51 protein-coding genes, 4 pseudogenes and 1 CRISPR repeat array (1 of these 56 running past the window's edge) are annotated in these 57,671 nt (G+C 43.5%); of the genes and pseudogenes, 27 read left to right on the top strand and 28 right to left on the bottom strand.

Features of this window, described 5'->3' with window-relative positions; all coding sequences use genetic code 11:
- The 4 genes and pseudogenes from J7529_RS15920 to J7529_RS15910 form a co-directional block, all read left to right on the top strand.
- Positions 1 to 343, top strand: the 3' end of a protein-coding gene (locus J7529_RS15920) for a hypothetical protein (protein ID WP_318729820.1). Its footprint begins 659 nt before the window's first position; 343 of the gene's 1,002 nt are visible here — the last part of the coding sequence; the start codon falls outside the window, past its left edge; the stop codon is at positions 341 to 343.
- A gap of 43 nt (positions 344 to 386) precedes the next feature.
- On the top strand, positions 387 to 566 hold the full coding sequence (locus J7529_RS15915; RefSeq protein ID WP_271943583.1) for an addiction module protein: 180 nt from the start codon (positions 387 to 389) through the stop codon (positions 564 to 566).
- Positions 567 to 752: 186 nt separating this feature from the next.
- Positions 753 to 863: pseudogene (locus J7529_RS24770) on the top strand (HNH endonuclease); the annotation flags it as partial.
- Positions 864 to 914: 51 nt separating this feature from the next.
- On the top strand, positions 915 to 1,961 hold the full coding sequence (locus tag J7529_RS15910) for a hypothetical protein (RefSeq protein ID WP_318729819.1): 1,047 nt from the start codon (positions 915 to 917) through the stop codon (positions 1,959 to 1,961).
- Between the two features lie 67 nt (positions 1,962 to 2,028).
- Here the strand turns inward: J7529_RS15910 and J7529_RS15905 are convergent, their stop codons facing one another.
- On the bottom strand, positions 2,029 to 3,813 hold the full coding sequence (locus J7529_RS15905) for an ABC transporter ATP-binding protein (RefSeq protein WP_318729818.1): 1,785 nt from the start codon (positions 3,811 to 3,813) through the stop codon (positions 2,029 to 2,031).
- A gap of 146 nt (positions 3,814 to 3,959) precedes the next feature.
- On the opposite strand from J7529_RS15905, the gene J7529_RS15900 reads away from it, so the two are divergent.
- Together J7529_RS15900 and J7529_RS15895 are read left to right on the top strand one after the other, a co-directional pair.
- The gene (locus tag J7529_RS15900) at positions 3,960 to 4,271 is read left to right on the top strand and encodes a hypothetical protein (RefSeq protein ID WP_318729817.1); all 312 of its coding nucleotides are present in this window, start codon (positions 3,960 to 3,962) and stop codon (positions 4,269 to 4,271) included.
- Between the two features lie 28 nt (positions 4,272 to 4,299).
- A complete protein-coding gene (locus J7529_RS15895) occupies positions 4,300 to 7,191 on the top strand; it encodes a GUN4 domain-containing protein (protein ID WP_318729816.1) in 2,892 nt (963 codons plus the stop codon).
- 130 nt (positions 7,192 to 7,321) lie between these two features.
- On the opposite strand, the gene J7529_RS15890 is transcribed toward J7529_RS15895, so the two are convergent.
- The 5 genes and pseudogenes from J7529_RS15890 to J7529_RS15870 all read right to left on the bottom strand — a co-directional run bounded on the left by J7529_RS15890 (position 7,322) and on the right by J7529_RS15870 (position 10,927).
- Positions 7,322 to 7,540: a DUF4926 domain-containing protein gene (locus tag J7529_RS15890; RefSeq protein ID WP_271943569.1), complete on the bottom strand. Its 219-nt coding sequence runs from the start codon at positions 7,538 to 7,540 to the stop codon at positions 7,322 to 7,324.
- Between the two features lie 290 nt (positions 7,541 to 7,830).
- Positions 7,831 to 8,451, bottom strand: coding sequence for a hypothetical protein (locus tag J7529_RS15885; RefSeq protein ID WP_318729815.1), 621 nt, complete (start codon positions 8,449 to 8,451; stop codon positions 7,831 to 7,833).
- A 42-nt stretch (positions 8,452 to 8,493) separates the two neighbouring features.
- Positions 8,494 to 9,043 (bottom strand): annotated as a pseudogene (locus J7529_RS15880) (Uma2 family endonuclease).
- Positions 9,044 to 9,348: 305 nt separating this feature from the next.
- On the bottom strand, positions 9,349 to 10,329 hold the full coding sequence (locus J7529_RS15875) for an arsenic resistance protein (RefSeq protein WP_318729813.1): 981 nt from the start codon (positions 10,327 to 10,329) through the stop codon (positions 9,349 to 9,351).
- Between the two features lie 193 nt (positions 10,330 to 10,522).
- Positions 10,523 to 10,927 carry a DUF302 domain-containing protein gene (locus tag J7529_RS15870; RefSeq protein ID WP_318729812.1) on the bottom strand — a complete coding sequence of 135 codons (405 nt, stop codon included), beginning with the start codon at positions 10,925 to 10,927 and terminating at the stop codon, positions 10,523 to 10,525.
- A 317-nt stretch (positions 10,928 to 11,244) separates the two neighbouring features.
- On the opposite strand from J7529_RS15870, the gene J7529_RS15865 reads away from it, so the two are divergent.
- Together J7529_RS15865 and J7529_RS24765 are read left to right on the top strand one after the other, a co-directional pair.
- On the top strand, positions 11,245 to 12,540 hold the full coding sequence (locus tag J7529_RS15865; protein WP_318729811.1) for an NAD(P)/FAD-dependent oxidoreductase: 1,296 nt from the start codon (positions 11,245 to 11,247) through the stop codon (positions 12,538 to 12,540).
- A 484-nt stretch (positions 12,541 to 13,024) separates the two neighbouring features.
- A pseudogene (locus J7529_RS24765) lies at positions 13,025 to 13,144 on the top strand (transposase); the annotation flags it as partial.
- A 203-nt stretch (positions 13,145 to 13,347) separates the two neighbouring features.
- On the opposite strand, the gene J7529_RS15860 reads toward J7529_RS24765, so the two are convergent.
- Together J7529_RS15860 and J7529_RS24760 are read right to left on the bottom strand one after the other, a co-directional pair.
- Positions 13,348 to 15,687 carry an NACHT domain-containing protein gene (locus J7529_RS15860; protein WP_318729810.1) on the bottom strand — a complete coding sequence of 780 codons (2,340 nt, stop codon included), beginning with the start codon at positions 15,685 to 15,687 and terminating at the stop codon, positions 13,348 to 13,350.
- A gap of 128 nt (positions 15,688 to 15,815) precedes the next feature.
- A pseudogene (locus J7529_RS24760) lies at positions 15,816 to 15,944 on the bottom strand (RNA-guided endonuclease TnpB family protein); the annotation flags it as partial.
- A gap of 100 nt (positions 15,945 to 16,044) precedes the next feature.
- Between J7529_RS24760 and J7529_RS15855 the strand changes: the two are divergent.
- The 5 genes from J7529_RS15855 to J7529_RS24755 all read left to right on the top strand — a co-directional run bounded on the left by J7529_RS15855 (position 16,045) and on the right by J7529_RS24755 (position 20,229).
- Positions 16,045 to 16,242, top strand: a complete 198-nt coding sequence (locus tag J7529_RS15855; protein WP_271943546.1) for a DUF2862 domain-containing protein — start codon at positions 16,045 to 16,047, stop codon at positions 16,240 to 16,242.
- Positions 16,243 to 16,351: 109 nt separating this feature from the next.
- Positions 16,352 to 17,521 carry an ArsA family ATPase gene (locus J7529_RS15850; RefSeq protein WP_318729809.1) on the top strand — a complete coding sequence of 390 codons (1,170 nt, stop codon included), beginning with the start codon at positions 16,352 to 16,354 and terminating at the stop codon, positions 17,519 to 17,521.
- 38 nt (positions 17,522 to 17,559) lie between these two features.
- Positions 17,560 to 18,588 carry a chlorophyll synthase ChlG gene (gene chlG / locus J7529_RS15845; protein ID WP_318729808.1) on the top strand — a complete coding sequence of 343 codons (1,029 nt, stop codon included), beginning with the start codon at positions 17,560 to 17,562 and terminating at the stop codon, positions 18,586 to 18,588.
- 393 nt (positions 18,589 to 18,981) lie between these two features.
- Positions 18,982 to 19,938, top strand: a complete 957-nt coding sequence (locus J7529_RS15840; RefSeq protein ID WP_318729807.1) for a histidine kinase dimerization/phospho-acceptor domain-containing protein — start codon at positions 18,982 to 18,984, stop codon at positions 19,936 to 19,938.
- An 18-nt stretch (positions 19,939 to 19,956) separates the two neighbouring features.
- Complete coding sequence (locus J7529_RS24755; RefSeq protein ID WP_413038899.1) at positions 19,957 to 20,229, top strand: sensor histidine kinase; 273 nt, start codon at positions 19,957 to 19,959, stop codon at positions 20,227 to 20,229.
- Between the two features lie 69 nt (positions 20,230 to 20,298).
- Here J7529_RS24755 and J7529_RS15835 read toward each other — a convergent pair whose 3' ends face one another.
- The 3 genes from J7529_RS15835 to J7529_RS15825 form a co-directional block, all read right to left on the bottom strand.
- On the bottom strand, positions 20,299 to 21,960 hold the full coding sequence (locus tag J7529_RS15835) for a tetratricopeptide repeat protein (RefSeq protein WP_318729806.1): 1,662 nt from the start codon (positions 21,958 to 21,960) through the stop codon (positions 20,299 to 20,301).
- 81 nt (positions 21,961 to 22,041) lie between these two features.
- The gene (locus tag J7529_RS15830) at positions 22,042 to 23,091 is read right to left on the bottom strand and encodes a YheT family hydrolase (RefSeq protein ID WP_318729805.1); all 1,050 of its coding nucleotides are present in this window, start codon (positions 23,089 to 23,091) and stop codon (positions 22,042 to 22,044) included.
- A gap of 465 nt (positions 23,092 to 23,556) precedes the next feature.
- Entirely contained in the window at positions 23,557 to 24,363 is an 807-nt protein-coding gene (locus tag J7529_RS15825; RefSeq protein ID WP_318729804.1) for a DUF928 domain-containing protein, read from the bottom strand.
- Positions 24,364 to 24,672: 309 nt separating this feature from the next.
- On the opposite strand from J7529_RS15825, the gene panB reads away from it, so the two are divergent.
- Together panB and J7529_RS15815 are read left to right on the top strand one after the other, a co-directional pair.
- On the top strand, positions 24,673 to 25,446 hold the full coding sequence (gene panB / locus J7529_RS15820; protein ID WP_318729803.1) for a 3-methyl-2-oxobutanoate hydroxymethyltransferase: 774 nt from the start codon (positions 24,673 to 24,675) through the stop codon (positions 25,444 to 25,446).
- Between the two features lie 107 nt (positions 25,447 to 25,553).
- Positions 25,554 to 26,426 carry a glycosyltransferase family 2 protein gene (locus J7529_RS15815; protein ID WP_318729802.1) on the top strand — a complete coding sequence of 291 codons (873 nt, stop codon included), beginning with the start codon at positions 25,554 to 25,556 and terminating at the stop codon, positions 26,424 to 26,426.
- On the opposite strand, the gene J7529_RS15810 is transcribed toward J7529_RS15815, so the two are convergent.
- From J7529_RS15810 to J7529_RS15800, 3 genes are all read right to left on the bottom strand, one after another.
- Complete coding sequence (locus J7529_RS15810; RefSeq protein ID WP_318729801.1) at positions 26,414 to 26,863, bottom strand: hypothetical protein; 450 nt, start codon at positions 26,861 to 26,863, stop codon at positions 26,414 to 26,416. The two genes, J7529_RS15815 and J7529_RS15810, sit on opposite strands and share 13 nt — an antisense overlap.
- On the bottom strand, positions 26,863 to 27,837 hold the full coding sequence (locus J7529_RS15805; RefSeq protein WP_318729800.1) for an NAD(P)H-dependent oxidoreductase: 975 nt from the start codon (positions 27,835 to 27,837) through the stop codon (positions 26,863 to 26,865). Before J7529_RS15805 ends, J7529_RS15810 begins: the two co-directional genes overlap by 1 nt.
- Before the next feature lie 217 nt (positions 27,838 to 28,054).
- Entirely contained in the window at positions 28,055 to 28,642 is a 588-nt protein-coding gene (locus J7529_RS15800; protein ID WP_318729799.1) for a macro domain-containing protein, read from the bottom strand.
- A 69-nt stretch (positions 28,643 to 28,711) separates the two neighbouring features.
- Between J7529_RS15800 and J7529_RS15795 the strand changes: the two genes are divergently transcribed.
- Positions 28,712 to 29,785 (top strand): glycosyltransferase family 1 protein, encoded by a 1,074-nt coding sequence (locus tag J7529_RS15795; RefSeq protein ID WP_318729798.1) that lies wholly within the window; start codon positions 28,712 to 28,714, stop codon positions 29,783 to 29,785.
- Between the two features lie 464 nt (positions 29,786 to 30,249).
- A complete protein-coding gene (locus tag J7529_RS15790; RefSeq protein ID WP_318729797.1) occupies positions 30,250 to 32,832 on the top strand; it encodes a PEP/pyruvate-binding domain-containing protein in 2,583 nt (860 codons plus the stop codon).
- A gap of 113 nt (positions 32,833 to 32,945) precedes the next feature.
- Here the strand turns inward: J7529_RS15790 and J7529_RS15785 are convergent, their stop codons facing one another.
- The 3 genes from J7529_RS15785 to J7529_RS15775 all read right to left on the bottom strand — a co-directional run bounded on the left by J7529_RS15785 (position 32,946) and on the right by J7529_RS15775 (position 35,104).
- Positions 32,946 to 34,007: a Fe(3+) ABC transporter substrate-binding protein gene (locus J7529_RS15785; protein ID WP_271943589.1), complete on the bottom strand. Its 1,062-nt coding sequence runs from the start codon at positions 34,005 to 34,007 to the stop codon at positions 32,946 to 32,948.
- Between the two features lie 307 nt (positions 34,008 to 34,314).
- Positions 34,315 to 34,710, bottom strand: coding sequence for a DNA sulfur modification protein DndE (dndE, locus tag J7529_RS15780; RefSeq protein WP_271940343.1), 396 nt, complete (start codon positions 34,708 to 34,710; stop codon positions 34,315 to 34,317).
- A gap of 88 nt (positions 34,711 to 34,798) precedes the next feature.
- Complete coding sequence (locus tag J7529_RS15775; protein WP_318729796.1) at positions 34,799 to 35,104, bottom strand: DUF4926 domain-containing protein; 306 nt, start codon at positions 35,102 to 35,104, stop codon at positions 34,799 to 34,801.
- Positions 35,105 to 35,255: 151 nt separating this feature from the next.
- Here J7529_RS15775 and J7529_RS15770 point away from each other — a divergent pair, with 151 nt between their 5' ends.
- On the top strand, positions 35,256 to 35,516 hold the full coding sequence (locus J7529_RS15770) for a PEP-CTERM sorting domain-containing protein (RefSeq protein WP_318729795.1): 261 nt from the start codon (positions 35,256 to 35,258) through the stop codon (positions 35,514 to 35,516).
- 29 nt (positions 35,517 to 35,545) lie between these two features.
- On the opposite strand, the gene J7529_RS15765 is transcribed toward J7529_RS15770, so the two are convergent.
- The 4 genes from J7529_RS15765 to J7529_RS15750 form a co-directional block, all read right to left on the bottom strand.
- Positions 35,546 to 36,397 carry a DNA adenine methylase gene (locus tag J7529_RS15765; protein WP_318729794.1) on the bottom strand — a complete coding sequence of 284 codons (852 nt, stop codon included), beginning with the start codon at positions 36,395 to 36,397 and terminating at the stop codon, positions 35,546 to 35,548.
- Positions 36,398 to 36,452: 55 nt separating this feature from the next.
- On the bottom strand, positions 36,453 to 37,601 hold the full coding sequence (locus tag J7529_RS15760) for a hypothetical protein (RefSeq protein ID WP_318729793.1): 1,149 nt from the start codon (positions 37,599 to 37,601) through the stop codon (positions 36,453 to 36,455).
- 34 nt (positions 37,602 to 37,635) lie between these two features.
- The gene (gene rimM / locus J7529_RS15755; protein ID WP_318729792.1) at positions 37,636 to 38,253 is read right to left on the bottom strand and encodes a ribosome maturation factor RimM; all 618 of its coding nucleotides are present in this window, start codon (positions 38,251 to 38,253) and stop codon (positions 37,636 to 37,638) included.
- 93 nt (positions 38,254 to 38,346) lie between these two features.
- Complete coding sequence (locus J7529_RS15750; RefSeq protein ID WP_318729791.1) at positions 38,347 to 39,630, bottom strand: valine--pyruvate transaminase; 1,284 nt, start codon at positions 39,628 to 39,630, stop codon at positions 38,347 to 38,349.
- A 104-nt stretch (positions 39,631 to 39,734) separates the two neighbouring features.
- Here J7529_RS15750 and J7529_RS15745 point away from each other — a divergent pair, with 104 nt between their 5' ends.
- From J7529_RS15745 to J7529_RS15725, 5 genes are all read left to right on the top strand, one after another.
- Entirely contained in the window at positions 39,735 to 40,529 is a 795-nt protein-coding gene (locus J7529_RS15745; RefSeq protein WP_318729790.1) for a Tab2 family RNA-binding protein, read from the top strand.
- An 18-nt stretch (positions 40,530 to 40,547) separates the two neighbouring features.
- Positions 40,548 to 41,273, top strand: coding sequence for a Uma2 family endonuclease (locus J7529_RS15740; RefSeq protein WP_318729789.1), 726 nt, complete (start codon positions 40,548 to 40,550; stop codon positions 41,271 to 41,273).
- Positions 41,274 to 41,279: 6 nt separating this feature from the next.
- Positions 41,280 to 41,774, top strand: a complete 495-nt coding sequence (gene sixA / locus J7529_RS15735; RefSeq protein ID WP_318729788.1) for a phosphohistidine phosphatase SixA — start codon at positions 41,280 to 41,282, stop codon at positions 41,772 to 41,774.
- 84 nt (positions 41,775 to 41,858) lie between these two features.
- A complete protein-coding gene (locus J7529_RS15730; protein WP_318729787.1) occupies positions 41,859 to 42,776 on the top strand; it encodes a mechanosensitive ion channel family protein in 918 nt (305 codons plus the stop codon).
- A gap of 316 nt (positions 42,777 to 43,092) precedes the next feature.
- A complete protein-coding gene (locus J7529_RS15725; protein ID WP_318729786.1) occupies positions 43,093 to 44,568 on the top strand; it encodes a sensor histidine kinase in 1,476 nt (491 codons plus the stop codon).
- On the opposite strand, the gene J7529_RS15720 is transcribed toward J7529_RS15725, so the two are convergent.
- The gene (locus J7529_RS15720; RefSeq protein WP_318729785.1) at positions 44,565 to 45,302 is read right to left on the bottom strand and encodes a hypothetical protein; all 738 of its coding nucleotides are present in this window, start codon (positions 45,300 to 45,302) and stop codon (positions 44,565 to 44,567) included. The two genes, J7529_RS15725 and J7529_RS15720, sit on opposite strands and share 4 nt — an antisense overlap.
- A 178-nt stretch (positions 45,303 to 45,480) precedes the next feature.
- Here J7529_RS15720 and J7529_RS15715 point away from each other — a divergent pair, with 178 nt between their 5' ends.
- Positions 45,481 to 45,912, top strand: coding sequence for a hypothetical protein (locus tag J7529_RS15715; protein WP_318729784.1), 432 nt, complete (start codon positions 45,481 to 45,483; stop codon positions 45,910 to 45,912).
- 96 nt (positions 45,913 to 46,008) lie between these two features.
- On the opposite strand, the gene J7529_RS15710 is transcribed toward J7529_RS15715, so the two are convergent.
- Positions 46,009 to 47,553, bottom strand: coding sequence for an alkaline phosphatase D family protein (locus tag J7529_RS15710; protein WP_318729783.1), 1,545 nt, complete (start codon positions 47,551 to 47,553; stop codon positions 46,009 to 46,011).
- A complete protein-coding gene (gene rbsK, locus J7529_RS15705) occupies positions 47,553 to 48,473 on the bottom strand; it encodes a ribokinase (RefSeq protein WP_318729782.1) in 921 nt (306 codons plus the stop codon). Before rbsK ends, J7529_RS15710 begins: the two co-directional genes overlap by 1 nt.
- 195 nt (positions 48,474 to 48,668) lie before the next feature.
- Here rbsK and J7529_RS15700 point away from each other — a divergent pair, with 195 nt between their 5' ends.
- Complete coding sequence (locus J7529_RS15700) at positions 48,669 to 48,920, top strand: hypothetical protein (RefSeq protein WP_271940358.1); 252 nt, start codon at positions 48,669 to 48,671, stop codon at positions 48,918 to 48,920.
- On the opposite strand, the gene J7529_RS15695 is transcribed toward J7529_RS15700, so the two are convergent.
- Both J7529_RS15695 and aroC read right to left on the bottom strand, forming a co-directional pair.
- Positions 48,917 to 49,777, bottom strand: a complete 861-nt coding sequence (locus J7529_RS15695; protein ID WP_318729781.1) for an MBL fold metallo-hydrolase — start codon at positions 49,775 to 49,777, stop codon at positions 48,917 to 48,919. The two genes, J7529_RS15700 and J7529_RS15695, sit on opposite strands and share 4 nt — an antisense overlap.
- 275 nt (positions 49,778 to 50,052) lie before the next feature.
- A complete protein-coding gene (gene aroC / locus J7529_RS15690) occupies positions 50,053 to 51,174 on the bottom strand; it encodes a chorismate synthase (protein WP_271940360.1) in 1,122 nt (373 codons plus the stop codon).
- A gap of 156 nt (positions 51,175 to 51,330) precedes the next feature.
- On the opposite strand from aroC, the gene J7529_RS15685 reads away from it, so the two are divergent.
- Together J7529_RS15685 and J7529_RS15680 are read left to right on the top strand one after the other, a co-directional pair.
- Complete coding sequence (locus tag J7529_RS15685; RefSeq protein WP_318729780.1) at positions 51,331 to 52,242, top strand: phosphodiester glycosidase family protein; 912 nt, start codon at positions 51,331 to 51,333, stop codon at positions 52,240 to 52,242.
- Positions 52,243 to 52,363: 121 nt separating this feature from the next.
- Positions 52,364 to 53,620, top strand: a complete 1,257-nt coding sequence (locus J7529_RS15680) for a transposase (RefSeq protein WP_318729779.1) — start codon at positions 52,364 to 52,366, stop codon at positions 53,618 to 53,620.
- Between the two features lie 29 nt (positions 53,621 to 53,649).
- On the opposite strand, the gene ureG is transcribed toward J7529_RS15680, so the two are convergent.
- The gene (ureG, locus tag J7529_RS15675; protein WP_271940363.1) at positions 53,650 to 54,243 is read right to left on the bottom strand and encodes an urease accessory protein UreG; all 594 of its coding nucleotides are present in this window, start codon (positions 54,241 to 54,243) and stop codon (positions 53,650 to 53,652) included.
- Between the two features lie 87 nt (positions 54,244 to 54,330).
- Complete coding sequence (locus J7529_RS15670; protein ID WP_271940364.1) at positions 54,331 to 55,005, bottom strand: urease accessory protein UreF; 675 nt, start codon at positions 55,003 to 55,005, stop codon at positions 54,331 to 54,333.
- Positions 55,006 to 55,344: 339 nt separating this feature from the next.
- Positions 55,345 to 57,574: a CRISPR direct-repeat array (repeat unit 37 nt; unit sequence GTTGAAACCCATCTAAATCCCTATGAGGGATTGAAAC).
- Positions 57,575 to 57,671: the final 97 nt, after the last annotated feature.

Raw genomic sequence — 57,671 nt, 5'->3', positions numbered from 1 at the left:
TATCAATGGAGAAGTCATGTATGGGTATAGAAAAAAATCAAGTCGATTTTCTAACTTTAGTAACTCTTTTGAAAGTCGCTCTTTTCAGAAAGTCTATGATTCCGATGAAATAGGTGGAGAGGTCGATCTAGGTGATTTAAAACAGCAACATCAACAGTTAGCAAGTTTAGCTTATCATGCGATATCTTATGAAGTCATTGGTTTTGATATGATTTGGCATGAAGATCATCCTATCATCGTGGATGAAAATACTTTTCCTGGTCTATACCCAAACTTATTCAAACTAAGGAATCTTTCTCTAGTCAACTCAATGTATCAATTAATTGTACAAGCTTTAATTTAAATAGATTAAAATTGCAGTAGCGTACTTTTGGAGAGATAGAGTTATGCGGACTGTGGATGAAATTTTCAATGAAGCGATGAGCTTACCGAATTCTGACCGAGTGCTTTTAGTAGAGAAAAGGATTCAAGAACTTTGGATTGAAGAAGCACAAAAACACATTGATGAAATCAGAAGCGGTACAGTAAAACCGATTCCAGGAGAAGAAGTACTTGCTCAAGTCTGACAACTGTTATAATCATGAAATCAAAGCTCTAATAGAATATTCTCACTAGCAGGAGTTTTTGATAAATTGAGTCTTATCGCACAGAGCTATATGAGTCATCAAGGATCTAAGCGACAACCTATTCCTAAGTCGATTCGGTTTGAGATTTTCAAACGAGATAAATTTACTTGCTAGTACTGTGGAAAGAAAGCACCTGATGTTACCCTTCATGTAGATCACATTAATCCAGTCTCTCAAGGTGGAACTAACGACTTATTAAATCTTATTACATCCTGTGTAGACTGCAATTTAGGCAAAAGTGATCGAACTTTAGCAGATACCACCATCATCGACCGCCAGCGCACACAAATGGAAGAACTTCAAGAACGGCGTGAGCAAATTGAGATGATGATGGATTGGCAAAGGGGATTACTTGAACTGGATCACTATTTGATTGAGCAAGTTGCTGAGTTTTGGGCAGAGTTGGTTGAGCCATATAAACTTTCTGAGCAAGGACTAAAAAGTTTAAAGAAATTGTTGAGACAGCATAATGCTGATGAAATTATGGAAGCAATGCGTATTGCGACTACACAATACTTAGAATATGACAATGGCCAAGTGACTCAAAAGAGCATTAGTTATGCTTGGTCTAAAATTGGAGGAATTTGTAAAACAAAGAAATTAGAGAAGACTAAGCCTTACATCCAGAAACTATTTTATATACGAGGCATTCTGCGGAAAAGATTGAATTATCTCAATGAATGGCTGTGCCTTAAGCTCTTGGAGGAAGCATATCAGTGTGGTGCTAATCTTGATCAGTTACAAGACCATGCTTGTAAAGTCCGTACTTGGACAAAATGGCGACAAGAAATTGAATATTTTATTCAATGTTCAAGAGATACTCAATCTGATTGCTTTATAGAAATTAATGAAGATGAGTTATATGATTCAAAGCAACACAACCAAGAGAGTGAAGAGGAAGAAAATAGAGAAGAAATGAACCAATTAATTCAAATTTGTAATTCCTATGCTCAAACTCAGGATTACAAAAAGATTGCTGAGATGTGTAATAATTATCTAGATGTAAGTGTCCCTGAGATTCAAGAATATTTACTACAAAACTTTGAAGATTGGTTTGTTACTACACAAGGAAATCGCTTTATTGTCGATTTAGTTAGGTTGCAAACAATGTTCAATGATCAATACATCCATTGGTCAATAGATTATACAACAAGATGTATTTACACACTAGATAGTGGTGACGAATATTATATAGATTTTGAAACTCTCTCCTCAGATGAGAGAAAATTGTTGTGGATACAACAACTTAGCAGTAAGACTTGGAGTACTCCTGAAATGATTGCTGAGTTATCTGAAATTCTACAAGATTCCCCATACATATCATTAGACTCTTAATCCATTAATAACCATCGCTACCAGCTCCTAATAGACTATAAACGATCGCAGTCCAGGTTTGACCTAATTAGGATTGGGCTAAAATAGATTCTCCCATTTGAATGTGCCATAAACTAGCATAGACCCCATTGTGTTCTAATAATGCTTCATGACGACCGGATTCAATAACTTGACCGCGCTCCATGACGTAGATACAATGGGCGTTGCGGATGGTGGAAAGTCGGTGAGCGATCGCGATCGTCGTCCGATTTTGAGTTATTCTCTCTAACGATCGCTGAATGGCTGCTTCTGTCTCATTATCTACCGCAGATGTGGCCTCATCCAGAATCAGAATCGGAGGATTTTTAATAATGGCACGAGCGATCGCCAATCTTTGCCGCTGTCCTCCGGATAATTTCTGACCTCGCTCCCCAACTATGGTATCATATTTTTGCGGTAGTTCCATGATAAAGTCGTGGGCTTCTGCCAACGTTGCCGCCGCAATAATATCGGGTTCAGAGGCATCAAACGTCCCATAGGCAATATTTTCTGCCACCGTTCCATGGAATAAAAACACATCTTGACTGACCAACCCAATACAGCGCCGCAAATCTTCTAGCTGTAGTGTTTGCAACTCTAGACCATCTAAGGTAATTGAACCATTTTGAACTTCATAGAGCCGCAACAGGAGCTTAACTAAGGTACTTTTTCCCGAACCCGTTGAGCCAACAATAGCAATCGTTTTGCCCGCAGGAATGGTCAAAGAGACCTGGTTTAATATCGGCAGGCGATCGCGATAGGAAAAACTGACCTCTTTCAGCACCACTTCACCGCGCACCGTCTCCAAGGCAAGGGGAATATCTCCCGTATGAATGGCGATCGGCGTATCTAATAATGCCATTACCCGGCGAGTTGAAGCCATGGCACGCTGACATAAATCCAGGGTACTTCCGAGGCGAGTAAGGGGCCAAAGTAACCGTTGAGTCATAAACACTAGGGTGCTGTAGGTTCCCACGGCTAAATTCCCGTTCGTGACCTCCAAACCTCCATAGAGTAGGATACAGCTAAAACCAAGTAAAATTAACATCCGCACCAAGGGAATAAATGCCGCAGAATAGGCGATCGCCTCCTCATTCGAGCGTCGATAGGCAGTTGAATCTTGGCCGACCCGCTTGACTTCGTATTCTTCGGCGGTAAAACTTTTAATTGTGGTAATACCACTGAGATTATTCGCTAAACGATGGTTGAGAAACCCCGCATTTTGGCGCACTTTCGTATAGCGAGGAGCGAGAAATTTTTGATAGGCGATCGAACCCCAAATAATAAACGGCATGGGGACAAGGGTCATCCAAGCAACTTCCGGTGCTAGGATCAGAAACATCGAGCCAATAATTAAAACAGTCGTCGCCACTTGGATTACTTCATTGGCTCCCACATCTAAAAAGCGCTCCAATTGGTTAATATCATCATTGAGAATCGCCATTAACTCGCCCGTGCTGCGGTCTTCAAAATAGGCAATTTCCAGATTTTGTAAATGACTATAGGCATCTAAACGTAGATGATGTTGAATGGTTTGGGCTAAATTGCGCCACAAGCGTTCATAGGCATATTGAAACGCAGATTCCAATCCCCAAATCAGCGCAGACAGAAGGGTGAGGAGTAAGAGTTGGGTAAAAACGCTAGTAATTCCCAAAGCGGCGATCGCCGAATTTTCTTGTTTAACCACCACATCCACAGCGATCCCAATCAGGATGGGAGGGGCAAGATCGAAGATTTTGTTGAGGATCGAAGTGGCGATCGCCAACCGGACTTTATTCTGATAGGGGCCACTATACTGAATTAAACGCTGAAGAGGAGAAGAACTAGAATTCACAGAGTTGGGGGTAGGGTATATGAAATCGTACTTAATGAGTCTAGCAATAGAATTGAACTCTTCACTGGTGAATTCTTTAGGTTTCCTCTATAGCTTCTAAAATGGAGAGAAAATACTTAACTAGAGAGATGAGTTGAAGTTGACCCATGAAGATTGAAATTGTTGGTCAAGATGCAGAGGTAGCAACTGAGGAACTGCTCAGTATTGCTGGAATTGAGGGGAGTTATGAAACAGTAGATGAGCCTCAGAAAGCGGAGGTTTTAACCACGATCTCCACTATTGTGGGTATTGTGGGAGGTACAATGGCGATCGCCAAGCAACTCTACGAATGGTATCAGAAATCCCAGAAGAAAGACTCAGGACGCAAGCTGGAAAAAGTGATGATTGTCACCGATGACGGTCGCCGCTTGCTGCTCAAAGATGCTACAGTCGAGCAGATTAAAGAACTCTTGGAGTAAACTAAAAGTATGAATTGCTAATTCTCAAATGGCTCAAATTCTCCATATTGAATTGACTCCTGTGGGAGAAAATCAGGCTCGGTTTCGGTTCTTCTGGGATAACCCCAATGACGCACAGGAACGGATACGGCCTTTGGCTGAGATTGAAGAATTGCATCAGCAAGCAGAGGAAGAATATTACACCTCACTGCCCACTCCCTATCAGGAAATAGGGCAACGGCTGTTTAACTGGTTGGATGGGGGAGAGCGGTTTTTACAATCAGCTCTCGATAAACCGCCTCGGAACAGTCGCGGAAGGCAAATTGTTCTGGCCATTTCCACATCCGGGAGGTTAGCGAATTTGCCTTGGGAAGTTTTGCATAACGGGAAACGATTCTTGGTGGAATACCGACCTCCCATTGTCCCAGTGCGTTGGGTACAAGAACACGACCAACTCCGAGTCGAAGAAGACCCCAAACCCGGCTTTTTGAATCTGCTGTTTATGTCTTCGTCGCCACGGAATTTTCAGCCAGTGCTGGATTTTGAGGCAGAAGAGGGACAAATTTTAACGGCAACGAAAGGGATGGCTAAAGACCTGCGCTTGGTGGTGGAGGAAAGTGGTTGTCTCGACGAGTTGCAAGAGTTGATTGATGCCGAGAGCGACCCCTTTGATGTAGTTCATTTGACCGGTCATGCAACGATTACCGATGAAAGGCCTTATTTTCTCACGGAAGATGAGTATGGAGACCGTCGAGATTGTGATAGTCGGGATATTGCTGATATTTTGCCCTATAACCATTCTCCGTTGGTATTTTTGTCGGGTTGCCAAACCGGATATTCTAATGAGCAGACCGTATTTTCCATGGCTGAAGCGTTGGTTCAAGATGGAGTAATGGCGGTTTTGGGGTGGGGAAACCGGGTTAACGATGCGGACGCTTCAGCCGCAGCAGCGATTCTCTATGGGGAACTTTCAACAGGTCAAACATTAGTAGAGGCTTTGGGTCGAACCTATCAACTTCTCTTGAAACCGGGAAGTATTACCAAAGGAGAGACGAAATCAAGCAAAGTTTGCGGGAAGCAATGGCATTTATTGCGGTTGTATACCTCCACGCTTCCTGGTGCTTTGGTCACCAAGCGCAACAGCAAAGAGGGACGACGGGAACCTGCACCCCCCTCTTCTGTGCAGCCCAAATTTATTGATGAACAAACCCAAGAACTTCCCCTGATACCCCGCGAGGAGTTTGTAGGTCGTCGTCGTCAGTTGCAAAATTGCTTGCGGGTGCTTAAATCTCCAGATAATGGGAAAGTTGGGGTGATGCTCGCGGGTATGGGAGGATGGGGAAAAAGTGCGATCGCCGCTCGATTATGCGATCGTCTTTCATCATACTTCCCTCAAGCCATTATTTGGGGACGTAAGAGCCAACCCATTACCGAACCGAGGCTAGTTGATAAACTCTGCGACCAGTTGGAAAGTGCCGAAGAGCGTCAACAACTTCGAGAGGGAACTGAGGAGCTAAAATATCGCCTGCGAAATGTATTTCTGACCACCCGTCAAAAACCGTTTTTACTGGTACTAGATGACTTTGAGCGGAGTTTAGAGCTAAAAGGAGAACAGTATAGGCTACAACCGAGTGCTGCGAGAGTGTTGGAGGCCTTGATTTGGGCCATTGAGAGTGCCGGAACCGAACACCGAATTATCATCACCTGTCGCTATCAGTTTGATTGGCAGGGATTAGATAAGTTTTTTATTCAACCGTTGGATAGTTTCCATCATGCCGACCTTCAGAAGAAATTACGGCGTTTAGAACACTTTAGTTCGGGAGAACTCGACAAAGAATTGCTGCAACGCGCTCTCACCCTTTCGGCTGGCAATCCTCGCTTGTTGGAAATGTTAAACAAGGATGTATTGTCTCAAGCAAATGCCGAAGAGATATTAACAGAATGGGAAAATCATCCAGAGAAATGGAAATGGAGCATTATTTGGGAGGGGGATCTCTACCCACCCGTTGACAATGCCTTAGCCAAAATTATCAGCGCTTGTTCTATTTATGAAATTAACGTGCCGATGGCAGCGTTAACAGCAGTCTATAAAGGACAATTATCGAGTAGAGAGGACGAACAAAAACAGATTAAACGAGCGATTAATTTTGGATTAATTGAGGTGAGCCATCACTTGAAAGAAGGCAAGCGAGAGTATCGAGTTTCACAGAATTTATCCCAGATTTTTCCAGCAGTCCGGCTACCAGAAGATACAGACAAGCTTTATCGTCTATACCAAAAAGCTTGGGCTGCATTAACTGAGTTGTGGGCAAATATAGAAAATAAAAATCAAGGGCAATGGCAAGAGATATTTCGCTTAAAGTTTGCCGAGAAAGGTAATCCCGAACGATTTCGGGAAGGGTTCGAGAAAATGCGTCATTTTCTGTCAAACTGTGAAGCAGATAGCGGATTTCAGTGGGAACTGAGAAAGTCTAAAGATAAATGCTCTGAAGAGACATTTTGTGAGAGACTAGAAACCTTATTACAAGAAGAGAATTGGTATGAGGCAAATGAAGAAACAACATTTATTTTTTATCAAATTATGGTGTTAGAAAATAAAGATAGTGTCCGCGATCTCTACATAGACTTTCCTTCTAAAGACCTAGAGAAAATTGATCGATTATGGGTCAAGTATAGCGGTGAGCAGTTTGGTTTTAGCATTCAAAAAGAAATCTGGCTTAACAAAGGAGGTAAATTCGCAGGGTATGATCACGGGAATTTTCAAAAGTTGGCAGAGTATGTTGGTTGGCGCAAGCATGGCTCTTATTGCTCCTATCCCCATCAATTCACTTTTAATAAAAACTCACAACGAGGTCATCTGCCGCGATTATGGGGGGGGATAATGTTAGGTGGGGAAGGCGGCGAGTTGGGATACTCACTCCTTTTTTTATCTCTTTCTTAGATTTTAAAAAATATGGAACTCACAAGAAAATTAAAATTTATTATTAATCCATTTAGTCGAGTATTCCTAGGCTTTCAGTATTTTATTACCTGTTGCCTTGGTAGAAAATAAGTTGCTTCTTGTTGGTGATTCAAATAGCTATTTTTTCAGGATTTATCGGATGGTGATACAGTACCATGAGTTGATGTTTACTGAGGGTCTCGATAGCATAGGCTTTCCCGTCATTATCGCTAAATTCCACTTCAAACACTTGAGGTTCATATTGTTCGACAATGGTTCCAACTTGCCCTCGATAGAGTCCCAGTTCTGGTAAATTTTCGAGTAAGGCAACCACATCTAAAAGTTTCATCTCTATGCCCCGTTAAAGAATACAATATTTTAGTTCCTGTAGGGGCGGGTTCACCCATATTTACGCCACTCAAACATTAATATTGTAAACCCGCCCGATCGCTGGCTGGTTGGTGGGGTTAGGGCGGGTTTACAGAGGTTATGGGTTGGTATTGTAAATCGTTGGCGAACCCGCCTCTACAGGCGATCGCAATCTTTGAAGTCATACTTTTTTCACGATAATAATACTGTACGACAGTCATTCTTTATTGTAGCATCTCATCGATAAAGTTAGCACTACTCGGTTTGGCTTTACAATCCATAATTAATTGCCTCAACCAAGACTCTCAGTAGATGATTCAAGTCAGCAGGGACGCGGTAGAGATCGAGATCCTGAGTTACTGTCCGAGATTGGCGATTAAATTGACCAAATTGCCAGATATTACCCGTTGAAACAGCACCTTGTAAAATTGTTTGCTCGGATTCAAACCACTGTTCTAGGGCAATTAGTTCAATGGCTAATTGCAGAAAACCGCGCTCTAAATCTTCATTTTTCGCTTCAATGACTAACAAGGTTTGCTTATTCTGGAGCAGATAGTCTAAGGAGCCTTTCAATTGATTGTTCACGGCAACCGGATACTCCACATTGAGCGTGGCTTCCGTATAGTGCATCACGTCAGTTAAAACGGGAGCAATGAGAAACTCTCGTCTCGCCATTTCGCTCGTTAAACTCAGACGCGGGAGACTTTCTTCAATCCGATTTTTCAAGTCCTCCAGGCGATCCAATTCGCCCGTATATTCTGGAAGTTTTAGCGATTTTCGTTGTAGCGAAACATCAAAATATGCCAGAATATCTTGTGGGGCAAAGTTGAGCTTAAAGTAATCCGCAAATGTATAAGATTCGTCGGACTTAATAACTGGAGATTTAGGCATAGATTTGAATTCAAAATAAAGGGATATTTTGGTTACTGTCGCTTAAGTGAAAAAGGTATTGACGTTGCCAGAAAAACCAGGAAGCAAAGGAGAGGTTATCTCATCTTCCTCTAATAATGTCATCACTAATTCCAGCTTTGCTTGTTCCCGTCGATAAATCTCTACGGTCTTTAATTGCCAGTCTACAATCCAATATTCCCGCACGCCTTGATTAGAATATAATTTTAACTTGCTTTCCTTATCCCGACGAACATCAGTTTTACTTTCCGATAACACTTCAACCACTAACTCTGGAGCTGCAATAAAATGACCCGATTCATCAACAGAGTTATTTAACCTCTCATTCGCCATCCAAACTAGATCGGGGATTACATTATCGGTGTCAGTAAAGATTAGCCCTGGATTGAAGATTACTTCACCCAATCGAGTTTCGCTTGACCAGTTTCCTAAAATTCGGCAAATTTCACCAATGGTCTTCTGATGTTTCCAATGGGGGGCGTGAGTCATGTACAATGATAATTTCATAGCGGTTATTGTTATTGGGCAACAGTTCTAAATCGGCTGATGTCCAGGGAATTTGAACGTTTGTCATGGTCGTGAGGTGCTATCTTACTGAAGTTGATTCAACTATAACGTTTTCCTGCGGTCAATGTTATCCTAAACTCACGCTATTGCTGATTTTTACCCTAGTTCGTAAACTATAGTTACTCTAACCCTCGACCTTAGACCGAACGAAGTCCCCAGGGAGAACAGATTATTATCGCCCCAACCAGTGGAGAAATTGGTATCCTAGTTTTATTCCTTCAACATGGGTGTTATGGCATCAAAAATGCTGTTACCATCACCACGCTTGGCGCAGTAATGGTAAGTCCTAATCAAATGGTTGTTTGTAAGGGTCTAAACTGGTTCTGAGGTGGGGAGTTTACCAAAAATGCGGTCAGTAAACTTGACGTACCATGCACCTGCTTGTACTTGAATAATGTAAGCCATGGTAATGATCAGGGCAATTTCTGAGCCTTCTTGACCAAACACCGTCATGGCGATCGCCAGAGCAATGGACAGGTTACGCATCACTGTACCATAAACCAGGGCGATCGCATTGTCGCGATCGAATAAAGCTTTACCAATTAAGGTACTCAACAGAAAATTAAATCCATAAATTGTGACCAAAGGCGCTAACAAGGAGAGCAGCATTACGGGATTAGCTAAAATCGATTTAGCTTTGAGCGCCATAGCGACAAACACAATCCCTAATACTCCCAATGTGGAGAATACAGGAAATTTTTTCTTCAGGTTTTTCTGATATTTGTCCATTCCCACTTGCCGAATCAGCAGAAATTGAGTCACCTGGCCTAAAATCATCGGTAAAAAGACAATAATGATAATTTGTTTAAAAATACTAACCAGGGGAATCTCAATCACAGTTCCCATCAGGTATTTGGCATAAAAGGGAGTCGCAATAGAGCCAACGATTAAGCCAATCACTGTCATCTTAATCGCCGCGTTGATATTACCCTTAGCAAAACCGGTCCAGGAAATGGTCATACCACTGGTGGGTAATAGGGAGGTGAGCAGTAAGCCCAACAAGATTAGGGGTTGCTCATCAAAAAATAGTTTCCCCACGCCAAAAGCAAAAAAGGGAATGATCCCAAAGTTAATCAGTTGGGTAATAACTTGAACTTTATAGTCTCCCCCGGAGATCACTTTCTTCATTTGCAAGTTGATCATCATCGGATAGACCATTAAGAAGGTTAGGGGAATGATGAGCGATTTAAGCCCCGATGGATTAGCAACGATGCCAAAGACAACTCCTAAGAGCATAAAAATAGGAATTGACCAAGTTAAGTTTTTCTGTAAGAATGATAGTATTTTCCACATAATTGATTCAATTAAAATTAGGGCAGTGTATCAAGAATTCTCCCCAATTTCCATATCATTCCATTGGGGAGACGGTGACCTAAATTGGAGGAAAGATTTAATCTTCCAGAACTGGGTGGTTTTGACTGTGCAAGTTATAGCGCTTCATGTTAGTAATGGGTATTTTTTCCCTTAAAAGTGCCCATTTTCACTGCTATGCAGTTAACACTGGCGTTTTCAGAGAGCGAATAACGGCTTCCATTTTCTGACTGGCTTCTTCAGCCATAGCTTGGACATTAGGATGTTCAACTGCTTTGAGCATTCCCAAGGGGTTAACCGCAGAGACTTCAACCGCTCCTTCTCCCCTCTCTTGCACTACAACATTGCAAGGAAAGAGGGTTCCCGCTTTGTCATCGGCTTGCAGGGCACGATGGGCAAGTTGGGGATGACACGCACCGAGAATCCGATAGTCATGAAAATCTATACCATGTTTGGCGAAGGCGTTTTGGACATTGATTTCGGTTAAAATCCCAAATCCTTCTTGTTTTAGGGCATCGGTGACTTGGGCGATCGCCTCTTCCAGGGTTGTATTTAAAACAATACTAAAGTGGTAATTCATAATCCTCTGTCTTCTGTTTCAGTGGTCAGGGCGGTTGTCTCCGTTGTCCCTCCTTTCTTAAGTCTATAATATCGCTATTTAGTTGTCAAGCGTTTATGTCAGCTATATGTACTCATACGTGCAAAATACAATCTTTTTTTTAGGCTTTTTGGGTTAACCCTTCCACTCCTACAGACTGAAACTACAGGGTAATGATTAGGAAACCTTGCATTTTTCATAAGATCACCATATAGTTATATTAATATTAGATTTTTATTAACTCGCCTCTTGTTGGGGGGGCACAGTTCAGTAGATAGGCAAGCTTTGGAGAAAAAACGATGACAAACGTTGTAGTAATTGGGGCAGGTTTAGGTGGACTTCCAGCAGTACATGAATTACGCAGCTTACTGCCTAAGAGCGATCGCCTCATCCTCATTAGCGATCACTCCCATTTCACCTTTATCCCTGGATTAATTCGAGTCACCCTAGGTATGGCCTCGTTAGAATCGATTCAAATCGATCTCGAACCCCACCTCAAACGTTTGGGAATTGAATGGATTAACCACAAAGTCACCGCTCTCAACCCCCATACCCAAACCATTACCGTAGAAGGGGGAGAAACTGTCAACTATGACTATGTAGCGATCGCCACCGGAGCCTCCTTTGCCTTTGACGCAATCCCTGGACTCGGCCCCCATGGCGGTTATACCCAATCCGTTTGTACCCCAGATCACGCCATCCATGCGCGGGAAGCCTGGGTAAAATACCTGGAAAATCCTGGCCCCCTAGTCGTCGGAGCAGCCCCTGGAGCCGGTTGTTTTGGCCCTGCCTACGAATTTCTACTGATGGCAGATTCAGAATTACGCCGTCGAGGATTACGAGATCGAGTCACCCTCACCTACGTTACCCCAGAACCCTACATCGGCCACTTAGGCGTAAGTGATGTCAAAAATGCCAAAGAATACACCAGCGAACTCCTCAAAGAACGAGGGATAGAAACCTTTACCAATGCCGAAATTACAGCCATTACCCCAGACAAAATTACCCTCAAAACCGGTCAACAACTCCCCTTTAGCTACTCCATGATTTTACCGTCCTTCCGAGGAGCTAAATTCCTGCAACAACTGCCAGATGTTGCAAACGCCAAAGGCTTTATTCCCGTAAATCCCACTTATCGCCATCGGGATTTTCCCTCTATTTATGCCCTAGGAGTGGCAGTGGCTCTCGACCAACCCGATAAAACTCCCATTCCCATTGGTTTACCCAAAAGTGGAGCTATGACTGAAGCGATGGCCGTTGCTGTAGCTCACAATATCGCCGTAGCTAGTGGAGCGCTTTCTGCCTCCTTCCAGCGTCCGACCCTAGAATCGGTTTGTTTAGCGGAATATGGAGAGACCGGCATTGTCTATGTGGCGATTCCGGTACTGCCCGATCCCAGTTTAGAAGAGCCTCAAAATTCCTATGCTCTCAAAGGCCGTTGGGTGGTTTGGGGTAAGGAACTGCTGGAATACTACTTTATGGTGAAAATGAGATGGGGTTTAGGAATGCCCTGGTTTGAACGATTAGGACTGCGGATCTTATTCCAAGTGAACATCGCTAAACCCTATACTTATACTTCACTCACCACATCATGAGTAGACTTCTTGCAGAAGTTAGGGAATAGGGAATAGGTGTCAGCATAGAGGATTCTTGCATGACTATTCATTGTCTGCCCAATTATGCAGGAGGTCTAATCTTCTGGTTAGGAAAATACACCAACAATATCCCTCTGTCTGTCAAACGGGGAACACCGTATAGGGGATTCAGCGATCTCCGAAAATGACAGAAGAGGGATATAATCGTATTCCCCAGATGGAAATGATACAGCGCTTTGCGATGTTATGGAGTACAACAGCGAATCCCCAAAGCCATGTACCACAATCCTATTCCCTAGCACAAAGCGCTATAAGATTTTGCGCCAAATGGGTAATATCAAGTCCCATTAAACCCTTGTCATTGCGACCGCAGGGAAGCAATCGCCGAGATTTGGAGACAGACGAGACTGCTTCACTCCAGTGTGTTTCATTCACAATGACCTATTGTAATTAATTCCACGGACTTGATATAACTTGTACAATTATGTTCTCTTACCATATTACCGTTCGTTGCAATAATCAGGAGTTTCGGTTAACTCGCTTAGAATGCCGCCAGGTATTACTCTATATTCTTAAAAGAGCGATCTGTAAATATAAGTTTAAGTCTAAATGAGGGTTTTAGCCTGAATTAGGTAATATGGGATACTTTTTAATGGTTATTTTGGGCAAGAAAGAACTATTTTGATGGAACTTTCGTGCTGAATGAAGTATTTTTTTTACAACAGGTAATGAAATACTAAAAGCCTGAACATACCGTGTTTAATCCTTTAATAATAAATCTTTATTTTTCTGTGAATCCCTTATGTGCTAGAGTCTAGAGAAGAGAAAAGAGTACTTACAATCTATCTCATACAACTTCACCACCCAACTCCCCGGAAGGTGTCCTTGTAGTGCATTTTTATTAAAAGTGAATTCTCCTCGATAATCCACCCAACCTTTCTTATTTCTCCAACCGACGTAATCGCCGAGCTTTACAAACGTATCGTAATCATAATCGTCTAATTTTCCTCCCAAGTCAAGCCAAATTTGCTTTTGCACGCTAAAGCCAAAATGCCCATTGCTATGCTTCACCCATAGCTCATCTATCCTTTGTAACTCATCGCGAGGAAACTTGCGTAAATCATCTTCATTCAAATAGCCTTTATCTTCATCATCCCCTAACTGCAACATTAAACGGGTTGTTTCCTCATCTGCCTTTTGCCATTCTCCATTGCTCAGATAACGTTCCAAGTCTTGAAACAATAAATGATTAACACTAGTTTCTAGTTCTTGCAACTCTTTTTCTATTTCCAGATCGACTTTACGAGGGGTTTCTTGGATACAATCATAAGCCAAAGCCACAGCCTCTGATGTCCCTATATTAATTAACGCTTTCAAGAACTGATTGGGATTAACTTGTGCGGCATACAACAGTATTGTTTCTCGCCACCAAGACTCTTGCCAATTTTGGATTAACAACTCCTCTTGTTTCGTGCGAATGATTTCCTTAGCCGCTAGATAACCCTGAAAACTTAAATGAGCAAACTGGTAATCATCATCCCGTTTTACCAGTAATTCGCTCACTTCAACGACTTGTTTAATTAATGCCTTCACATGGACTGAATGATCAAAAGATTGCACTGCGTCTTTAATACAATCATATAATAACGGATAACTGATTTCCGGCTGATTTTCTCGCACCATATACAAAGCCAATCCCTGTAAAACCTGCTCTGCTTCATCAGCAGGCAATGGTAACTCAATATTTCTCGCCAAAGGGCGATCGACCAATTGTAAATCGACTACCTTTCGATATAAATTGCTCCGCTTTTTGGGCAATTCTTTGCCATGATAAGAGCGATGAACATTCACAATTAAATTTAACAAGAGCGGAATTTTGGCTAAGTCATCCAGTTCCGGACGTTGCACTAACTGCTGCAATAAATTATTGGCGTTTGCTATGGCTTCAGCTTTTACGTCTGGAGTTTCCCTTCCCCCGTTAGAATATCTCTCCTGACACCCATACCAATTCTGAATAAATCTCTCTTGTTGATGGCGATTAAACGGCTGAATAAACAACTCAGCGTTCAGTTTATATTCAGAGGAAAATGACTGATATCCGGATGGACGGGAGGTTAAAATAAAATAAGCGTGTGGATACTTATTCATTTCTTTTCCAATCCATTCACTGACCACAGTACGATGGTCTTCCTTGACTTCATCGAACCCATCAATCATGACTAACAGTTTACCGTTTCGCAGATGGTTTCTAGCCCAATTCGGGGGTAGCGTTAAATGGTCATAACCAGGAAGCTGAGGAATATGATGCTCTTCAATTAATTGAGGTAAATTTAAGCCACTTTCATTAATAATAATATTCTGCCATTGACGCAGTAATAATAGAACAGGCAATAGTTTAGGCGCTCTATACTTCTCTTCTTTCTTCTGAGTATAAATATACGTAATGTGCTTCAATAGGGTTGTTTTTCCATAGCCTCCCCAGGAAATAATCGCTAACCGGCGATAGGCTTCAAATTTATCAGCTTGCCTTAAAAGATCCCAAATCTGCAAACCTTTTTCTTCTAAGGATTTGAGTTTCTCTCTATTCCATCTCATTCCGGGTGCAAGGGGCAACGATTCTCCTGCTAAATTCTGAATAAAAGCATTGCTTAAACCCAAGGGGACAAAGACTTCATTTAATAATGGAGTAAAAACATTCAAACCCGTCTTAAACCCTTCCATCTTAAAGGCGCGGCAGGTATTTCCTTGCAACGTTAAGTATTTATCATCGACTCCTGCTAACTGCCATTGTATCGCCTCTTGAATATTTTTATTGAGCCGATCCATCCCTGCAATTAAATTTTTTGCATCTTCCTTGCCTCTTTCTTCATAGATCTCGGCTAGAGTTCTCAAAAAGCTCTTAGAATAAGCGGCCCAAATTCCTGTAACCGCATTTACCGGAAAGAGTAGCAACGCCATAAACCACTCTTGTTGCGAGAGAAAGGCAATGAATGCACCACTACTCCCCAGTAATGGCATCCATCGCACAAACGTCAACAATGACCCTCGAATCCATAGGCGAGCAGAGGAGTTATCGGGGGCTTCCTTCTCTTCCTTTTCCGACTGCTGTTCTTCTGAATTCGGGAGTTCTGACTGTTCCTTTGTCATGGTTTAGGCTGGCAATTCTAACCCTATTATCGATCCTAAGAGACCAGTGGTACTCTGCAACGGTCAGCAAGCGTACATCTAAGCTGTTGACATCCTCCCCTGGTTAAAGCCGAGGGGATTCCTGAGCCTCACAACTTAGGTTTCTGCTTCAATGCAGTTGCCTTCACAGATTTACTCTGCTCTGGTCTTACACTCTCTCCACAGACTGACACCGCCAGCCCGGCGGCCAAGATATTCTTACTCGCGTTAAGGTCTCGGTAATCCAGCTAGAGCCAAGTCCGAATAAAGATGCAGCTAACGATCCCCCATTGCTATACACTGTGGAATTGGAGAACATGAATAGTATAGATGGAATAAATGGATATTGGTCAGAAGGTAAAAGTAAAAGGTTTAATCGATCGCATCCCTGCTAATCTGGTAGACAAAATCAAGCAGAACCCTGTAGGGACAATCACCGGCTATAAAATGGTCGATGGATCGGGTGTCGGTTTTGTGGTTGAGTTTAGCGGTCAATTTTCAACTTGGTTCTTTGAAGAAGAGCTAGTAGCACAATAAGACCCTTTAATTCATAACCAACAGTGACCATTGGTTTGGCCCTTGGTCACTGAGAACCCATGAAAGCGCTAAACTGGGACAACAGCGTGATTGTGAATAATTAACAGACATGGCTCTGATTCTGACATTTTTGGGTAAGGGTGGCACGGGTAAAACAACCTTGGCCATTGCCACGGCTAAACATATGGCTAGTACGGGGAAGCGGGTGCTGTTAGCCCTGTCTGAACCGCCTTCAGTGATTGGATTGATGTTGGGCCAGGTGGAAGAAGGGACTCCTGGGGTCATTGAATCGAATCTGGAGGCGGTTAATCTCCGAAGCGCTGCCTTATTAGAGCGCAGTTGGGAAGATGTGAAGCAACTGGAAGCGCAGTATTTACAAAAGCCGTTTTTTAAGGAAGTTTTTGGTCAAGAGTTGGGGTTATTACCGGGAATGGATGGGGCGTTGGCTTTGTATGCTCTGCGGGATTATGACCAAAGCGGAAAATATGATGTGATTGTATATGATGGAGATGGCGATCGCGAAACCCTGAGAATGTTGGGAACACCGGAAATCATGAGTTGGTATATCCGTCGGTTCCGGGATGTGATTGTAAACTCAGACGTGGGCCAAGCCCTATCGCCGTTTCTGGGGCCCATTAGTAGCGCCGTTTTGAATGTAGACCTGTCTAAGGATAATTTTGCTGCTCCGACTCAAGAAGCCAATTCAACCCTGGATGCAGGCAAAGCAGCCATTACGAATCCCAATCGAGTGGCAGCCTATTTAGTGACCACAGGGGATAAAACAGCATTAGCGAAGGCCATGGATTTGTGGGGGAGTGCCCAGCAAGTGGGAGTCACGGTGGGAGGCGTGATTTTGAATAAGTCCGTCATTCACGATACCCAGGCCGCCGAAGCCGCCAATAGCTTTCAAGAATTGTACGATACCTTCGATCATGAGGCGATCGATGTTAGCACCGCTACGGCTCAATTTGAGCCATTGAGTATTAGCATTGTACCCTTTGAGAAAAGTAGAAATTGGCAAGTGCTGCAAAAGGCGCTACCGGATTTTACCGAAGCAACCCGTGCCCCGAAACCCATCACGCTTGATGTGGCTCAAAAGAGTGTCCGTTTATTTTTGCCTGGATTTGATAAGAAACAGGTCAAACTCACCCAATACGGGCCAGAAATTACCATTGAAGCTGGCGACCAACGGCGCAATATTTTGCTCCCTCCGGCATTAAGTGGTAAACCCGTAAAAGGCGCAAAGTTCCAAGACCGCTATCTGAACATTTCATTTTAAGAGGAATTGTAACCCCCCCATTTGAGGAGAACCAGGCTATGAGTAACGACGAAACGGCATCTCAATCTACATCTTCCCGACGACGGCAACGCAGTAGCACCAGCAGTAGTCCCCCTAGCGCCAGTGCCCAAACTCGGCAAATGCTGGGGATGAAGGGCGCAGAAACGAAAGAAACGAACATTTGGAAAATTCGCCTCCAGTTGATGAAACCGATTACTTGGATTCCTCTGATTTGGGGGGTTCTCTGTGGGGCTGTCTCTTCGGGAGGCTTTACTTGGACAGTAGAGAATGTGTTGATGGCGGCGGCTTGTATGCTGCTGTCAGGGCCATTGATGGTGGGCTATACCCAAACCATGAATGATTATTATGATGCGGAAATTGATGCCATTAATGAACCCTATCGACCCATTCCCTCTGGAGCCATTTCCACAGACCAGGTAGAAGCTCAGATTTGGATCTTATTATTTGCCGGGATATTCTTGGCCTATGGTTTGGATGTTTGGGCGGGTCATGAAGTCAAGGTGATTACAGCGATCGCCGTTTTTGGCAGCTATATTTCTTATATCTATTCTGCGCCCCCCCTGAAACTCAAGCAAAATGGTTGGCTCGGTAATTATGCTCTCGGTGCCAGTTATATCGCCTTTCCCTGGTGGGCAGGTCATGCCCTGTTTGGGCAAATGAATTGGACAATCGCCATCTTGACCCTATTTTACAGCCTTTCGGGGTTGGGGATTGCGATCGTCAACGACTTTAAGAGCGTAGAAGGGGACAAAAAACTGGGATTAAAATCCCTGCCCGTCATGTTCGGAATTGGTACAGCAGCCTGGATTTGTGTACTGATGATTGATATCTTCCAAGCTGGAGTTGCAGCATATCTCATCAGCATTCACGAAAATTTCTATGCCACCATTCTGCTCCTATTTGTGATTCCCCAAATCACATTCCAAGATATGTATTTCCTCCGAAATCCTCTGGAAAATGATGTCAAATACCAAGCCAGCGCCCAACCTTTCCTCGTTCTAGGAATGCTAGTTACTGCCATGGCTTTAGGTCACGCTGGTATTTAAGTCAACAACGACATTGTAGGGTGGGCAGAGTCTAACAGTAGAAATTGCAGAATACAACTTATTCTCCTGCTCACCCTAAAGGAGTAAAACTTATATCTGTATATGTGTTTTTGGGGATACATTACTGGCGATCGCAATCCTGTAAGATGTCTATTTGAGGTTTGAAGTTGTACGAACCAACAGACTATGATCGCCTCTCTTTTTTCTTCCAATTTAGCTTATATGCCTCATGGTAACTGTTATCTGTGGCCAACTCCCCTAGTGAGTCTTCATGTTACCAGTGATGCTCTAATTACTTTAGCTTACTTGTCTATTGCCATAATTCTTGTTTACTCAGTATATAAACGTCAAGATGTTCCATTCTTAAATATATTTATTCTATTTAGTGCTTTTATGATTCTTTGTGGAATCGGTCATTTACTTGAGGTTTGGACCCTGTGGTATCCCAATTACTGGATCTCTGGTATTGAGCAAGCGGCTACTGCCTTAGTTTCTGGTTATACGGCTGCTGCCATGGTGACTTTAATTCCTCAGTTTTTATCCCTCAGAACGCCCGAAGAACTAGCCCTTATAAATCACCAATTGCAAGAAGAAATAGATCTGCGTCAACAAGCTGAACATGAACTCAGAATTGCTAACGGAAATTTAGAACAGCGAGTTCAAGAACGTATCCAAGAACTGAACCAGATTAATCAGAATCTAGCAGCAGAAATTGAAGCTCGTACCCGGATAGAATCTGCCTTGCGGGATTCCGAGAAAAAAGAACGGGAAAAAGCAGACAATTTACAGCAAATGTTAGGACAATTGAAAAATACCCAATCTCAACTGGTGCAATCTGAAAAAATGGCCGCTTTAGGTAAAATGGTTGGGGGGATAGCCCACGAAATCAATAATCCCATTACGTTTATCTATAGTAATATTGAGTCTAGCTTTCAATACGTTCATGATTTGCTCAATTTAATTAAACTATACCAGTTACATTATCCTGAACCTGTTCCTGTAATTGCCAATCAAATCGAATCGCTCGATTTAGAGTTTATCCAAGAAGATTTTGTCCAGCTACTCGACTCGATGAAAACAGGGGCAGATCGAATTAGAAGAATCGTGTTATCTTTGAGTGATTTTTCCCGTTTAGATGAACAGGGTTGTAAATTGATTGACTTAAATAAAGCTATAAAGAATACCCTGAGTTTACTTTCCAATTCTTTATTGCCCTTGTTTGGAACAGGGATGATTCAAGTGATTCAGAAGTTCGACGAAAATTCGCCAGTGGAATGCTATCCAGGACAGATCAATCAAGCTCTGGTGAATATATTAGAAAATGCCATTGATGCCGTGGTTGAACGGTAGAAATTTGAGCCGAATTTTATAGGAGAAATTCAGATAGAAACAAAGAGTGATTCTCACGATAGAGTGGTTATTCTGATTCAGGATAATGGTTTGGGAATTCCTGATGAGATCAGGAGTAAGATTTTCGATCCTTTTTTTAGTACTAAACCCATTGGTCAGGGAACTGGATTGGGTTTGACTACTGCCTATCAAATTATTGTTCAAGAACATCACGGAGAGTTCGAGTGTACATCAAATCCAGGGATGGGTACTTGTTTTAAGATTAATTTGCCACTTTCTTTTGCTGCTTGATACAGCAGTTTCCGCTTGCGTGAGATCTATTTTTACTCTATGGTCAATTAATAAAGGTACTCTACAAGTTTAATTTTGAAGTGATACTAGGGCTTGTTGTACTTGAACCATGACAGTGAACCAATCTCCAGGTTGAGTCTGGCGGAATAAGCGAACGGTAGGATACCAGGGACTGTCAACCCGCAGGAACATCCACCGCCAATCACAGCTAAAGTGTAAAAGTATCCATGTAGGCTTGCCTAATGTTGCGGATAAGTGAGCGATCGCCGTATCTACCGTAATCACTAGATCCAGTTGCCGGATAATATGGGCGGTATCGAGAAAGTCATCACAGTCTGGGTTAAAGACTTGGATAGGGGTTTGCTGTAGTTGCTGGCGATCGCCTTCAGAGAGGTCTTTTTGGAGGCTATAAAAGCATACATTGTCGCAATTAAACAGGGGCAATACGTCAGAAAATGAACACGATCGCAGATAATTATTAGGATGTTCTATATTGCCTTGCCATGCTAACCCCAGTTTCAATTTAGCTGTGCTTTCCGGGAGGATCAAATTTTCGGGAAGATCGGGTAAAGCAAAGGGCAGCGGGGCAGGAATGGTGTTTAAGGATGTTTTGCTTAAGTGAGGTAAACTCATTAAGGAAGCATGTTCATTAAAGGTGGGTAATGTCTCTTCCCTGGTAACAATTTGCTCAACGTGGGGCAAGGTGGCAAACAGACGCTTTAGAGGTTGGCGACATTCGAGGATAATCTTGGCTCCCTGTTCTTTTACCCAAGGGAGATAACGGATCATTTGTATCATATCCCCTAAGCCTTGTTCGCCATAGAGCATCAGGGTTTTACCACCTAGAGGTTCACCATTCCAAGAGGGTTGAGTCAGGTTGCCTGCGGTGAATTCTTCGGTTTTCCAGCGCCATTCATATTCACTAAACCCTTGTTCGAGAAAACCGAGACTAAGCAGAGCAAACGCCAGTCCGGTATGGGCTTTGGGTTCTTCGGGGTCGATTTTTAAGCCCTTCTGATATGCAAGGATGGCTTCGGCGATATGACCCTGTTGGATGAGGGCATGGCCGAGGGTATAATAAGCTTCGGTGTAGTTGGGATTAACTTCGATGGCACGCTGATAATAGGCGATCGCCTCTTGACAACGCTTAACGTTAATTCCTGTCCCCTTTTCTTGCTGTTGTAGCGTATTTCCCAGGTTCAGCAGAGCTTGGGGAAAGTTAGGATTCAGATTTAAGGCTTGCTGGTAATAGGCAATGGCGCGATCGCACTCTTGTTCAGCTTTGTACAGATTACCCAGATTATAGAAACTTTCTACCTGATTGGGATCGATCGCGATCGCCTGTTGCAAAGCCTGTTTCGCTTCTGCAATCTGATTTTGCTGATGGTAGAGTAAACCCAGATTACTGTAAGCCCCCGCATGATTCGGTTGTAGCTCTAAGAGGCGCTGATAACAGGCGATCGCCTCTTCTGTGCGTTCACTTGCACTCAGAGCGTTACCTAAGTTAAACCGCGCCTCAATAAAGTCGGGTTTAAGGGCGATCGCGCTTTCGTAATGGGCGATCGCCTCCTCTAATTTTCCCTGTCCCCGCGCCACCATTCCCAATAAACACAGCACATTTGTATTTTCTGGTTCCTGCCGCACAATATGCCCATAAACCTCCTCTGCTTGGGCATATTGTCCCTGTTGGTGATAGGTAAAGCCTTGTTTTAGTAATTCTTCGGTAGACATTAGAATGAACAGTTATGAAGGATATGAGGTAATCTCGCCACTTGACTAACATCCAAAGGGTGGGAGCCTTTTTATAGTTAATCAGAATATCGACGAAGAATAGCTCTCAAGTAGCACTGCGCAAAACTCTAGTAATCGATTCATCCCCCAAAATCGATCTTCTGAATAGTTGGGTTTGTTAATGTGACTGATATGACCGCCTTTTTTTGTCAGAATCAAATGAGCATGGGAATTTTGAGCCATGCGCTCTTTCATCTGCGGGATGATTTGCGGATCGAATAGGGGATCGTCTTCGGCATAAATAATTAAGTAGGGAAGGGTTAAGCGATCCAAAAAGTACAGGGCGCTGGTTTGGTAATAATAGTCTTCGATGCTGTTAAAACCGTAGTAGTCGATGACCATTTCGCGATCGGACCGATCAACTGAAGTCATCCGTTCCACAGCACCCGGTTTTAACGTCTGGGGAAAGAGTTCTCGCCGTTTTTCGGCTTCGGCGCAAAATTTTCGCACAAAACGCTGCTCAATTTTTCGACCCATGAACGTGGTTCGTAAATGGGCTAGAGAAAGGTTAGATTCGAGATTTGTAGAGAGAGTCGCTCCGCCGCAGATGAGAGAACAACGGGTTTCGATGGCTGCATTTAATCCCCATAACGCTAATTGTCCCCCCATCGATGCACCGGTGAGAATTACTGGAGTAGGACAACCGAGTTTTGTCAGTTGTTCTGCCAGATGAACTTGGTCTTGTCCTTCTCGCCAACCGTAGGAGGAGGGGACGGGGGAAAGTTGGGCAGTTTTTCCGTGACCTCGCCAATCGTAGAGAAGAATGGCAAAATTACGCTGATAAGCTTTGCGAGCGAATAAATGAGCGTACCACTCATTCTTAACAATGCCATCGATTCCCGTATTGAAGATGATTGTCCCTTGAGCATCGGTGGGACAACTCCATATTCCCCAAAGGGGAACGCCTTCAGCACCTGTGAAAATCTGTTCTTGCCAAGGAACTTGGGGGAGATGGCTTAACCAAGAAGCGCGATCGCCCCATTTTTTCCATGTTTTTCCATACCAGTAGTCTACAACCAGGGTTTGGATTAAACCATCGTTGAAGTAGAAGGGAGGTTGATATTCAATCATTGTTGATCAATTTTGACACTCTGTGATCTAAAGACGCACAGATTCTTAAGTAGCCCAAAATCCGATTCTTAAAGGCGTTGTCAAAGCGCCCCTACTGAGTTCCATCAGATTAATCTCGATGGTTCCCGCTACTTTTCACCTTTTGATTGCTTTCTCAGGTACGACCACTCAGCCAGTTCGGTACGTTCAGCATTCTGCCATTACTTCCAACTCGGAGCCACAGTTCAATATGTGCTTTCGGTTGGTGGGATTTCTCCACTACTAGAAGTGCCTCATCACGTAGGCGTTTACCTTTACTCACCTGTCAATTGTAACACGGTTTTACGGCAGCTAAAGCGGATAGTGTCGCTTTTGCGCCCCGAACTAAAGTTACAGGGCGTGACCTACTCCCGTGCTATTCTCGTGTCGAGGCATAATCCCATTCCCTATTCCCTAGCGCTTTGCACTATATTCCTTGACTTCTTTTTAATTTTTAATGGATATGAGGATAATGGGCTGGGAAGGGTTAATCACGGGTAGTAGATGTTCAAGTTCAATTGCCTGAGTGGAAAATAGGGTATTTAAATTCAGAGGAATATTTGGGTTATGCGGATAAGCTTCGATCAGGGTTTGTAGGAGGTCATACCATATTCCATTTTGGATATAAAATCTAATTTGATCGGCGATCGCCCCTTGTGTTAATTGTTCTTGGTGCATTGGCTCTAACGGAATGCGTTTGATTCCTGTTGCCACATGATCTAACCATTGTCCATTGCAGTTCAATTGAAAATAGCCAACATAAACCTGGTTGACCTCTAAGCTTGGTGAATTCGGTAAGTCAGCAAGATTAACGGCGACTAATCCAGACTGTTGTTTCAAACTCAACTCTACTTTATAAACTTCATTACCCGTTTCGTCCTCCAAAGCAAACTCTACCACTTCTGATTGATTGGGAGGAACATAGAAATAAAGGGTAGGAGAAGCTTGGGTTGTCAACCCAAAGCTATGTCTGGGCATAATTGAGCTTAAGGCTTGGTATTCTCCACCCGTCTCGTCTTTCATCGTGCAGCCTGTACGACTTCCGGCGCTTTCACGGCGACTGGGGAGACCAGGGGGTGGGTCTTCCCAGTCTTGTAGTTGAGGAACATAGACAATTTGTGCGCTTTCTGAAGAGCTTTGAGCGATCGCCACCGATACATCCCAATTTAAGCATAAACCAACTAGAGAGGTAATCGTGGCGATCTCCATACACCGTCGGCATAAACTTAACGAGAAAGGAAGGAAGTCAAACATAGGTAGATGTCCACCAAGCAAAAGAAACACCACTGAAATTTATCGACCCTACTAACCCTTGGCCTATCACGTATCCCGTGACAGCTACGTGACAGTACGGAAAGGTCTTTTATAGGTAACTACACACTTCCCCGGACAATTACATGATTTTCCCAGAAAATTAAGTTTTTTTTTAGAATTGGAAGACAATAAAGCCAACCATTTTTCCCAGGAGGGACAAAAACTTCTAAAATAAGAAGGGCTTCTGGGGAAACTCCATAAACTAGCCCAGGATTCATTTCTTTAATTGTGACATAAGGGTAATGGCAAATGGCGATCGCAACCAGCCAATTAGTGAAACGCAAGCGTCAAGGTCATCCTCTGGTGATGCTCACAGCCTGGGATTATCCGTTTGCTCAACTGCTGGATAAGGCTGGGGTCGATCTGATTTTAGTCGGAGATTCTTTGGCCATGGTAGCGTTAGGTCATCCCACAACCCTACCGGTAACCTTGGATCAGATGATTCATCATACCCAAGCGGTCTGTCGAGGGGTGAAAGAAGCGTTGGTAGTGTGCGATCTCCCCTTTATGAGTTATCAAGAAGGCCCCATTCAGGCTTTAAGATCGGCGGGTCGAGTGTTGAAGGAAACTCAAGCGGGGGCGGTGAAACTAGAGGGGGGCTATCCGGAAATGATCGAGATTGTCCATCGTTTAAGTTTAAGCGGTATTCCGGTCGTCGGTCATGTGGGGGTAACGCCTCAGTCCGTGCATCGACAGGGTTATCGCAGACAGGGAAAAGCACAAGTAGAAGGCGATCGCATTTTACACGAGGCGATCGCTCTTTCGGAAGCCGGAGCTTTTACTATTATCCTGGAAAATATCACCCACGATCTAGCCCAAAAAATTACTGAAACCCTTCCTATCCCCACCATTGGTATTGGTGCAGGGCCCCATTGTGATGGCCAAGTGTTAGTCACCAGCGACGTTTTAGGACTCTCCAGTTGGCAACCGCCTTTTGCTAAAGTCTATGCTAATCTCCACGAGACGATTACCGAAGCAGTAAAAACCTTTAGTCAGGAGGTGCGCGATCGCCAGTTTCCCTAATTCCCTATGCAATATAGCGCTTCGCGCTGTGATGGGGGGATAGGGGGATGGGGAGAGAGGGATATAGGGAGAGGGCAAAATCTTGTTGATGCACCAATCAATTCAAAATGCTATACCTGTTAATCGTTAATTATTACTCTACCAACTTAATTCAATTACTCCTTAAGTCCATTCCAGCACCAGATTTAGCGAACCTGCATATCCTGATCGTCAACAATTCTCCAGACGATCTAACCCTTCAACCCCTAACCCCAATCTATCCCAACTTAACCCTGCTGAGTGCACCTGAAAACTTAGGCTTTGGAGGGGGTTGTAATTTAGGATTAAACTGGATTTATGAGCGCGATCCTCACAGCATTGTTTGGTTAATCAATCCGGATACTACCTTAGTTGATGCTGCCATTCCCTACATTCACACCTGCTTTGCAGAACATCCTCACTTAGCCATTTTAGGGACTCAAATTCAAGACAGCCAAGGAAATTCCTGGTTTACCCAAGGACAATTTAATCGATGGCTCGGATCGCTCCCCCATCAACGTCCCATTACCTCCTCAGAAAACCCGCCTGCTAAAATTCTTCCCTCTCGCTGGGTATCCGGATGTAGCCTGATGCTCAATTTAGCCCAATTTGAATCTTGTCCCCAATTCGATACCCATTATTTTCTCTACTATGAAGACAATGATCTATGCGAGCGCTATTTCAAACACGGATATTCTATTGCCGTTACTCAGGCGATCTTAGTCACCCATCAAGTGTCTGCAACTAGCGATCGCAACCTCAAAGCGAAACTTCATCACGCCACCTTTAGCAAACTCTACTTCTTACAGCAACATGGAACCCCTCTAGCTTTGCTCTTAAACTTGGGTTATCTGAGCCTAAAAATTATCCTCGATTGGATTAAGCAAAATCCCGATAACTACCAAGGACGTTGGCAAGGCTTACAGCAATTTTTGCAATCCAGAGTTTCTCATCCGAGTTGACGATGAACTTCAATGGCTTCATCAATCGCTGATTTTAAAGCTTGTGGTTCATCCGTGCCAATGCGAAAATAGGACTGAGAATTCAACTCAATTTCCACCGCATCTAACCCCGATATATTAAACATCCATCCCCTAGGAGTCAGGCGAATTCCCCATCCATAATACCAAGGGTTTTTGACAATCACTGTATTCGTGATACTGGACAAGGGGAAGCTTTTATGAATTAAACCCACTCCAAACGAACATTTGATCCGTTCTGCGGTAATGGTCACGGTTAATGTACTCAACAAAATGGTAAGTACTAAAATCCCGATCAAAACACTCGCTCCCACCCCTAAAAAGCCTTTAGAGAGATAGAAAAACACTAGGGGCAAAAGAGCCGCCAAGAGAACAAGAATAATTGTCCCAAGTTGAGTATGCTTGTATAAGAAAGACATTAGAATCCCGCTAAATAAGTGAGTTCAGTAATTTCAAAGCTCAAATAGTCAACTAGAGGCAGTTGGCTTAAAAGAGTTTCGATTTCCTGGCGATCGCGTCCTCGCATGGTCAGAAATCCTCGCCAGTTGGGATCTTCTGGCGCAGCAATCGTAAAATTCAGCACCTTACCTTCCTTCTGCCACCGGGCGACCATTTCCAGTTCCGCAGCAACTAACGACAGATACTTCTCATCCGCTTGGCGTTTCCGACTTCCGACGACCATAAAGCGTTTTTGTGTATCATGTCCCCAGTTCGGAAAATCTTCCATTTTCGGTAACTGTAGGGGTTGTTCGTCAAATAAGGATTGGAGTTTGCGATCGAGCTGTTCCAAGTAAGTCACTCGCTCCTCTTGACTGATGCGGACTGGAGACCAAGCGATGAAGGGTTCGAGAGGCAAAAAGCCATTAAACCAGAAAATACCATGCTGGACAGGAGCCAGAATCTTATCCATTCCTGGATTTAATCCCCAACCATCATAAGCAGTCGGGCCGCCTCCAGTGGTTAAGATCGCTAAACCCCGTTTAGTAGATTGACCTACACCATTTTCGTATAGTTTCGGCCCGCCATAAATTCGCCCCATAGCTAAAACGCGATCGCACCAACCTTTAAGGATCGCAGGCATTCCAAACCACCAGAGGGGAAAGTTAAAAATCAGTGCATCGCAACGTTCTAGTTTCTGCATTTCTGCCTCAATATCGGAGGCAAAGCCATTCACTTCGCTCGCATGTCGCTCTTCGAGCTGCTGCTTGAGATACTCTGGGTCGTGGACTGAGGTAAAATTGCGGCGATCGGAGATAGGATCGAATCCCATTTGATACAAATCAGAAGTTTCTACCGTATGGCCCAATGCCTTGAGAGTGGTTTCTGCTTGTCGGTATAGTGCAGAGGAAAAGCTTTGAGGTTCATGATGAGCGTGAACAATGAGAATATTCATGAGATATATAGCGCTTCGCGCTAGGGAATAGGGAATAGGCAATAGCTCGTATGGCTTAGGTTCTAAGGCTGCAAGCTGTACCTCATAGAACAGAGAAACGCTATAGTTGTCCTAATCAATGATCGTCTGGTGATTCATTTAGCGGTTCTAATGAACTAATTTACGGGACTTAGAACTCCTACCCAGGATATTTTACCCTATCCGAGATTTGTTATGATTAATGATTGAGTAAAAAGTCAGCCGTTAAGAATTTAGGATCGAGTTGCTCTTCGTGAGGTAAATAAATCGCCACAGGAATGCCAAGATCGGATAAATAGTGACACATCAAAGGGCCCACTTCTGACCATTGAAGTTTTCCTAATCCACAACCCAATGCAGGTAGGGATAGAGATTTAATTCCCTCTTGGACGGCATTCTCTCTAATCCAATTTAACCCCGCTTCAATATCTTCTATTCTAGAGTTTTGTCTCCACTGTCGTTTCGTGGCAAACAGTAAAAACCATTGGAGAGAATTTAGAGTGTTTAAGGGAGTCCCTAAATCAGCTAGATCTGGATCTAATGCAGCTTCCCGCTTATAGAGATAAGGTCTGTTGGCGGTTATTTGCTTATTCTTGCAAGCCTCCCGATATCTAACAAAAATATCCGGAAATTGAGATTTTGCCCTAGCCGCTAATCCTTTACCCATCACTCCTTGTAAATTTACAGTAATGGTAAGGGTTTGCATTTTGGAGAAAAACATATCTCCATCGACCAGAACTATATTATTCATCATATGAAGTATTGGCTGGTGTTGAAATTCAGGCATAATGATTGACTTTGATTTACCTGTATTATTTGTTGTATGATTTCACTATATTTATAGTCAGTTTTTCTAATGATCGATCGTCTTTTAATTAACTTAGCTGTGCTAATGAACAAACCGACGGGAATTAGCACCTATACTCTGAATATTTTACCCTATCTGAGAGAGTTGAATCCAACCCTGTTAAGTGCCCGGAAATTAGAGGGCTATTCCCATTATCCAATTCCAGGAGGACAAACGCCAGAACAGGGAGCTAAAGGTCATCTTAAACGGTTATTCTGGACTCAATTTAGGTTACCTAAACTTTATCGCCAGTTGCAAGGGAATTTACTCTTTTCTCCTCTACCCGAAGCGCCGTTATATCAGGGGTGTCGCTTTGTGGTCATGGTTCACGATCTGATTCCCTTGCGGTTTCCGGAAAGGCGATCGCCCCTTACCCTATATTGCCAGTATTATCTACCACAAGTTCTCAATCAAGCGACTCATGTTATCTGTAATTCCCAGGCAACGGCCAATGATATTGTGGATTACTTTTCCATCAAAGCCGATCGCATCACTCCTATTTTACTCGGTTACGATCGCGATCAGTTTCAGCCCTTAAATTTACCTCTTTCTAATTATTTTCTCTATGTTGGTCGTCATGCGAATTATAAAAATCTGCATCGGGTGATTGAGGCATTTGCAAAGCTACCCCACGATCAAGAATACGAGTTGTGGTTAGTGGGACCAAGCGATCGCCGTTACACCCCCAGTTTAATCGCTCAAATAAACGAACTCGGAGTAACGAAGCAAGTGAAATTCCTTGACTATGTGTCATCAGAAGAACTTCCTATACTGATGAATCAGGCGATCGCCCTCATTTTCCCCAGTCTCTGGGAAGGCTTTGGTTTACCCGTCCTCGAAGCCATGGCTTGTGGAACTCCAGTCATTACCTCTAATTACTCCTCCCTTCCCGAAATTACCGCCGATGCCGCTATTTTAGTCGATCCCTACCAAGTACTAGAAATGACTGCTGCCATGGAAACCCTAATTCACGATCCTCAAGCACGAGAAGATCTAAGTCAAGCAAGTCTCAAAAGAGCAGCACAATTTAGCTGGTCTCGCACTGGACAGGCTACCTGTGAAGTGTTGAAAGCCTATCTTTAGAAGTTCAGGGGGTGACAACAGGCTTGAATCTAAGGCTACGCTTGGCTTTGAGTATTTAAGATGACGAAAAAATTCAGCGATTTTTGGGCAATTAGCCCTCTAACTTGGGGTTATGGTTATGCGATCGCCAGCTTTCAGTTGATCTTTTCAACAAAATACCACCGAAAAAGTGCTAGAAGAAGGCAGTGAAGAAGGTCAGATTACTCAAGCACGCACTTTAGTTACTGGCTTGCTGAACCGGAAATTCCCAGATAGGATAGAGGAAAACTGAAACTATTTTTGAGTTAGAAGCTTGGGAAAATGTATTGAATGGATTTGAGAATTGAGAGGACTAGAATTTTTCATGAATTGTTCACCAATAGACATCTCAATTAATTCCTATTATTTGCAGCTATATACCAGCTTTTCAATCATGCGATTGCATTGGTAATCGTTAATTTTGATTCCCTATTTCCTCAAATCCTATGACTTATATTCTTACTGCTCAAAACACGATCCATTCTCAAGAATTAGGGGGGAAAGGCGCTGCCCTAGCCCAATTGCAAGCTCTCAATTTGCCGATTCCTGAGTGGTTTGTAGTGTCACCAAGTGTATTTTACGAGTGTTTAACTGAGGAACAACAGGAAGATTTGGCAAAAGGTACTATTTCTGAAAGTATTGCAGTATTGCATTTAAATTGTAAGGTAAAAGCAGAATTAGAACAAGCCCTAAAAATCTTATCCCCCAATCGAGAACTGGTAGCTGTGCGCTCTTCTGCTGTCGATGAAGATGGAGCAGACTATTCCTTTGCGGGACAATTGGAGAGCTTCCTATTTGTGCCTGTGGAGGAGGTAGCTGACCGGGTAGTGGAGGTTTGGCGCTCTGGATTTAGCGATCGCCTCTTAGCCTACCGCCAGCAACATCACCTGGGTAACCCCAAACCCCCAGCCGTCCTCGTTCAGCGCATGGTGAATGCCGAGGTTGCCGGAGTCGCCTTTGGAGCCGATCCCGTCACGGGTCAACGAGGGCTTACGGTGATTAGCGCGGTTTCAGGAGTTGGGGATGCTTTGGTTTCGGGGGAAGTCGATGGGCAAACCTATCGCATCAATCGCCAAACAACCGTCATTTCGGCTCCTGAAGAGCATCCCTTGTTAGATGTAGAAATGATCGAGCAAATTACTGACTTAGTCCATCAAGTCGGAGCGCATTTTGGTCGTCCCCAGGATATAGAATGGGCGGTGGAAAATAATCGAGTCTATTTACTGCAAGCGCGACCCATTACCGGATTAGCTAAACTCCCCGATCCCGATGGTCAATTGAATCTTTGGGACAATAGCAATATCTCCGAAAGCTATAGCGGAGTAACCACCCCCTTAACCTTTTCCTTTGCTCGTCGCGCTTATGAGGAAGTGTACCGGCAATTTTGTCTGTTAATGGGTGTGGATAAAACAGTGGTGGAAAATAATTCCCAAACTTTTAATCGCATGATTGGATTGGTTCAAGGGCGCGTTTACTATAATCTCCTGAGTTGGTACAAGGTTTTGTCTCTGTTGCCGGGGTTTCAAGTCAATCGCCGATTTATGGAGCAGATGATGGGGGTAAAAGAACCCATTTCATCTGAAATTTTAGAGTCTATTGGCATTCAACCCAGTCAAAAATCAGCGCTCTCGGTACAGATCATGGATAGCCTGCGCTTATTGCAAACAGTTGCCGGATTAGGACTCAACTTTATCTTATTACAGTCTAAGATCCAGCGATTCTATCAGCGATTGGCACAAGGGTTAGGGCAGAAATTTAAGGGATTGGAACTCCAGGATTTACGTGCCGATGAATTAGTGGCTCATTACCGGGATTTAGAACGGCAGTTATTACGCAGTTGGGATGCACCCTTGATTAATGACTTTTTTGCAATGATTTTCTATGGCATTTTGCAAAATTTGGCTCAATCTTGGTGCAACGAGAGTACGGGGACATTGCAAAATGATTTAATTAGCGGTGAAGGGGGCATGATTAGCGCAGAACCAGCAATACGGGTGAAAGAATTAGCGCGTTTAGTGGCTAAAGATGAGGAACTGACTCAAGTTTTCTGTGAGGGGGAATTGGGTGAGATCTTGTCCCATTTGAAAAATACCTCAGAGGTAGAGCAAAACTATGAAGCGTATTTGCACAAATTTGGCGATCGCTGTTTGGGAGAGCTGAAACTGGAAAGTCCCACCCTATTCGATAATCCTCTACCCCTTTTGCGCTCGGTGGGTCAACTGGCAAAATCCGGGCAATTCCAAGATTCGGCTTCGGTTTCGGGGGACTTACGCCAAGCAGCAGAGGCGAAAGTTAGTCAAACTTTGGGACACTTTGGCGTAAAACGCTGGCTGTTTGATTGGGTGTTGTATAATGCCAGGGAGCGTGTGCGCGATCGCGAAAATCTCCGCTTTGAACGAACTCGCTTATTTGGCCATGTGCGCCGCATTTTTGTCGAACTGGGTAAGCGGTTCATTGCTCTCGATCTTCTCCAGGATTATCGCGATATCTTTTATCTGGAGGTCAACGAGATTTTAGGATTTGTGGAAGGGACGAATACTTGTACAAATTTGCAAGGTTTGATAAAATTGAGGAAGTCAGAGTTTGCAGAATATCAGCAGAATTCTGACATTGGCGATCGCTTTGAAACTCGTGGCATTGTCTATCAAGGCAACCGTTTCCAGGAAAACCGTACTTCTGTTCCACCCTCCGATAACTCCGACTCTACCCTACAAGGCTTAGGCTGTTGTCCTGGCATTGTCGAAGCGCAAGTCACGGTAATCACGAATCCAGAAAATGCCATCCTAGAACCCGGTAGAATTCTGGTTGCCGAACGTACAGATCCCGGTTGGATCATGTTATTCCCGGCTGCATCTGGAGTGTTAGTCGAACGGGGTAGTTTACTCTCCCATTCTGCCATTGTTGCCAGAGAAATGGGCATTCCTGCCATTGTTTCGATTCCCGGAGTTACCCGTTTTTTGAAGGATGGAGATTGGGTGAAAATGGATGGCAGTACCGGAAGGGTGGAGCGCATTCATCCTTCTTCTTAGAGATTAATTAAGTAAGGTGCGTTATGAACGCACCTTACTTAATTCTTATCGCGATTCTCTTTTCTATCGAGTACAGCTTGAAGCCTTAGCACCTAAGCGATCAAGCTATATCACTATTTCCAACCAGCTCGATCCATTAATTTTAAGGCTTCTGCATTATTCTTACCGAAGACATCGGGGTTGAGAGGATCGGCTTTAAAGCTACCAAACCCTTGCAGTACGGAATCAAGCGGGACACCAGCAACCACAGGATACTCGTTATTTCCTTCTGCGAAAAACTGTTGAGCTTGACGCTCTGCGAGATGTTCTAAAAATTCGATCGCGGCTTGTTGATTTTTGGCGTGTTTTACAACACCACCACCACTGATATTGACATGAGTACCCCGACCATTAGGCCCAGTTTGGTTGGGGAAGAAGAGGCCTATCGTATTAAAGACTTGTTGATCTTCCCGTGCCCTCGATTTACCTAAACGAGCCAGATAGTAACTATTGGCGATCGCAATATCACCAACTCCCGCAGCACAAGCTTTAATTTGGGCGGTATCGTTGCCTTCTGGCGATCGGGCAAAGTTAGAAACCATACCTCTGGACCAAGCGAGGATCTGATTTTCATTATGAGCTGCTAATAAGGAACCGACCAGGGATTGGTTGTAAATATTGCTCGAACTTCTAATTAAAATTTTCCCTTTCCATTTTGAATCAGCTAAATCCTCATAAGTAGAGAGTTGGGATTTACTCACCTTATTCTTATTATACATAATCACCCTGGCCCGCTTCGAGAAGGCAAACCAATAGCCTTGGGGATCTCTGAGATTATTGGGGATTTTCTGATTCAGGGTCGAAGAGTTAACTGACTGTAGGATACCATCTTGTTTGGCTCGCCACAGGTTACCCCCATCAACGGTTAATAAAACATCGGCTCTGGTATTAGCCCCTTCACTTTTAACCCGTTCGATGAGTTGTTCTGCCTTACCTTCAATCAGGTTCACTTTAACTCCCGTCGCGCGCGAAAAGCTCTCGTAAAGTTCATCATCGGTGTCGTAGTGACGAGAGGAATAGAGGTTTAAGCTGGTTCGTTGGGCGATCGCCGGCCCTGTGCTGATTAACTTTTTACCGGCAACCGCTACGATCCCTGTTCCTGCTGCGAGAATAAAGTGTCGTCGATTCAATCTCATGGTCATCCTGTCGTTTCCTTTAGGAAAAGTTACTAAAAATTAATTTATAAGACATTGTACAACTAATGAGAGGAATTCCTAATTAATTTTTATTTTAACTTTTGTAAAGATTCAGTACCAACCTAGACAGAGAAGCTAATACACGATCTGAGTTTTTTGTCAACTTAGATTTAATCAGAATCTTATCTTAATCTCTGGGACTAGATAATCTCAACTAATCCAGAAGAATTATCAATAAGTAGCTTGGAAATACCTTCGAGTTTATTGCAGAACTCTTGCAATAACTGATTCCCAGCCGTGCGATCGCTCATTTAATATCAGAGCGATCGCACAACCGGATTAAATCTTCAATCTTCTTCAAATTCGGATCGCCCGCCAAATAGCCAATTCCTCGATGGATATGACGGCGACATTGAAGTGCTAGGGTTTCCGGATCGGTGCCGAGTCCATCATTAACGCAGCGTTGTTTGAGGGCGATCGCCAAAACATCCGCCAACTCCCCACCAAAAACCCGCCAAGACAACTCCACATTACTATCACGGGGAATGGGAACCGGAGACGGGATCGACGGTTCCGCCAAAGAACGACAAAACGCCCAACGACAGAGAATATTCCACTGTTCAATTTTCGTATACCGTTTCAGTTTCGTCAGTTGATCTTTCGCCGTTTGCGACAATTGAATCCGTTCGAGAGGTGCATCCATGGAAGAGAAGTAATGAGTAATGCAATCTTCAGTTTAGAATACTTCAATCAAAAGCCAGAGTTATTCGACATTAGGTTTGAACCTTAACTTACCGGATTTGCTTTGTACTTTTATATCTTAAGAATTCAGCATAATCTCGTATTTGAGCTAATAGATCAACGGGTAAACCATGGATAATTGCTAAAACCTCTGCTCCTATCGCTTCTCGTTCTAACTCAATATCAGACTTTGCTAACGTTAATAAGGCTAAAGTCTCTCCTGATTCACTAAGAAATTCTACTTCAAAAGCTTGTTCATCAGCATAGCAATGAACAATTGTCCCTTTACTATTCTTCTTAAGTCCATGTTCTTCAAAGTCATGATTTAAGGTGACAACATCTAGTTCTTGAAACATTTCCTTTAATTAACCCTTGTATTCTAAAAATGGACGAGCAGTTACAAACCGAGGAGTTTCTTGGCCACAATCAATAATCCATACGGTAAGTATACTCACAATTTTACCGCTAGGTGAATCTATTTCTCCTACGATACTGCTTTCTAACACCTTGTTACATGATACTCCGTCAAGTTGGGCTGACTTGAAATTTTTACCCTATGTGAGTCAATTTACTGCTGATAGTGAGCAAACTATCCTCTCATTTAAAGGAGATGCACGCAATGGAGTACATGGTTTTGTAATTGATGCGGTTAGTGTAGTTGAAGTTACAGAGACAGAGAGGACTAAAGTTCCAGAACCTTCTGCTGTTCTCGGTTTATTAGCCTTGAGTGGTTGTAGTTTAGGGATGTTGCGCCGACGGAAAGTATAGCTATAGCAACTCGTTTTTGTAGGGGCGTTTCATGTCGCAAAGCGAAACGGCTGTTCGCCCCTACATTCTTCAACACTATTGGTAATGAATAACTCCTTCCCCTTGGCGGCTGAAGCTTGCTTATAATTATTCATTCCATATTGCAATTCCCACTCGAAAATCTGAGCAAACTGAAAATTTTTGCGAATTTCTAGGGAATTATCATAGGTAATCAACCAGCGATGGGAACAAGCTTGCATCTGTTGGGCAAAGCGTTGATGCTCAAAGCTGGTATGGAGATTACCATCTTTGCCATATAACTTAGAACCTGTAGCAACTAAATAGGGCGGATCTAAGAAAATAAAAACCCGTTTACCATGCGGTTTCAGCACTTCACTATAGTCCAAATTGGTGATTTTCACATCTTGCAAAACAGGCGCTAACTTAGCCAAACGATCGATCGAAGAATCCGTAAACCGTTTTAAAAATGCTTGCTGAGAAAAGCCACCGGATTCCACAGTTCCTGAAAAACTAATCCGATTGAGGACAAAAAAACGAACCGCTCGATCTAAGTCTGATAATTGATTGACATCAACTTGTAAATAGTTCCGAAACAACCCTTTTCCATCGGTGCAACTGGCTTTAACTTTGCGGACTTCTGAGACTAATTGATCTAAATCAGATTGGGCAACTTTCCAAAAGTAATATAATTCGGGATTTAAGTCATTAATCCAAATCTTTAAGTTGGGATACTTCTGTTTCAAGTAAATGAATAAAGATCCACCACCAATAAAGGGTTCGCGGTATTCCCAGTGTTCGTCAAATCCCTTGGGCAAATGTTGAATAATTTGTTTAACAGCTTTGGCTTTACCACCCGGATAGCGTAGAGGACTTTTAATCATAAGATGAAACAGAACAATTCTCTATTTCATAGAATATCAATGCATGATTCAAGAATCAACCGCAAGAAATTTCTATTTTCAGCTTTTTGTTATACATTGATTCTTGCAACAAACCCTTAATTATCTTCTGATGTGTATCATTAAAAACTACAATATTTTTAGAGAAAAAATTATTCATTTTACTCTCTTCATCGGGAAGTAAAATTGAATCTCTAACTCCCTTTCCTGTCAACTTCAGTTTGACACAGTAATCTATATGTTGACCATCAAGATTAAGATTTTGTAAATTTTGAAACAAAATTAGCTTAAATAGACCATCTTGAATATCTGATATTTTAGGTAATGCATCTTTAGAGCTATTTTTTGATTCTTGTAGAACATACATATCTCCTGTATTATAAAATTCGTCACAAGTTAAATAGTAGGTTCCTCCTAAGTAATCTTTTATTTGTAACTGAGCTTTAACACCATCAACCAAATATTCTAATTCATGTATCGTCTTAGCTTCTCTATTACTAGCATTATAAGAACCCCTAAGTGAGGCGTTTCTGAATTCTTCAATTTGATCATTAAATTTTTGAATATCTCGATCCATACTTTCTCTTGAATGAATCAAGACACCTGTATTTTTAGAAATCAAATCATAGCAATCCAAAGCTTGATTAAGAATATCAGTGAATTTCTCTTTTAAAAGCTTATTATTCCACTCACACGCCGTTTCTTTGCATTGGAATATTTCTTTTATTTGAGACTTAACAAACTTATTATTGAAACATTGCTGAGTTAGCTTATGTTTATCAACTTGATTTTTACTTAAATTCTTTTGGGCAGTATCATAATAGGCAAGAACAATATAAATATTTAGGAGATTCATCCAAGAAATTGTCGAAAACTGAATCCTGTCACGATCTCCATCCTTACCTTCATCTTTGATCACAGGAATAATTGTGACTATTTTAGAAATATTTGATACATTAGAACCGTCATAAGTATTATAAATTCTCGCGAAGGGGTAACTTCTAGTTCTTTTAGGAGAAACCCACTTTGAATAAGAAACCTGAGAAGTATCTAATTGAATTACACCAAATCCTTTAGCATTATTAATATCAAAGTCTTGAAAATTGACGTATTCTAAAGGTTGATGTAAAAATCCATTATCATGGATTTTTTCTATAACTCCTTTTAATTGGACATGACTTTTCATAGCAAGGATACAAGAACTTTAAAGTAATAACTGTCTATTCAATCAAGCCTTCAGGGGGGTTAATCTCAATTCTACCCTTTTCCAGATCGACTACAGGCACAATTTCTTCCACAAATGGAATTAAAATGGTTTTCGGGCGATTGTTTTGGCGACGTGGCTTCTTAATTTTACTTTTGCGATTAGGAACTGTCTTTGGAGAAACTTCTGACTCTTCTGCTGGTTTTTGATTCAGTAATTTGACTTCTAGTAAGTCATTTCCAGCAGCAATGATATCAACAACTACCCCTAAATTTTTTCCAGTTTCCTGTATCCAAACATCTAAACCGAGCAAATCTTGGACATGATATTCATTATCTTCTAATGGGGGACGATCGCTCACCGGAACGAAAAGTTTAGCTTTTTTCAAGGCTTCCGCGCGATCGCGAGTGTCTATTCCATCAAAGGTTAGCACATAGAGTCCTTTCCCCGGAATTAAGCGCCCGTCCAATAACTCTATCGGTTGAGGTGTTTTTTCACCCAACCGTTGTATCCAGCGCGTTCCTGCTTCTAAAAACCGCTCGGGAAAATCGGAATCGGGATAAACCCGCACTTGCCCATCTAACCCTTGAGCAGCAACAATATGACCAATTTCAATCCATTCATTTTGACTCATAAACTTTATAGCGCTTCGCGCTAGGGAATAGGGAATAGGGAATAGGGAATAGGAAACACCTCGTTTTACCAATTCCCATTACCCATAATCCAATTAACGGGATACCGCAGTTTGCAGATACGTTGCTTCTACGACTTGGGCTAGTCTGCTCATGGCAGTCGAAATCTCTTCCTCGGTGGCGGTTAAGCTAATGCGAATACATTGATGTTTATGAACCCATTCTTCTTGCAAGCCAGGGAAAAATGTACTTCCTGGAACAACAATCACGCCAACTTTTTTCAGACTTTGGTAGAGTTCCCAATCGGTAATCGGTAAATCACGCAACCATAACCAAGCAAAAATCGCTCCTTCTCCCTTATGTAAAAACCAAGGTAGACTATTGGGCATAGCCTCGGTTAAACTGGCTTCCAATTGGGCGAATTTGCTTTGATAATGGGGACGAATGACAGTTTCTGACAAATTTGCCAATTGACCCGATTGAATGGCTCTAGCAGCGATCGCCTGACCATAGCGAGAAGAGTGAATACACAAATTGGTCTGGAACGCTTCTAAAGTAGCAATCAGATCTGGATCGCCAATGGCAACTCCAATGCGTTCGCCCGGTAAACCAGCCTTGGATAAACTCATACAGTGCAGTAAATTACCGCCAAATTGAGGAGTCATTTCGGTAAAATTCAAGGCGGGGAAAGGCGGCCCATAGGCAGAATCAATCAGCACAGGTACATTATATTCTGAGGCTAACCCACTGATTTTATTCACTTCTTCATCGGTGAGAACATTACCTGTAGGATTACAGGGACGGGAAAAAATAAAACATCCCGTATCTTCCGTAATCCTCAATTGACTAAAATCGGGGCGATACTTAAACCGATGATTGCCTTCCTCAATATCTAACTTGGGTTTATAGGCTTTGAGAGCTTCCGGCGTTAAACAGACTCCACCATAACCGGTATATTCAGGACTTAGGGGTAAAACCACCTGTTTGAGTTTTCCCTCAGAAGTATAGCCCCCAAAGGCATTAGCTGCATAAAAATAAACCGACTGAGAGCCTGGAGTAATTAAAACGTTGCGATCGCTCAAATTCAAGCCGTAGCGTTGATTAAAATCAGTCACCACCGCATCAATCAACGGTTGATAGCCTTGGGAAGAGCCATACCGACAGACCACTTCCCCATATTCAGGACTCGCGAGTAAATCAGCCGTATAGTCTCGCCACATCTGTTCCACTGGCGGTAAAATTACGGGATTCCCGGCGCTCAAATTAATAAAATGCTGCCCTCCTCCAGCACGCAAAGTTTCAATAATATCTTTCATAATGGCTCGCACTCCACTCAAGCGAGACATCTGAGTACCAAATTGAGTCAGGGCAGGTTCCATAAGCTATTCTATAAATTCTTGGGTTAGCATACGATCTAAGATGACATGATTTTTCCAAAACGGAATCTCCTGTAAAGAAAACATAACGATTTAGATGGATTCCTATGCAGACTTGGCAAGTCGATTGTTATCGCCGCCCTTCAGAAACAGACACCCAGGAGATCCTCTGGGAGTTATGGATTTGTGAACCGTCCCCCGGAACGTTTCGCTATCGTGCCCTTTGTCCTCAGTCACAAGTTAGTCGTGATTGGTTACTGAGTGAATTGGGGCAATTTGCCACACTTCCGGATGAGCTACACGTCTTCCGTCCCCAAACCCTCCATCTACTCGAACCGGTTGCTCAAACTCTGGGTATTCCAGTCATTCCCACCCGACGTACCTCCACCCTGAAACAGTGGATTGTTGATGAGTTAAAGTGTCCCATTACTTTAGATCGACCCCCTCCGCTGCCCCTACCAGAGGAATTATGGGGCGATCGCTGGCGGTTTGCCACAGTTAGCGCTCAAGATCTACTTCAAGGAATTGGCGATCGCCCCATTCCCATTAAATCCCTACCGGAAGAGATTTGGCCGATTAATCTCGGTCTTCCGTCCACGGTTTCTATTCCGGGAGTGGTTATTGATGGCGATCGCCAATCTCTGCAATTAGCCCAATGGTTCGCTGAAGCTAACCCCGTTAGTCTCAATTTTATTCCCGGTCAACCCGACGGTCTGATTCTCGAATCCGGATTGAGCGATCGCTGGATTATTACCACCTTTGAAGATAGCGAAGTTCGCCAAGCAGGTCACCAATATAAACAGCGAAAACAACAGAGCAAAGGGCTTCATTTCCTGCTCGTTCAACCCGACAACTCTGGCATGACCTACACTGGATTATGGTTACTCAAACCGGAAAATTAATGAAAAATTTTAATCTCTATGACTTCCATCCTCACGACCCCAAACTCTCCCGATACCTCCATCATTTACCCTAGTGCGGATGGTGAACCTGTGGCTGAAACTTACGATCATCTCTATGCAATTCTTGCTACTCTTGAAGTGCTAAAAAATTATCTGACCGATCAACGAGTCACCGTCCTCGCTGACCAATTTCTCTACTATTCCCAAGGATTTCCTAAGTTGCGAACCGCTCCCGATGTGATGGTCATCTTTGACGTAGAACCAGGCGGTCGAGATAATTACAAAATTTGGGAAGAAGGGCAAGTACCCAAAGTCATTTTTGAGATGACCTCAGAAAGTACCAGAGATCGCGATCGGGTCTTCAAAAAAAACCTCTACGAACAACTGGATGTCGAAGAATATTGGCTTTTTGACCCCAAAGGAGAATGGATTGAAGGGCAATTACAAGGATATCGTTTAGTGGCAGGGGCATATCAACCGATTACCGATGGTCTTAGCCAAGCCCTAAACTTGCGACTGCTGCCTGAAGGAAAGCTCATTGGATTTTATCGGCAAGATACAGGAGAAAAGCTATTAATTTCCTCTGAGTTAAGGGCGGCGTTGAAAGCAGAATCTCAAGCTAGACAAGAAGCTATAGAGCAAGCTGAACAAGAGCGGCAACGAGCTGAACAAGAACGGCAACGAGCCGAAGAATTACAAGCTCTCTTAAACCGTTATCAAGAAAAGTTTGGAAATCTAGAATAAACAATTATGACTAACCTTTACTTAATCCGTCATGGTATAGCGGCTAATCGAGAAGATTATACCCAAGACGATCGCCAACGTCCCCTAACCTCAGAGGGTATTAAGAAAACCACTAAAGTTGCCCAACGCTTGCAAGAATTAGGGATTACATTTGATTTGATTCTTACCAGTCCCCTCATCCGGGCTAAACAAACAGCGGAAATTTTGCAAACGGTGGGACTGAGTCAGGACATGAAAACGTCATCTCATTTAGTTCCTGAAGGCGATCTTTTATCCTGGTGGGAGGAGGGGAAAACCTGGCGTAACTATGAACAGTTAGCCTTAGTCGGGCATGAACCGAATCTTGGATATTGGGCGGAGTCTTTTGTCTGGGGAGAAGTAAAATCACGTCTAATTGTCAAAAAAGCCGGTATTATCGGCATTGCATTACCGGATGTGGGTTCTCCTGTGGGACACAGTGACCTATTTTGGCTCACCCCTCCCCGATTTTTACTGAATTAATGTTGGGAAATGGGAAATCTCCGGGTTTTCCAAGTCCGTAGCGGTATACAATCATGAGTGAAAGTTCAGGGTTCCCTCATGCCTATGAGTGTATTATTTCAAGAAATCAAACAAAGTATCCTGAATCTGGTAGGGGCTGGAATTGAGGCGCTTCCAAGGATTTTAGTGGCGATCGCCTTTTTGATGTTTACCTCTTGGGCTGCTAAGTTTGCCCGTAAGCTGTCCACTCGCGTCACAGATATGACCATCAAAAACCAGTCGCTGCGCTCTTTGTTAATTCAATTGAGTTCTGTGGCAGCTTGGGTTGTGGGGATTCTAATCTCTAGTGTCATCGCCTTTCCAGACCTGCGGTTGGGCGATGTGGTAGGGTTGTTGGGATTAAGTTCCGTTGCGATCGGTTTTGCCTTCCAAGATATCTTTAAGAATTTTCTGGCTGGAATTTTACTCCTGTTACAAGAACCATTCCGCTTAGGCGATCAAATCATTGTCGATGGTTATGAGGGAACAGTAGAAGAGATTTCTATTCGCTCCACCCAAATTCGCACCTATCAGGGGGAGTTGATTGTGGTTCCCAATGCCATTGTATTTACTTCCACAGTGCAAGTATTGACCAATTTACCTCGTCGTCGCACCGATCTGGCGATCGGTGTGGACTATAATACACCGCTGTCCCACGCGATCGAAGTTCTCTATAACGCTATTTCTGGAGTGGATGGAGTCTTAACTGAACCCGATCCAGAAGTCGATATTGTCGGCTTTGGGGATAGCTCCATTGACTTAAAAGTACGCTACTGGACAATTCCGAATCAACGAGAAGTCTGCCGCATTCAAACTCGGGTGATGTTAGCCTTAAAAAATGCCTGTGATGGTGCAGAAATTAATATCCCCTATCCCATTCGCACTGTCTATCATTATAATCAAGAATACTTTAATGATACTTATCCCCAGGTTTCAAGTCGAACTGCCTTACAATCCGGCCAGTACGATCGAAATCGGGGGTAATATCCGGAACAAAAAAGAAAATTATATAGTACTTCTCTCTTCTGGAGGAGTACAGCTTGGAGCCTTAGCCTCTAAGCAATACAGGCTGCTCTCTAGTGGGAAGTACTCTATCCAATCCTTAACTATTTAATCTGTATTGGTATTAAGGGTTCTATTGAATAAATTATTCAAGCAAAGTGAGAAAAAAATACTATAATAAGGGGGGGACTTGAATAGATCTTTAATATTTTCATCATCAGTTGGTGCCTGGATCAAAACAGATATTCAGTCAACATGAAGTCCTCTAGTTTTGATTAGCACTCCCATGCAGTTTATTATGAATAATAGTTTGTCTAATAGAGAAAAAACAATCACTCTGACTTGGAATCAAGCAGGTCAAGATGTCCGTTGTAATTTATCCTCCGATCGCCTCATCTATTATCGCTTACTCACAGAAGTGATCTCCAAAATCCGGTCTTCCTTGGATTTAGAAACAATTTTGAAAACGACGGTTGTCCAACTCCTTGAGGTTCTCAATACAGACCGAGTAGCCGTGTTTCAATTTAATTCTGATTTAGCTGGGCATGGTGAAGTCATTTGTGAGGAGGTGAAATCTCCTTGGAAACCGGCTAGTTCGATTCAAGTTTACGATCATTGCTTTGGGGAACAGTTTGCGGCTGAATACTTAAAAGGCCGTATTAGCGCTATTCCGGATATTTATACTCCCCAAATTAGTGATTGTCATCGAGAAATTTTAGCCCAATTTCAAGTCAGAGCTAATCTGGTTACGCCCTTAATTAAAGGGGATGAACTATGGGGATTGCTCTGCATTCACGAGTGTGGTCAATCCAGGACTTGGACTGCGACTGAAATAGAATTTGTCAGTCAAATCAGTCAGCAATTGGGAGTCGCCATTCAACAAGCGAGTTTACTTGAAAAAACGAAAAAGCAAGCCCAAGAATTAAGGCAAACTTTGGAGCAATTACAACGCACTCAAGCGCAGATGATTCAAAATGAAAAAATGGTCAGTCTGGGGAATTTAGTGGCTGGAGTTGCCCATGAAATTAATAACCCTGTCAGTTTTATCCATGGAAATTTAAGCTATATTCAAGAATATGCCCAAGATTTCGTCCAACTTCTGAGGGATTATCAACAGGCTTATCCCGATCCAGGGGGTGAACTTCAAGAATCTTTAGAAGATAAAGATGTGGAGTTTATTCAGGAAGATCTACAAAAAATCTTGACATCTATGAAGTCGGGAACTGAGAGAATTAAGGGAATTGTGGCCTCTTTACGCAATTTTTCCCGCATGGATGAAGCTGAGATGAAGTCTGTCGATATTCATGAGGGAATAGATAGCACGCTGGTGATTTTAAATCACTGTCTAGAAGGGAAGGAAGATCGTCCTGAAATACCGATTGTTAAAGACTATGGTGATTTACCTTTGATTGATTGTTATCCAGCCCAATTAAATCAGGTGTTTATGTATCTTCTGAGTAATGCAATTGATGCCTTACACGAGAAAATAGATAAGGATCGTTACATTAAGATCAAAACAGAGATTGAAGGGGAAAACGTGAGAATTTCTATTGCGGATAATGGGGGTGGAATTCCAGAGTCTATCCGCTCTCAAGTGTTCGATCCTTTTTTCACCACTAAACCGCCGGGTAAAGGGACAGGTTTGGGATTATCGATCTGTTATAAAATTGTTGTGGAAAAACATCAAGGACGACTCTGGTGTGATTCCTCTCCAGGAGAGGGTACTCGGTTTACCATTGAGTTAAAACCGGAGTTAATTAACGATCCAGATTAAGGGTTAAGCTTGCGTTGTGCATTGTCAATGGCTTGGAGGGCGTAAGAGTTCCCAGGACGGTGTTCAAGGGCGGTTTGAAAGTATTCGAGGGCGATCGCATATTCCTGGCGATCGAATGCTTGATATCCGGCATTCATGACCTGAGTATAGCTGCCTTGTTGAATGCGCTGTTGGGTATTTTCAACTGCTTTTTGGGCGTAAGTATTATCAGGTTGCTCTTTTAAGGCTTGTTCAAAATTAATCAGGGCAGTGTGATAATCCTCTAGATCGAAGGCATGATACCCCACTTCCATATAGCGCTTAAACTGAGAGCGCGAACGATAGGCTCTTAAAGAAATTGAGGGTTCATAGGGAGGTTGGGTTTCGGGAGCTACTTCTACTGATAGGGCAGTTTGTTTGGGATAGTTGAGCATTACTTGAGTCACCGGAGTTTCCGATTTGTCTTTCGGAGTCCAGTGAGCAATAATGTTTTGAAAGCTCCAATTTTGCAGGATCGCAAGAATTGCACTAATTCCCATAAAGATTATGCCCACTAGTTGAGAGAAGAGGCTCATCTTAACCGATCGTTTATTCCATTTTATACTGATAAATAGAATAGCACCAATGAAGGGTAAAAATAGATAGGAGATTCCCCAAAAAATGCTTTCTCCAAAGGAAATCACTAGAGTCCAAATTGCCCCAAATCCAGCTAAACCTAGCCCAATGAGAAATAAACTAATGACCCAAAGTTCCATGAATCGATTGACCTTGTTGGTAGTGTCACCCTAGGAGTAAGACCCTTGTAGTCTCTGACCGATAAAGGGTTGAACCCCTTGTGTGTGTTTCCCTCTAGTTATAGCATGTGGCCATTCAAATGAAACATGGCTCTAAACCGATACAATGGGATTGGTCTGACAGGGTAATCAGGTGATTATGGATAGAATATGGAAATGGATCGGTAAACTGATGGCCATGGTTCTCATTGGACTCTTAGTGGCGTGTAGTAACACGGGAGGCAGTCCCAGCCAAGCTCTGGTGAAAACAGCGATCGCCCTACAACTGCATCTGACTCAAGTACAACTGAATACTCCCCTGCATATTGAACGATCGCCCCAACTTGATGTTAAAGGAATTCAGATTAGTAGCAGCGATCGCCTCCGTGACCAGAAATTACCCACCTTCCACATCCAAGGAACCTACAACCTGGATATCCAACTCTCTGGACAGAGCATTAAACAGCGCCAAAATCCCTTTGAAATCTATGTTCAGGAACAGATCGAGGGAGAAACTTGGCGACTCTTACGCCCTCAAACCACTGCACAGGGAACTGAGTGGCTAAGTTATCAGATTAATGGAGACCTATAGCGCTTTGGGCTGGTCATGAATAATTAATAATTAATAATGAGAATGAAGAGTAATGGAGTAATGAAGTAATCATATGCTACTAGCTATTGCCTAGAACTAAATAATCCGTAACCGTTTTTTCTCAATTACCCCTTCTCCTCGACTGGCTTCACTAAATAAATCATAAATGACGGATAATTCTCCCTCTTCTTCCTTAATTCTGACCATGCCAAAATTATTATGACGACATAAATACAAATTCTCGAATTGGTAGGGGGAACGGTCTGGAAAATCTTGCAACTCTCCCCTCTGCTGAACTAACATTTTCAGAATTTTACGCGCTGATTGCCGAATAGTCGCATGGGTAATGGGACTAGAGGTCAGTTGAAAAACTTGTGCCTCTGGAAAGTCCGTATTAAACAGCCGAAATGCTGCACCAATATGGACATCTCCACTAATAAATAATACCGGACGACCCGTGGTTTGGCAAAATTTAAAGAGCTGATCGAGGAGTCGATTTCGTTCTTGCCAATGCCGCTCATGATTCCATTTATCCCGTAAGTCATCTGTTAATCCTAAATAGGGAATATCGAATTGATTGACCACAAAATTATCAAGATGAACAGCAGGCATGGGAGAAATAATACCCAATAATCGGCGATCGCTTGTATATTGCCGATCGAGCCAGGTTTCAAACCGTTCCCATTGAGCTTCTCCCAAAATCCTGAGTTCAGAACGATTAAAATCTCGCTGTCCACGCATATCCAGGGCATAAAATGCACAGAGACCATAATCAAAGTGATAATCGAATTGATGATTCGCGATATCTGTTGGTGGATTATGGGAATGTTGATATTCTTGATAGACTTGTCGAGCGGCTAAAAACATTTCCTGAGTCAATTTCAGAGCATCTTCAGACGCATTGAATTGCCAACCTTGATGTAAGCGTGCTTCTAATTCTGAATCGGTTAACGATCCCCAGCCATCCATAATTTCATGGTCATCCCAGAGCATATAGTTGGGGAATTGACGGAATATGCTTTGAATGGGTTCTAGCCCCCAATAGTGTTGATAAATTTCTCGATACCAGTCAATCATCTCTTCCTGTGAAGGGGGATTAAATTGGGTTTGTTTTAACTTCTCCAACAGATCAAGCTGGTCATTGCCATCAACATAAATTTGATCTCCAACACCAACAACAAACCGAGCCTGAGCATCCGTTAATTCTTCTTCAAAACTTTGCCAAAAATCTAGGGAAGTGAGTTGATCGCCGACATAGGGCATATGACAGCTATAAAAGCCAAAGGTTAGGCTGGGGGATTGTTCCGGGAACGTGCGAAAATATAGGGGGTGGTCATGGCCCAATTCCCAAGTGCGATCGCTAGCATTATGTCCAGAAAAAATAGCATACCGATAGCGGGTATCGGGTTTTAGACCTTCGAGAGTCACCACATGGGTCAAATCGGTATCTGGGGTTAAGCGAAAGGTGGAGATAGGGTTTAAGTCAGAGAGAGAAAAATTTTCGCCCTCGTCCACTACGATCGCATATTCGCCAGCTTGGGCCCCGCGAACCCAGAGGCGTACGCTTGTGGGGGTGGTATGGCCAATAATGGTTGCTTTTTCCAGTGGGGGATTGGGCCAAGGAAAATTGAGGGAAGTCATCAATCATACTCCTGAAGAAAGTGCTCTAGGGTTTGGCGATCCGGTAAAGAAGGTTGGGTCCCAATGACTGTAGCTGAGATAGCTCCTGCTGCCGATCCCCATTGGATCGCCTCCTGGAGGGATAAACCTTCATTTAGAGCAGTCGCTAGAGCGCCATTAAAGGCATCTCCAGCGGCCGTTGTATCGACCGCTCTGATGGGAAAAGCGGGTAAAAACCCAGTTTCTTCATGGTTTGCCCAAACCACACCGCGATCGCCTAATTTCACAATTGCCGTCTTTACCCCCCACTCTAAAAACTGATAGGCTGCTTGGGTAGCACTTTCTCGATCTTCAATGGCAATCCCCGTTAACTGAGCGGCTTCGACTTCATTCGGAGTAATAATATCGACCAAACCATAGAGAGCATGGGGAAAATTTTGGGGCACAGGAGCCGGGTCTAAAATCACGGGAATTCCAGCCTGTTTGACTTTTTCAGCCGCTTCTTGTACCAAAGAAAGCGGCACTTCCAACTGAGTTAAAAATACGGTTGCTTGGGGCAATATCGACTGAAGATACTCTAATTCTCTCCGATCCAGACAAGCATTCGCCCCCGGAATGATAATAATGCTATTTTCTCCTTGAGCATCCACGGTAATCAGGGCAACCCCCGAAGGTGTATTCTGATCCATGTGAATCCCATCGGTACAGACCTGAGCTTCCTGTAAAGTCAGGAGTAACTGATGGCCAAAATCATCATTGCCCAAACGTCCAACTAAATGGGTTGTCGCTCCCAGACGGGCGCAGGCGACGGCTTGGTTTGCCCCTTTTCCCCCTGGAATCTTTAGCAAACGCTCTCCTGCAAGGGTTTCACCGGCGATCGGTAAACGAGAGACTGTAGTCACTAAATCTAGGTTAATACTCCCGAAAACAATCAGACTCATGGGGATATATAGCGCTTTGTGCTAGGGAATGGGGAATAGGGAATAGGGAATAGGATGGTGGATGGCTTTGGGGATTTAACAGTGCACTCAATAACAGCACTTTGTGCTGTATAGATCAGGTGAGTTTACCAGAAGTTAATCGAGATAGACACTTGTTATAGTGAGTCTAATTTTAGCTTTGTAAGGACATACTTTATGCCTGACCCATCTGAATTTTTGTATCCTCGTAGTCGATATTACGGTGAATTCCGGCCAGAATATCTAGTTTTTGATGCTAACTTGCAAGAGTTTGCTCAAAAAGTTACGTATATTTGTTCCTTGGAAACTGGGGGTAAAATTCCCCCCGTAGAAGCCTACGAACAAATTCGCAAGTTATGGCTAGAACTAGAACAAAGTAAGGATCGGTTGGGTTTAGAAAAACCGCCTGAAGACCCTTCAGCAGACTAAGCCTCAATCAGACTTAAAATCATGCCTTCCCGGGCCAAAATGGTATTGGGATAGTTGTGTTGAACTTCCTCTTCAATTTGGTCGAGGGTATCATCATCATGATTGGGTTCATGGTGAAAAATGATTAGCTTTTTCACCCCTGCGGCTTGGGCTACTTTAACCCCTTCTTGCCAGGTAGAATGACCCCAACCGACTTTAGGCGATTTAGGGTTGCTGTATTCGTTGTCGGTATACATGGCATCGTAGATCAGGATATCAGCATCACGAGCTAATTTGAGGACATCTTCATCGAGGCGATCGCTATAATGCTCCGTATCCGTACAATAAACCGCTGTATGTCCTTGCCAAGTAATTCGATAGCCCATCGCTCCATTGGGATGATTGAGATGTCCCGTTTCAATCTCAATATCATCTAGGGTAACCCGGTCTCCTGGAGAGACCTGAGAAAACTTCAGATCTGCTTTGGGTATAGGTGAGGGGACAGGGGAATTCACATGGAGAATGGCATGATGGAAATGGTCTTCTAAGGACTCACTCGAATCCGGTACATCTCCCCAAACATGGATTTGATTGCCTGGAGTAAACAGGGGCATGAAAAACGGCACGCCTTGGATATGATCCCAATGGTAATGGGTAAAAAAGAGATTAATATCCAGAGGGTATTCTGTTGAGAGGCGATCGCCTAAAGCGCGTAAACCCGTTCCGCCATCAAAAATAAAGTGTCTCTCTCCAATACGCATTTCTAGGCAGGAGGTATTGCCACCATAGCGCACTGTTTCCGGGCCGGGAGCGGGAATACTGCCCCGCACACCCCAAAATTGAACCTCAAAGCGTGAAGAAGAATGCTGACTAATCATCGAAAAAATTGGGTTTGAAACCCCGTTCTAGAAGGACGGCTTTACAGTACAACGGGTAGGAGTTGTTGGACTGACTAACGATAACCAAGTAGTAAGTTTGGCTAACGCTCCAATCTAATTGGACTTTTGGCGGTGAGACACACCGTTTCAGCCTGTGGAGCTTTATCTAAGACTCGAAAGGCATACACTCTCGAAAGCCGTTGCGAACAACCCGCAAAGGACAGAAACTCCGCACCCCAATCATGAGGTTTCCGCTTCGCGGACATGAATGGGAATCACCGTCCTTCCAGGGCGGTGGGGATGTCAAAATCGAGTGTTCTGCATTGACCTTGGTGACGCAGCAGGTGGTCGCATAAAACTAGGGCCACCATTGCTTCTACCATAGGCACGGCTCTAGGTAAAACGCAAGGATCGTGACGGCCTTTCGCCGCGAGAAGGGTTTCTTGGCCTTCTCTGGTGACAGTACGCTGTTCTTTGCGAATGGTGGCGGTCGGTTTAAACGCCACGCGGAGAATAATCGATTCACCATTGGATATTCCCCCTTGAATGCCTCCGGAACGATTGGTAGTGGTTCGGACTTGTCCCCGATCATCTAGAGTAAATTCGTCATTGTGTTCACTCCCGGTGAGCAGAGTTCCCGCAAATCCAGAACCGATCTCAAATCCTTTCGTTGCAGGTAAAGACATCACCCCTTTAGCCAAATCTGCCTCTAGTTTATCAAATACGGGCATTCCTAGACCTTTTGGCACATGACGGGCTACACATTCGACCACCCCACCTAGGGAGTCTCCTTCCCGTTTAATGGCTTCAATGCGCTCAATCATCCGTTCATAGGCTTCGGGATCGGGACAACGGACGATATTACTTTCCACTTGTTCAAGAGTGACCGTTTGTGGATCGACGATCGCCTCTAGATCTTGAATGCGTTTCACATATCCAATAATTTCTACCCCAGCAGCCTGTTTAAGGATTTTTTTGGCGATCGCCCCGGCTGCCACTCGGCCAATGGTTTCCCGCGCCGACGAGCGTCCCCCACCTTGCCAATTCCGAATCCCATATTTAGCATCATAGGTCGCATCTGCATGGGATGGCCGGTATTTTTGCGCCATTTCATCATAATCCTGGGGCCGGGTATCCTTATTGGGAACCAAAATCATAATGGGTGTTCCCAAGGTTTTCCCTTCAAAGACTCCAGAGAGAATCTCACAGGTATCCGTTTCTTTGCGTGGTGTCGTAATTTTACTTTGTCCCGGCCGACGGCGATCCAACTCTACTTGAATCTCCTGAGCTGAAATCTCTAGGCGCGGTGGACAACCATCAATAATTACTCCAACCCCACCCCCATGGGATTCCCCAAATGTCGTAATCCGAAATAAATGCCCGAAGGTATTACCCATAATTCTTAGTTAACCTAGCTTAGATCTATCCTACTGCCTTAACTCCCCTAAAATCTCAGGGTGTTTCAATTAAGAAGCATCAATCGACTGCCATCAGGCAATTTCAACCTCGGAGAGTAGGTCTTACGCTAAAATCGGGAAAAACTTGCCACGCCTATGATCCGACGTATGGCTTTGCACTCTAAACGGTTGGGGAAAATTGGGTTAATTACTATTGGGTTCCTGCTGGGGATTTCTGGGGGAATTTATGGAATTTTATTACTCTTGCGTCCGGCTCGTACTCCCCAGGTACAGGAACTGTTTCCGGGAGTGACGTATACCCGTTTGATTCGCTCAACGCCCCGTCCGTTGATCATTCATCAAGTCAAAATTGACTTAAAGGTTGCCCTCATGCAACCTTTCGTGACTCCGGGAGATCCGCAACCGGATGGTATGGATATTGCAGCGCGCACGACTTCGGAGTTTGTACGGGAATTTGGCGTACAGTTGGGGATCAATGGTAGCTTTTTCTATCCCTTTGAGGTCAAGTCCCCTTGGCAAGTTTATCCTGAATCGGGCGATCGCGTGCGGATTGCTGGCCAGGCGATCGCCAATGGTATGGAATATTCTCCGGTGAATGCGGGTTGGCCGGTTCTCTGCTTCCTCTCCTCCCGTCGCGCAGTTATTCCGGGGGACTTTACTTGTCCGGCTGAAACTCAAGAGGGGATTTCCGGGGGCACTATTTTAATCTGGGATGGGGAAGCGGTTCCTCTGATGTCCGGGCCGTTTTATGATTATGCCTATCCTCGAACGGCGATCGGATTGGATGCATCAGGTACTCAGGTCTTTATTGCGATCGTGGATGGTCGTCAACGGTTTTATAGTGAGGGAATGTCTTTACCCGAATTGCAAGCTTTGTTTGCAGAATGGGGAGTAGAGACGGCGTTAAATTTTGATGGCGGTGGATCGACAACGTTGGTGGTTGCCGATCCCGATCTCCGGGTTCTCAATGCCCCCATTCACACCCGTATTCCCCTACGTCAACGTCCGGTGGCGAATCATTTGGGTTTTGTGAGCAGTGAGGAGTAGGAATTACAAGAGTATTCGCGGGACGTTTTCATCCCCTGCTCTGAAGAGCAGGGGATGAAAACGGACACGGTAGGTTTTAACCTGCCAGTAATTTTAAGGCTAGATAGCTTATCATAGAACCATGAAAAAACACTATGGATGCCAGCAAAATCTCATCAAAAACTGGGAGGCATTGCCCTTCCTTGAGTATCTTTGCACGACCGCCAACAAGCTGATTAACTGTGGGATTTATTTGGCTCGACAATGGTATTTTAAGTGCCGCTATATCACCGGCAAATACGACCTGGAAAAACAGCTCAAACCCAATGCTAATTATCAATTCCTTCACTCACAAGCCGCTCAACAAACTCTTCAAGGAGTAGCCGAATCGTTCAAGTCGTTCAAGCAACTCTCTAAGCTGTATATCAGCGGAGAGTTATCAACTCGTCCTCACCTACCTAGCTATCGAAAAAAAGGAGGACTAGGAACCATTGCTTATCCTAGGCAAGCCTTAAAACTTAAAGACAATGAGGTTCGAGTCCCTTTGGGCAATAAGGTTAAAGCGGCTTTTGGGGTTGAGGCTTTCTTTCTCCCGTTTCCTAGCAATCTTGACTTTAACCCGATTAAGGAAATGCGAATTCTCCCACATAATGGTTGCTTCTACGTTCAGTGGGTCTACCCATTAAAGCTCAACCTCTCAACTCCTCTCAACTCCAAAAAGGCATTGGGAATTGACCACGGAATTGATAATTGGTTAACGTGTATTAGTAATACCGGGACTGGCTTTATTATCGACGGGAAGCAGGTCAAGTCGCTCAATCAGTGGTACAACAAGCAAATGGCCACAATTAAAGAAAATAAACTGCAAGGATTCTGGTCAAAACGATTAGCTCTCCTGGCCGAGAAGCGCAATCGTCAGATGCGAGATGCTGTAAACAAAGCAGCAAGATGGGTGATTAACCATTGCTTAGAAAAGGGTATTGGTCGTATTGTATTTGGCTGGAACAAAGGGCAAAAAGATAGTATAAATATTGGAGCAAAAAATAACCAAAAATTTGTCCAAATCCCTACGGCTAAACTCAAAAAACGAATCGAGCAAATGTGCCAGTTGTACGGGATTGAATTTGAGCAAGTTGAGGAAAGCCATACATCCCAAGCTTCGTTTTTGGATAATGATTTCTTGCCGACCTTCGGTGAAAAACCCGAAAGCTGGAAACCATCAGGGAAGCGAGTGAAGCGAGGATTGTATCGTACTCAACTGGGCGAGCTAATTAACGCTGACGCTAATGGAGCAGCAAACATTTTAAGGAAAGTAGCGGCAACTTCGGGTTTTGCACTCGAAGGAGTCAGTAGAGGCGCTTTGACAACGCCTTTGAGAGTCCGATTGTGGACGGCTTAAGAATCCCCGTGTCTTCAGACTGGGGAGTGTCAAAAATAGCGCTTAATAAACTGAATGACCTCTGCTAGTCCGGTATTGTTTTTGAGGTTGGTAAAGATAAAGGGTTTATCGCTGCGCATTTTTTTCGCATCCCGTTCCATGACGTTGAGATCTGCACCAACTAAGGGAGCCAGGTCGATTTTATTAATCACTAATAAATCAGATTTTGTAATTCCCGGGCCGCCTTTACGGGGGATTTTATCACCAGCAGCCACATCAATGACATAAAGGGTAATATCGACTAATTCGGGACTAAAGGTAGCCGCTAAATTATCACCACCACTTTCGACAAAGAGGAGATCTAAATCAGTAAAGTGTTGCTCGAGTTGCTCGATCGCCACTAGATTAATGGAAGCATCTTCTCGAATCGCTGTATGGGGACAGCCTCCGGTTTCTACACCAACAATGCGATCGCTAGATAATGCCCCAGATCGGACTAAAAATTGGGCATCTTCTTGGGTATAGATATCATTGGTTACCACCGCAATTTGATACTGGTCTCGCAAAGTTTGACACAGTAAATTTACCAAGGCAGTTTTTCCCGATCCAACGGGCCCAGCCACTCCTACACGCAATTGAGTCATAAATAAAGTACTTTTTGTTTCAACTAAATCCCTGAGAAAGAGTAAGTTTAAGGGAAAAACAGTTTAGCCATTACCCATTACCCCAGTTTAGCTTCTAAAGAGTCGAGTATATTGGGTTTCGTGGGCCATGCAGTAGAGGGAGAATCCCCAGCTACAACTATAAAGGTTATCGTCTTCTAAAGCCAGAATTTCAGGGACGATCGCCGTAATATGAGGATGAAGCTCAAGTAACAGCTTTTGACCTGTAGTTTGACCGAGGGGAATCAGCTTCACGCCAGCCGTGATTAGGTTAGAAACCCAACTTTGCAGATAGGCTAAAAGGGCATTTGCAGGGGAAATCTGCCAAGATTGGGCGGCGATCGCAAATACCAGGGGATAGCTCCATTCTGGCCCCAACTCCTGTAAAATGGGTGCAAGATCGGGGACTAGCGTTTGCAGAAGTAGACCCAGCGATCGCCCCATTTGCACGGTTTGTTGTCGTAATTCTTCCGTTTCTCTAGTGGCCAGAAGCCAATGATTCCAATAGCGCAGCGTCGCATAATCTTGCTTTTGCATAGCTTCCCCTCCCCGGATTAACGCTGCTCCATCCAGGCGAATAGAACCTAATCGTAACCCATCCCTCAACCACTGCTCTAAAGCAGTTTCATCGGTAATTTTTCCCTGTTCAACGAGGGTTTCTAAGCCTTCGGAATAACTGTAAGCTCCTACGGGTAAGGTGGGACTGGCTAATTGTAATAAGGATAATAAGACAGAATCCTGCATATGGTATTTGTCATTGATACGATCAATAATAATAGTGAACAGTAACTCAAAAATCCCAATTTCTATAGTGTTGCGCCCTAGAGTAGGGGAATTCCCTTCCGCTTCCCCTAAAATCCGACACTAGGGGGGTGTGGAAATGGCTTCTGATTTCACAAGTACTGTATCCCTTACCCAGTCTTCCCTACAGCTTTTTCGATGGTTGAGGTAGCGTCGGACTAGACAGGACAAGGGTTTGAGCGATTTTCATTGGCTTTTTAGCCTTGAGTGAACTATAATTAGGGGTGTGTGTCGGAAATGAACCTTGAAAACTAAATACAGCAAGGGTCTCGGAAGCCAGCGGTTGAAACCCATCTAAATCCCTATGAGGGATTGAAACGAATACATCTCCAGGCATGATTTCATGATATTTGATGCCATGTTGAAACCCATCTAAATCCCTATGAGGGATTGAAACCGATGGCAGAGAGGCATGTATACCCAGCCTACGAATGTTGAAACCCATCTAAATCCCTATGAGGGATTGAAACTATTAATTGACCTATGAATCAACAAACGGAAAAAGGGTTGAAACCCATCTAAATCCCTATGAGGGATTGAAACGTTTACTTGGCTTACAGCCCATTCACACAGGGTGGTTTTACCGTTGAAACCCATCTAAATCCCTATGAGGGATTGAAACGTTGTGTGCGATGCCTGTAATTACGGTGGTGAAGAGTTGAAACCCATCTAAATCCCTATGAGGGATTGAAACAATAAAAAGGTGATCGCAAAAACCAAAATAATGTTGAAACCCATCTAAATCCCTATGAGGGATTGAAACTTTCATTATTTCTCGTTTCACGCCCGTGGGTAGTTACCGTTGAAACCCATCTAAATCCCTATGAGGGATTGAAACTAATTTAAGAACCTGGTGGAATGAGGAAAGCGCACCTGTTGAAACCCATCTAAATCCCTATGAGGGATTGAAACAGGTTTTTGTGATGTTTAGTGACCAGTGGCAGTGTGGTTGAAACCCATCTAAATCCCTATGAGGGATTGAAACTTTGATGTGCTCTTGGGCCACTTTTTCTTCCTCTGCTGTTGAAACCCATCTAAATCCCTATGAGGGATTGAAACAAAAAAGAGCGTATTCCTGAAGTGACAGGAGGGTTGAAACCCATCTAAATCCCTATGAGGGATTGAAACGAAATACCACCAGACACGCTTTTCAATCCTTTCTTGTTGAAACCCATCTAAATCCCTATGAGGGATTGAAACAGAGCGGATTCTACCTGTTCTCTTCATGGCTGCAAGTTGAAACCCATCTAAATCCCTATGAGGGATTGAAACGAAGGTTGGTTTCTGCTTGATTAAGCGAGGTGGGACGTTGAAACCCATCTAAATCCCTATGAGGGATTGAAACTTGAGGGGGATATTAGAAACCTGAAGAAATTTCGTTGAAACCCATCTAAATCCCTATGAGGGATTGAAACAGGGGCTTATGCGAGGTGAATCGCAGTGTTTCCGATCTTGGTTGAAACCCATCTAAATCCCTATGAGGGATTGAAACTCACGCAGCAAAAAAGCAATGAACTGGTCATCGCCGTTGAAACCCATCTAAATCCCTATGAGGGATTGAAACAATCAAGCAAGGCAGATGAACCACAAGGCACGTTCAGTTGAAACCCATCTAAATCCCTATGAGGGATTGAAACACAGGTTGACATTGCATATTCACAGATATCAGAGTTGAAACCCATCTAAATCCCTATGAGGGATTGAAACGGGAAATCTTGCGCAGTGCCAAAAACCCAACCCATGGGAGGAGTTGAAACCCATCTAAATCCCTATGAGGGATTGAAACTACAGTGAGGCTTGGAGGGCAGCGATCGCCGCATCGGTTGAAACCCATCTAAATCCCTATGAGGGATTGAAACGACATAGAAGAAGGTGGTAGTGCCCAAGAAAAAGAACCCATGTTGAAACCCATCTAAATCCCTATGAGGGATTGAAACAAGGAGATTGAGTTGAATTACTAGGAGTAACAGGTTGAAACCCATCTAAATCCCTATGAGGGATTGAAACTAGAGTGATTTAGCAAATGATCCGCAGTAGAGATCGTTGAAACCCATCTAAATCCCTATGAGGGATTGAAACGATTGAGTTTATCGTAGTTAACGAAGCCATCAACGTTGAAACCCATCTAAATCCCTATGAGGGATTGAAACTTTCCAGTACCAGCGTATCCTACCAATCGCTTTAGTAGAGTTGAAACCCATCTAAATCCCTATGAGGGATTGAAACCCGAATTAACTCGGAATTCCTTATATCCCTTCCCGTTGAAACCCATCTAAATCCCTATGAGGGATTGAAACCTTAATTTAGGAGATGGAATATTTATCCATCATCCAGTTGAAACCCATCTAAATCCCTATGAGGGATTGAAACTCTTTTCAGGCATAATTTAATGATGTGATAATGGTTGAAACCCATCTAAATCCCTATGAGGGATTGAAACGCAGCGATCGCTATTGACCGTATTTTGTATTGGAGGTTGAAACCCATCTAAATCCCTATGAGGGATTGAAACTGGCACTAGTAATCATGTCTATAGCAAAGAAAGGGAGAGTTAGGACAATATCTTAAAAGCTTCTATGATGGCATCATAAAGGGATTCACACTGGTTC

The sequence above is a fragment of the Roseofilum sp. Guam genome, from assembly GCF_017746735.1.
GTDB classification, from domain to species: Bacteria; Cyanobacteriota; Cyanobacteriia; order Cyanobacteriales; family Desertifilaceae; genus Roseofilum; species Roseofilum reptotaenium.
The sequence above is the reverse complement of the archived record's forward strand: the minus strand, read 5'-3'. Positions and strand labels throughout refer to the sequence as shown.

Coding starts and splice junctions, on each gene's coding strand:
- J7529_RS15910 (WP_318729819.1), top strand. CDS start 915: ATGGAAGAACTTCAAGAACGGCGTGAGCAAATTGAGATGATGATGGAT.
- J7529_RS15795 (WP_318729798.1), top strand. CDS start 28,712: ATGATCGATCGTCTTTTAATTAACTTAGCTGTGCTAATGAACAAACCG.
- chlG (WP_318729808.1), top strand. CDS start 17,560: ATGAGTAACGACGAAACGGCATCTCAATCTACATCTTCCCGACGACGG.
- panB (WP_318729803.1), top strand. CDS start 24,673: ATGGCGATCGCAACCAGCCAATTAGTGAAACGCAAGCGTCAAGGTCAT.
- J7529_RS15785 (WP_271943589.1), bottom strand. CDS start 34,007: ATGAGATTGAATCGACGACACTTTATTCTCGCAGCAGGAACAGGGATC.
- J7529_RS15895 (WP_318729816.1), top strand. CDS start 4,300: ATGGCTCAAATTCTCCATATTGAATTGACTCCTGTGGGAGAAAATCAG.
- aroC (WP_271940360.1), bottom strand. CDS start 51,174: ATGGGTAATACCTTCGGGCATTTATTTCGGATTACGACATTTGGGGAA.
- J7529_RS15805 (WP_318729800.1), bottom strand. CDS start 27,837: ATGAATATTCTCATTGTTCACGCTCATCATGAACCTCAAAGCTTTTCC.
- J7529_RS15740 (WP_318729789.1), top strand. CDS start 40,548: ATGACTTCCATCCTCACGACCCCAAACTCTCCCGATACCTCCATCATT.
- J7529_RS15850 (WP_318729809.1), top strand. CDS start 16,352: ATGGCTCTGATTCTGACATTTTTGGGTAAGGGTGGCACGGGTAAAACA.
- J7529_RS15715 (WP_318729784.1), top strand. CDS start 45,481: ATGGATAGAATATGGAAATGGATCGGTAAACTGATGGCCATGGTTCTC.
- J7529_RS15830 (WP_318729805.1), bottom strand. CDS start 23,091: ATGATTGAATATCAACCTCCCTTCTACTTCAACGATGGTTTAATCCAA.
- ureG (WP_271940363.1), bottom strand. CDS start 54,243: ATGACTCAATTGCGTGTAGGAGTGGCTGGGCCCGTTGGATCGGGAAAA.
- J7529_RS15825 (WP_318729804.1), bottom strand. CDS start 24,363: ATGTTTGACTTCCTTCCTTTCTCGTTAAGTTTATGCCGACGGTGTATG.
- J7529_RS15760 (WP_318729793.1), bottom strand. CDS start 37,601: ATGAAAAGTCATGTCCAATTAAAAGGAGTTATAGAAAAAATCCATGAT.
- J7529_RS15860 (WP_318729810.1), bottom strand. CDS start 15,687: ATGACAAAGGAACAGTCAGAACTCCCGAATTCAGAAGAACAGCAGTCG.
- J7529_RS15865 (WP_318729811.1), top strand. CDS start 11,245: ATGACAAACGTTGTAGTAATTGGGGCAGGTTTAGGTGGACTTCCAGCA.
- J7529_RS15790 (WP_318729797.1), top strand. CDS start 30,250: ATGACTTATATTCTTACTGCTCAAAACACGATCCATTCTCAAGAATTA.
- J7529_RS15710 (WP_318729783.1), bottom strand. CDS start 47,553: ATGACTTCCCTCAATTTTCCTTGGCCCAATCCCCCACTGGAAAAAGCA.
- J7529_RS15700 (WP_271940358.1), top strand. CDS start 48,669: ATGCCTGACCCATCTGAATTTTTGTATCCTCGTAGTCGATATTACGGT.
- J7529_RS15835 (WP_318729806.1), bottom strand. CDS start 21,960: ATGTCTACCGAAGAATTACTAAAACAAGGCTTTACCTATCACCAACAG.
- J7529_RS15750 (WP_318729791.1), bottom strand. CDS start 39,630: ATGGAACCTGCCCTGACTCAATTTGGTACTCAGATGTCTCGCTTGAGT.
- J7529_RS15680 (WP_318729779.1), top strand. CDS start 52,364: ATGAAAAAACACTATGGATGCCAGCAAAATCTCATCAAAAACTGGGAG.
- J7529_RS15695 (WP_318729781.1), bottom strand. CDS start 49,777: ATGATTAGTCAGCATTCTTCTTCACGCTTTGAGGTTCAATTTTGGGGT.
- J7529_RS15915 (WP_271943583.1), top strand. CDS start 387: ATGCGGACTGTGGATGAAATTTTCAATGAAGCGATGAGCTTACCGAAT.
- J7529_RS15800 (WP_318729799.1), bottom strand. CDS start 28,642: ATGCCTGAATTTCAACACCAGCCAATACTTCATATGATGAATAATATA.
- J7529_RS15685 (WP_318729780.1), top strand. CDS start 51,331: ATGATCCGACGTATGGCTTTGCACTCTAAACGGTTGGGGAAAATTGGG.
- J7529_RS15840 (WP_318729807.1), top strand. CDS start 18,982: ATGATTCTTTGTGGAATCGGTCATTTACTTGAGGTTTGGACCCTGTGG.
- sixA (WP_318729788.1), top strand. CDS start 41,280: ATGACTAACCTTTACTTAATCCGTCATGGTATAGCGGCTAATCGAGAA.
- J7529_RS15885 (WP_318729815.1), bottom strand. CDS start 8,451: ATGCCTAAATCTCCAGTTATTAAGTCCGACGAATCTTATACATTTGCG.
- J7529_RS15720 (WP_318729785.1), bottom strand. CDS start 45,302: ATGGAACTTTGGGTCATTAGTTTATTTCTCATTGGGCTAGGTTTAGCT.
- J7529_RS15810 (WP_318729801.1), bottom strand. CDS start 26,863: ATGTCTTTCTTATACAAGCATACTCAACTTGGGACAATTATTCTTGTT.
- rimM (WP_318729792.1), bottom strand. CDS start 38,253: ATGAGTCAAAATGAATGGATTGAAATTGGTCATATTGTTGCTGCTCAA.
- J7529_RS15775 (WP_318729796.1), bottom strand. CDS start 35,104: ATGTTTCAAGAACTAGATGTTGTCACCTTAAATCATGACTTTGAAGAA.
- J7529_RS15870 (WP_318729812.1), bottom strand. CDS start 10,927: ATGAATTACCACTTTAGTATTGTTTTAAATACAACCCTGGAAGAGGCG.
- J7529_RS15730 (WP_318729787.1), top strand. CDS start 41,859: ATGAGTGTATTATTTCAAGAAATCAAACAAAGTATCCTGAATCTGGTA.
- dndE (WP_271940343.1), bottom strand. CDS start 34,710: ATGGATGCACCTCTCGAACGGATTCAATTGTCGCAAACGGCGAAAGAT.
- rbsK (WP_318729782.1), bottom strand. CDS start 48,473: ATGAGTCTGATTGTTTTCGGGAGTATTAACCTAGATTTAGTGACTACA.
- J7529_RS15745 (WP_318729790.1), top strand. CDS start 39,735: ATGCAGACTTGGCAAGTCGATTGTTATCGCCGCCCTTCAGAAACAGAC.
- J7529_RS15890 (WP_271943569.1), bottom strand. CDS start 7,540: ATGAAACTTTTAGATGTGGTTGCCTTACTCGAAAATTTACCAGAACTG.
- J7529_RS15725 (WP_318729786.1), top strand. CDS start 43,093: ATGAATAATAGTTTGTCTAATAGAGAAAAAACAATCACTCTGACTTGG.
- J7529_RS15815 (WP_318729802.1), top strand. CDS start 25,554: ATGCTATACCTGTTAATCGTTAATTATTACTCTACCAACTTAATTCAA.
- J7529_RS15765 (WP_318729794.1), bottom strand. CDS start 36,397: ATGATTAAAAGTCCTCTACGCTATCCGGGTGGTAAAGCCAAAGCTGTT.
- J7529_RS15900 (WP_318729817.1), top strand. CDS start 3,960: ATGAAGATTGAAATTGTTGGTCAAGATGCAGAGGTAGCAACTGAGGAA.
- J7529_RS15670 (WP_271940364.1), bottom strand. CDS start 55,005: ATGCAGGATTCTGTCTTATTATCCTTATTACAATTAGCCAGTCCCACC.
- J7529_RS15855 (WP_271943546.1), top strand. CDS start 16,045: ATGGATATTGGTCAGAAGGTAAAAGTAAAAGGTTTAATCGATCGCATC.
- J7529_RS15875 (WP_318729813.1), bottom strand. CDS start 10,329: ATGTGGAAAATACTATCATTCTTACAGAAAAACTTAACTTGGTCAATT.